Genomic DNA, 55,912 nt, shown 5'->3' with positions numbered 1-55,912 from the left:
TCGGCGTCAGTTGGCGAAAGCCGCTCCTAGCCTGCGTCGAGCGGGGTGGCATTTTCACCCTCTGCTGCGGTCGGCGCCTACTGGTAGAGGACATTGCGGCTGACGACGGCCACATGGTGACCGCCGCGTGCATGGAGGTTCCATGAGCAACATCCTCACCAGCGTCCGTCAGGCCCTTATTCAGCGTGTCCAGCAGATCACCGTCGCCAACGGGTGTTTGACCAATCTCGGCCAGGAGGTCCGCACCGGCTGGCTCAACGAGGTGCTGACCGAGAAAGGCCTGCCTCAGCAGTTCGTTTTGCTCCAGAAGGCGCCCAACAGGCCGCCGGAGAAGAAGGTAGCCGCGCTGAGAATGCATGTCGGCTATTTCCTGATCGGCCTGGTCCGGATCGATGTTGAGCTGTACCAGCAGGCACTCGAGGAGATGGAACTGGATATCAGCCAGGCATTCGTCACCGAAGAGGGTGTCTTCCCGCGCTGGCTTCCGAAAGGAGCTACTGGAATCACCGTCGGCTCCTCGGACCCGTTCCCGCCTGGCAACGGCCAGCCGTATGCCGGCGTTATCGTTCCCATCCACATCACCACCATCGTCCAGGAGAAGATCCGCCGATGAGCGAAGAGAAAACCGTGCAGCAGGTTGAGGTCGAACTTACCGGCGAGCACACCCACAACGGCGCGGACTATCCCGTCGGCGCCAAGATCAAGGTGACCCAGCGCCAGAAGGCCTTCCTCGAGTCGGTCAAGAAGGTCAAGGTCGCTACCCCCCTCGCGAAGGAGGCCTAAGCGATGGCAATTCAGAAAGAGACGGTCGTCATCGGTGGCCACCTGAAAGCGCGCCTCGCCGGTTCCGGCGTACCCTTCCAGAAGGTTGGCCTGGTCTCGACCATTCAGCACACCACCGAGACCAACAGCCTTACCCTGGCCGATACCACCACTCCGCAGGGTGGCGAGTACGACAGCCTGGATCGCGTCACCAGCGTTTCGCTCGCCATCAACTTCCGAGAGATCTTCAGCTGGGTGCTGGCTGCCTTGGTCTGGGGCAGCGTCTCCAACGTCGCGGCCACCACCGTGACCGGCGAGCAGCACGTCGCCGAGGTGGATGGCACCATCGCGCTGGAAAAGATGCCCCTGAGCATCGCCAGCGTCAGCAACGAGGCGGGCACCACGGACTACGATGAGTTCGACGACTGGGTGATGACTGGCTCGGGGATCGAAGTTGTCTCCGGTGGCGCCCTGGAAACCGCGATCAAGGCTGCCGCCCCGGGCACTCCCTTCAAGGTGAGCGTGGACTACAGCTCGGCTGCGGTTGACGTGATCGAGGCGCTGACCAACAGCGGCCAGGTGTTCGAGTTCCTCTTCGAGGGCGAGAACGCCGCCGGCACTCAGAAGCGTGTCGAGGCCCGCTTCTTCCAGTGCCGTCTGAACCTTGCGACCCAGATGGACTGGATTAACACCGAGGACTTCGGCGGCTTCCAGGCCACTGCCAAGGTGCTGCGCGACCCCACGAAGGTTGGCGGCGGTACTTCGAAATATTTCCGCATCAAGAAGGAACTGGCTGCGGCGTGACGCTGAGTTTCAAACTCGGTACATTCCCTCTCATCGTCTATTCGATGGGAGGGAACCCCATGCGCCATTTCGCTGCAGTTGCAGCCATCTGCCTGATTTCCAGCGCCGCCCATGCGGCCGCGGTCTTCAAGTGCGTCGACGAGAAGGGAAAGGTCACCTTCACCGCCAACGCCAACTGCCCGACCGGAAATGACCTCACTGACGTGGTGTCGGCGCACAACGCCGCGCCCTCTGGTAGTGGCCCGGCAGCGGTGATGGCGAAGCCGGAGCGTCATCGCCCGCGCTACCACAGCAGCGGCTCTTCGGCTCCGCAGTCTCAGGGGTACACCGTCGTCGGCGGATCTGCCGATAACGCCCCCTGCACCACCGGACTGTCCGATCGCGACCTGCGTACCGCCATGGTGCGGAAGGAAGTGGTTCCGGGCATGAGCCGTGACCAGATTGAACAGATGTACGGGAAACCGAACCGCGACGGCTCAGCCCGTGGTGCCGGCACAACCAGCTACTGGAACGACAAGTACGTGGACGTCACCAGCGTCAGTTACGACTCCGGCGGCTGCGTCCGGACCAGCCATCAGTCAGGCCACAAGAACTGACTGACCAATTTTTCAGAAACCCGCTTCGGCGGGTTTTTCTTTTTCTGGAGTAGCGAAATGACCGATGCCTCCGGCTGCCGGATGGTGCCCCTTGGTTCGCTGAGCGTCACCGTGCGCGAGATGACCGTGGCCCAGGTGCGCCAACTGATGGACACGATCACTGCCGATGAAGTGGGTGACAACCTGCTTGGCGGGGTGCTGCGACTTCACGACCTGTCCGCCATGAGCGACCTGACGACGAAGCAGATCGACGAGCTTCGTCCCTCGCAGTTGGAAGAAGTGGCGCAGGCCTGCCGCGAGGTAAACCGCCATTTTTTCGAGATGCTGGAGCGACTGGTGAAAGCCCTGGCCAAGCCCTAGCGCGCCTGGATGAAGTCATCGCTCTGCTGGTGCGCGTAGGCCACCAGAACGTCCTTTCCTATCCCTGGAGTCTGTTCCTCCGGGCCGTCAAGGTGTGACCCATGACCGAAGTAGAGCTGCGGCTGACGGCGGATGATGCCGAGGCGCGCCGGGCCGTCTCCGGCTTTCGCGCTGAATACCAGAAGCTGGTCAAGGACATCGAGCGACCTCTCCGCCAGGTCAACGCGTTTCGTGATCTTGAAAGCCAGCTGGACAGCGGGTCACGCCGAATCCAGCAGGCGCGCGATCGAGTGCGTGAGCTGGGCAACGAGCTCGCTAGGACGGAGTCGCCGACCAAGAGCCTACAGGCTAGCTACAAGGGGGCCGTCGCCGACCTGCAGCGCCTGGAGCGTGTCGAGGCGCAGCACATCGTGCGGCTATCGGCCATGCGCGCCGAGTTGCAGGCCGCCGGCGTCGACACCAAGAACCTGGCTGCGGAGCAGGAGCGCCTGCGCAGTGAGCTCGGCCAACGGGTCAATGCTGGACGTGCGGATGCCGGCCTTGCTGCGGCGAGCGGTACCCTCGGCATTGACCGATACCGGGCTCTGCAGGCGCAACTGCGCGCGCTGCCTGCCGACTACGAGCGCCTCAGTCGAGCAGGTTTTAAGTCAGCCGCCGAGCAGTCCGCTGCTCAGTTGCAGCTCCAGCGCCGGCTTGAGGAAACCCGCAGGGAGATTCAGGAACTCACCGTGGCCAGCCAGGGTGGCGGCCGCATTCAGGCCCTGATCGGCGGGGCTGCTGGGCTGGGCCTGGGTCTGGGCGTGACCGAGGCAGTGGGCGCCTATATCCGCGCCGCCGACCAGGCCAAGAACCTGCAGTCCCGTCTGAAGCTGGCGACTGAAAGCCAGGAAGACTTCAACACAGCGCAGCGCGAACTGGGAAGGCTGGCCGATGAGAACCAGGCGCCGCTCGCCAGCCTGTATTCCCTGTACACCCGTCTTGCGCCAAGCCTGACCGAGCTGAAGCGCAGCCAGTCGGACCTGCTGGACGTCATCGAAGCGGTTTCGGCCTCAACGCGCATCAGTGGTGCAAGCGCAGAAGAAGCGGATGCTTCCATTGTCCAGTTTGCCCAGGCGCTGGGCGCCGGCGCGCTGCGTGGGGACGAGTTCAACTCGGTAGCCGAGCAGACGCCGCGCCTCATGCGCGCTCTGGCCGACGGCCTGGGTGTCGCCCGAGGTGCATTGAAGCAGATGGCCAACGACGGCCAACTGACGGCCACCGTCGTGATCAATGCGCTGCTCAAGCAATTGCCGCAGCTGCGCGCAGAGGCCGCAGCTCTGGAGAAGACCACCGGCGGTCAGTTCCAGGTACTGGCGAACGAGGCAAGCCAAGCAGTGGCGGCGGTGGATGACCTGACCGGGCACACCAAGGGGCTGACAACCGGTCTCGGATTCGTCAGCAAGGCCGTGAAGCAGATTGGCGACGCCTTCAAGGCGCTGAACAAAGGAGGACTTGCGGGGCTTTTTGAGTTTGACCGCCAGGCCACCCAGGACAACGCCGTCGCAGACGCGGAGAAAGCCGTCGCGCGGATCATCGCGGCGAAGAAGGAACTGCAGGATAACGGTCGTTTCAGCATCGTGACGTTCCTGCGCTTCGGCACTGCCGACATGGCCGAGCTGGACCGGCAACAAGCCAAATATCAGGAGTATCTCGACGGTCTGAAGAAAGCGCGCGAGAAGGCCGAGGCCGAGGCCAAGACGAAACGGATCGCCAAGGTGGAGATGGATGAGGCCAAGGATCGTCAGCGCATCTATCAGGAGCAACTGCGGGCGCTGGATGGCTTCGCCGGTAGCGAGCGGGCTCTACAGGCCGCTCGCGAGGCTGGCGAGCGAGGCTTTCAGGATCGACAGGACCGCGCCAGGCAGGGTGGCCTGACGAAGCTGAAAGGCTACCTGAACCAGCAGTACCAGGAGCTGAAGAAAGCGCAGGCCAACTATGAGCAGGTGGTCGGGGAAACCGAGACCATCCTGAAGCCATTCAAGGATCTCACTCAGTCGTTCAAGGATGGAACGGCTGGGCCTGCTGCTGACCCCAGTTACAACCTGGTGCAGGATCTCAAGCTCAAGGCCAGGACGCAGATCGACGACAACCCTCAGAAAGCGATCGAGTACGCCAACAAGGCGCGCGAGGCGCTGGAACAACTGCTCTCAGCTGGAACAAACACCTACGGATTGCGCGGCGTCGCGCAGGAACTGGAGGATATCGCCACCGCGGCACAGGAAGTGCGGAAGGTTCGAGCGGCTGACATTCAGAACAGCGTACAGGACAGCATCACCAGCTTGGTGCGCCAGGCTGACGCGCTGAAGAACTTGAACGTCGTTGTGTCCTGGGATCAGGCCAACGAAGAGCAGATCAAGGCGAGGATGCTGGCGCTCTCCAAGGAGATCGCCGAGCAGCTGAAGTTCAAGGTTCAGGTGACTGCGCCAGATGTTGATTCCAACGTGGCCCGCGTCACGGCTGACACTCCAGCGGCACCCGATGGATTTGCAGAAGGTGGCTGGACTGGGCCGGGCTCTCGTCTGCAGCCCGCCGGCGTGGTGCACGCCGACGAGCACGTACAGCCGAAGCGGGTGGTCAACGAGCCCGGGGCGCTGACGTTCCTGGAGCGAGTCCGTCGTAACGGCTTCACGCGCACCATGGCTGACCTTCGTGCGCGCTTCGCTGGCGGCTTACCTGGCTATGCCGATGGTGGGCTGGTCGCTTCCATGGCAGTGCCGAGTATTCCGGCGCCCTCGGCCGACGTCCTCGGTGCGCTGCCTGGTAGTTCGAGCGCGCTGACCCCGGTGAATCTGTTCATCGACGGACAGCGGTACTCGATGCTTGCTGGCCAGGACACTACGAAGCAGATTCATCGATCAGCACTGAAGAAGGGCCACCGCCGAGGTGGCGTTACCTGAGCCCCGCCATGCGGGGCTTTGCTTTTTGGAGCCCGGGATGTCTCTACCCAAACTGATGATTGGCGGCGTCGAGGTACTGGCGCTCTTCGCCGGCGCGCCCCAGCAGACGCTCAGCCCGCTGGGCGGCCCCTCGATTGTTCGCCTGAGCCAGGGCCGGGGCGTCCCGATGACGCATTGGAACAAGGTCGCCATCAGCATCTCCGCTTCCGGCTGGATGCCACCTGGTCTTGCTGGAGTCGACTACAGCCAGCCGCTGGAGGTCAGGCTGACCAAGGTCGAAAGCATTGTGGGGACGCATCTCGATTACCAGCTGACCAGCGCGCCGCGTCCGGATTTCGAGCCGTACGCCGAGGCGCTAATTGGCAAGGACTGGGAGCGGACAGGTATCACGCGCGCAGGCCTGGCCGTGACCGTCACGCCAATGGCCGGGGCCACTCATTACCGCGTGTGCTGGATGCCGGTCTTCATGGTCTCCGGCCGGCGGCCGCAGGAAGACAGCGACGACTCCGCGAATACGCACCGCTGGAGCTTTGACTGCGAGGAACTCTGATGCTGATCAACGGCAGCCCGCTGGGCATGGCGCCGCTCGCCCAGTTGGACGCGGACGGCGGAGATACTCCGATTCCGGTTGATCCGCTCGCCTCGATCATCTGGTCGATCCGCGTAGTGCTCGGCGGCGTGGATGTCACCGAGCAGCTCACCGGCCAGATCCGCATTGAGCGGGAAGAGGGCGCTGCCGCCATCGCCGAGTTCGCGGTCTGGCTGGCGCCCGCTCCTGTGGACGTGATCGCCTGGACCGGCCGCACGGTCGCCATTTACTACCGCGAGTTGCGCGAAGGCACCTGGATCGAGGAGTTGCGCTTTTCAGGATGGTTGGAGCAGCCGAGCTTCGACCCGAAAAGCCGAATCGTCAGCTGTGAGGCAACCGACCGTCTGCAGGACTTGATCGAGGCCATGTCCATCGAGGCGATCGACGCCTTGGTTGGAGGCCTCTGGTCCGCTGACGTGTTCGACGCGGTCGAAGGGCGCAGCCACTGGGACTATGCGCAGGAGCGCATGGCCAGCCAAGCGGCGAGCCTCGATCGTGCGGTGGACGGAACGCTTCGCGTAACGCCGTGGGCTTCCAGCGAGCCCGTTCGCACCTTCGGCGCTGGCACCACCGTGGACGACTCGCTCTCGCTGGACCCGGCGAAGCTGAAGGATCGGATCAATACGATCAAACTCAGTATCGACTATCGCTACACCCGATTGCGGGAGCGCCACCAGGCCTGGAGCTGGGAGCATCCGGACATTGACGGCGAAAGCATCGACCTGGGCTTCTGCATCTGGCGCCGGAACTCCACCGAACTCCCCGACGTGGCGATGGTTACCGACGCGACCAGCTCGGCCGGTTACAACGTGCTGGCCGGCGCGGGCTTTCTCCGCGTGCCGGAGACGGGCGTCTATTGCGATCCCCAGGTCGGTTGGCGAAATGACTTCCCCGATCTGCTGCTCTCCGCTGGCTGGGTCGGCGGCATGCGCTGGACCCAGGCAGTAACGGAGACCTACGCGCTCAACGTCATAGCCCAGACGAGCGTTGCTCAGGCCGGCGAGGTGCTTCGTCGGGACGGAACGGCGTTCGAAAGCGAGACCGACCGCTCCAAGGACTGGGAGAGCGCCGCTTTCACAGCGCCGGTAGGGGACGCCACGCAGGACGCGCTGAATGATTGGGTGGTGGATGTTCGCGACGACGTGCGGCTGTCTGCTTCCGTGATCTGCCAGGCCGCGGGTGCGCGAGTGGCGATTCTCTCCGCTCACCGCGGCAACCGCCTGGCCTGGCAGGTGCCGACCTCGCGCGCGCTGGCCCTAGACCTGGTGCATACGCTGCGCCTCGAGGATAAGGGGCTCGCGCAGGGCAAGCTCTTCAGCATCATCGACGAGTGGGATTTCGAAGCGCAGACCGCGCTGACGACGTTGACACTTGCGCTCAGCAGGGGCGGCGGTGGGACCGACGATCCGTTGGTCCTGCCTCCGGCACCCAACACCCAGCCTACTGGCACACCTACTGGCGCCATCACCCTGCCGACCCAACTGCGTGGGCGCGGCCTGATGGAGTACGACGACGCGCTCGACGGTTTCTCTGGTAACTACGACGAGCTCGACATCGGCTCGCCACCGGATGCTTTTCCCCGGCGCCTGCAGGTCACGGCGCCGGAGGTTCCGGCAGAGCATCGCGACGAAATCACGGGCACCACCGAAGCCACTTTCCGCGTGCGGATTCCTGACGACCTCCTGGAGATGTGATGAGCCTTGCAGATGAACGGCGAGCGATCGCCGAAGGGATAGCGGCTGCGCGCAAGCCGGAGCAACTGCTGGGCGACCTGCAGTCGTTGGAGTCGCGCAGGCGGAGCGGCGGCAAGTTGCTCGAGCTGGAGCGGCGTGGATCGAAGCCAGCTCAGGTGGGGCGGGGAACCTATCAGGCGAAGGCGCCGCTCAGTGGCGGAACCGGCGGAATTGCTAGCCCGCTCACCGAGCCGGATGCCGCTGCCCGCGAGTATTTCGACCAGGTGCTGATGCCGACTACGGACGGTCTGGTCTGGGCGCGCTGGAAGAGCGTGAAAAAGCTGGTCATGACAGACGCCAACGGCGCTGAAGTGGTCTTCGAATTCAAGAACGGGGTGCAGCAATGAGGTTCCTCAACAACTGGTCCACCGTCCTCACTGGAGCTCTGGCCGCCGGCGGCAATACGCTGCCGATTGCGCCGGCCGCCGCCTCCCTCCTCGTGGAGGATGAGGACTACCTGGTGACGCTCACCAACGAAGCCCGCACCGCCTGGGAGATCGTGAAGGCCTCCCGCACCGGCGGCACGGTGGCGATCGAGCGCGCTCAGGAGTGCACCACCGCCAGCACCTGGGCGGTGGGTGATCAGGCATTCATCTCGGTAACCGCCGGCACGCTGCAGCAACTGGTGGACGCCGCGCCGGCGCCAGTGGTGATCGGCGACGATGTGCCGACCGCTGCGCCGCCCGCCGCCGGCGCGTTGTTCTTGATTGGTGGCAGTACCGGCAATTCCCCGATCTGGATCGGCGTCGATTCGCAGCACCTGGAGGACTGGGTGCGAATCGCGGGCCCGGCGCGGAACACCGTATGGTCCATTGGTGATGTGCTCGCGCCGCTCGCTATTGATCGCATGGACCGTGAGGTGACGCTCGTCGTCAGCCCTGACGCAGTTGGTCCACTGATTCAGGCCGAGGTCCAACTGCCGGACTGGCCGGTGATCCGCGAAGATCTGGTGATCGACATCACTCTACTCACCGGGACCAGTCGTAGCGTGCAACTGGATATCCAGTTCCCGCACGACGTCGATGGTTTCTCCATCGATTCCGGCGCGGTCGGCGCGACGGCTGCATATGGTCAGGACTTCCTGCGAATCACCGCCACCGAGTCCGTTCGCATCACTCTCCAGGATCTGGAGTATTTCGCCGAGAACGAGAGCGATCCCAAGCTGGTCTACGCCAACATCGTCGTCAGCAAGCCGCCGGTGGAAGAGTTCGTGCCGGTCGATCCGATCTCTGGAGGCTGATCATGGCGTTTCCCAATACCCCGCTGGACCCGGTGCCAGCGGTATGGGGCTGGCCGTGGCACGGGCCGTTGTCCTGGAACGGCACTGCCGGATGGGTCAGTGTGCCAAGCGGAAGAACGGTCCCGGTCACCAGCGTGACGCATTGGACCTACCTGTGGGATATCGGGATGCCGGTGGCCACGGTCGAAAGCGACGATCCGGACGAGCAGTGGTGGAACGTGGCCGTTCTTCGCGCGCCGCGTGGCGGTGGGGTGCTGTATGCCTACGGTGGCCAGACGATCAGCGCCGGCGCGATCCTGCTGAATGGCCTGGTCGGGCAGCTCGGCTTGGTCGTGACCTCCGACAGCGACAATCACCTGATCAGGATCACCCCCGGCGTCGGGGTGATGGACGAGCAGAATCACTGGGTGGGCAGCGAGCGCACCATCACCATCCCCTGGGCTGACCTCGGAATCACGATTCCCGGCCCGCAGGTGACGAACGTCGAAGCCCAGGTGCTGGACCGCAAGCCCGATGGGAGCGGCATGATCTTGCGCCTGATGCGCTCCTATCCGCAGCTGATCTCGGCGGAGGAAACGGTGGCGCTGCTGGAGCTGAAGCTGTCGGGCACCTTCGCGGACCTAGTGGCCACTCACGAAGTGCTGGCCAGCGGCGAGGGCTGCCGCGGCAGGCTGACGGTCGCCGCAGATCCTGGCGAGAACCCTGGGACTATCGTTACGGGCGGCATCAGCCGCGCGCGTGTGGGCGAGTTCATCTGCGACTACTCGATCGATAGTGACCACTGGGCCTGGTACGGCGAGGACGGCGCACCGCAGATCGTTCACTTCACCGCGCGCGCAGTCGGTACCGTCACCCGGACTGCTTCTGTCAGCGGGGCGGGCGCAGACATGCTGTTCAGCTCCTCCAAGCAGGAGGGGTTCGAGTACACCTATACCATTGCCGCCGGCGGGCTGGCGGTTACCGTTCCCGTACATACGTTGGTGACCAGCTCGGCCACCGCTTACGGAGCGAGCGGCGAGCACACGGAAGCCAGCGGAACAATGGTTGTCGACTTCGGTGCGACCTCGGTACTGAATGACTCTGCCAGCTCCGACACCCCCGGCGGGATCGATGAGATCAGCTACTTCCGCCCGCCAGAAGCCGGGTCGATACCAGCCCTGATTCCCGCCATGTACGCCCGCCAAACCGGAGGCTTCCAGGGCGTCCAACCGCTGCTCGCCTTCGCGGGTGTATCGAATCTGGCGGTGGAGATCCTGTTGCGATATCCGGACAACGTCCCGACGGTGTTCGTGCCGGAGCAGCGCTACTACACGCCCGCGCTTACGCCTACCGGCACCGTCGGCGAACCGTTCACCTACAAAACGTCCCAGGGCCAGAACGGCGGCCTTGACCTCGCGAGCTACAACCCCGTGACGCAGCAGTGCCTGCGCCATCTTGACCTCCCGGCCTTCGGCTGGGTGTAACCCCTCATCGACAGGAGTGAAGCCAGCATGCAGCCGGCCTGCCTTCCCTTGCCCATGCGCTTGATCCGCGGGACAACCTACCGTGACACCCGGCGACTGATGCAGCCACCCAAGGTCTACCGGCCAATCTCCGCGATCGCCGCAACAGCGCCGGCGCGGCTGACCGTCGATGATCACGGACTCACCGGCGACTGGCTCGCCTGGGTGGCCGGCACCACCGGGGTCGAAGGCTTGAATCGAGAGCCGCCGCGACAGCTGCCGCACCGCGTCGAGGTGATTGACGCCGACACGCTGGAGATCAACGGGCTGAACGCCGCGGGCTTCAAGCCTGCCGCCGGCTCCGGCCAGTTGGTCTATCAGCCGCCAGTCGACCTCACCGGGGCCACCGCCGCCCTGACGATCCGCGAGCGCGAGGATGGCGGCGCCGTGCTGCTGGTGCTGAGCACCGGCGCCGGCATCACCAACACCGCCCCGGGCACGCTGGTGGTCGAGATCGCTCCCGAGTCCACCGATGACATCACCTGGACAAGCGCCTGGTATCACCTGGAGATCACCTTCGCCGACGGCACGGTGAGCCGGTTCTTCCGGGGGCCGGTCACCGTCGAGCAGTGAGGCGAGCATGAGCGACAACGAGCAGATCGAGCCCTGGGCGGTGGCCATCGAAAGCGACGGCGCGCCGATCCTGCTCGAGCAGATCAACGAATACGCCGTCACCGTCGAGGCGCCGGCCGAGCTGGCGATCGTCACCCTCGGCGAGCAGGGGCCGCCCGGCGCGCCAGGCTCTGGCCTGAGCGAGTGGCAATCCAACGAATGGTAAGGAGCGGCCCATGGCCAATGTTCAGTTCTTCAAAGTCACCTCGCTGCCGGGCACCCTGCAGCCGAACGCCTTCTACTACGTGGAGAACGGCGCCTACGCCGAGAGCTATGTGACCAACCAGGCGGGCGTCGCGAAGGCCCTCGGCAACTCGGCGATGATCAATGCGCTGATCACCGCGGCCCTGGAAAGTCTGCCCAGCAGCGGGGCGCCCGTCTTGTTCGTGGCCGACATCGCCGCGCGTGACGCGCTGGTGCCTGGTCTGGAGCAGGCGGTATTCGTGCTGGTGCAGGACGCCACCGGCGACCCGACGGTATCGGTCGGCGCCGCGCTGTATGCCTGGAACCCGGCGACCACGTCCTGGCTGAAGGTGGCCGAGTACGAGTCGATGGACGTCCAGCTGACCTGGGCGGCCATCCAGGGCAAGCCCTCCAGCTCGCCGGCGCAGATCGACACAGCGGTGAGCCAGTCCCACACCCACAGCAACAAGGCGACGCTAGACCTGCTCGGCGCCGGCGCAGACGGGCTGACCTACAACGGCCAGCCGGTAAGCAGCAGCTGGGCAACGAATAACTGGTGACCTCATGGCGAAGGTACTGCAGCACAAGGTGGTTTCCGCGCTGCCCTCGCCACTGGAGGCGAACAGCATCTACTTCGTCCGCGTGGGGACTGGCTTCGACATCTACGTCACGAACAGCAGCGGGACGATCGTCGCCTATCCCATCAATCGGGAGCCACTGATTGAGGCTGGCACTTCCGCGCAGTTCTGGCGCGGCGACAAGGCGTGGACCGACTTCGCCTCCACGGTTCGCTCGTCCACGCTCGCCGGACTGAGCTCGGTAACCACAACGGCTATCCTGGCAACCGACACTGTCTTGCAGGGAATGGGCAAGGCTCAGGGACAGATCAACACGATCAATACCGCCCTGAGCGGGAAGGCCAGCGCCGGGGTCAACACTGACATCTCCTCGCTGAACGGCATCACCGGGGCCATCACCATGGCGGCCGGTGCCCGCATCCTGGGCGACTACTCGAATTCGACCATTGCCAACCGCGTGGCCTTCCAGAACAGCATTGCCAACAACCCGACATCGCTGAGCATCACCCCAAACGGAACGAGCAACGGCGCGAACATCAACGCCTTCTTCTCGTCGGATATGAACAACAGCTACTACTGCGGGTACGGAGTCGACGGCATAGCGTCGAACACTGTTGGCACCGGCGCGCAGCGGATGTTCACGTTCGTCTTCAATGGCGTCGAGCGAGGGCGGGTCGACACCTCCGGCAACTGGCTTTTCTCTGGGACCAACATCGACCCGGTCGGCGCCGGCGTACCTGGGTGCAAGATCGCGGGCCAGGGCCAGCTCAATGTGTTCACCGCTTCGGGGACCGTCGCGAACGTCGGGACCAAGGTGACGTCCGGCGCGCTGCTGGCGTTCTACTACAACCCCGCCGGGACGCTTTCGGGCGTAGGCAGCATCACCACCAACGGTACCCAGACCGCTTACAACGTCAGCTCCGATGGCCGCCTGAAGGACAAGGTGGTGGACGCCGATGCCGGCGCTGCCTGGGATCGCCTGGACGGCTACCGAATCCGTAGCTTCGTATTCAAGGCGGCGCCGGACAAGGTGGTGCCGTTCGGCGGCATCGCTGGCGAGCTGCAGGAGAACAACCCGGATATGGTCACGGGGGAGGTGGGCGGCGTCGAAGAGCTGGGCACGCTCTATGAGCGCCGCCCAGTCGGCAGCCTGTACGACGAGGACCACGACCTGGTCGCCGCCGGCATCGAGGAGCCCGACGAATACGCCGGCGACTGGATCTTCACCGGCACCGCCGAGTTCGTTGTGGCTGTGGATATCCCGACTCCCACCGATGAGCTGCCCGGCGCGCGCTGGGAGAAGACCAGCGAGCGGATGATCATCCAGGGCGTCGACTGGTCGAAGGCCGTCCCCGAACTGATCCTCAACCAGCAGACCGCTAAGGCGAAGATCATCGCCTTGGAAGTGCGTGCTGCCGAGCAGGATGCGCGAATCGCGGACCTGGAGACGCGGCTTCAGCAGTTGCTCAACCGCCTATCGGCCTGACCATCTCCGCCATCACCACGCCCGCATCAGCGGGTTTTTTCGTCTCTGGAGCCTCTATGAATCTGCGAGATATCCGCCGCTCGGCGATCGAGCCGGCGTTGTTGCTGCTGCCCGCGAAAATGGAAAGCCCGCAGGCGATTGTCATGCTGCTGGCGATCACACGCCAGGAAGACCCGGAGCAACGCCGCCGGCAGTGGCCGACTGGTCCGGCGCGCTCGCTCTGGCAGGCAGAGCAGGGCGGCGGGATGATCACCGGCCTGCTGACCTACCGCATCCAGAGTGTGCGAGACCTGGCCGCCGGCCTGTGCGTAGGGCGTGGCGTGCCGCCGGCCGCTCCAGATGTGTGGGAGGCCATCGAGCACGATGACATCCTCGCGGCCGGTCTGGCGCGCCTGCTGCTGTATACCGATCCATTCCGTCTGCCGGAACTGGGTAAGGAATCGGCGGCCTGGGATCTCTACCTCCGGACTTGGCGCCCCGGTGCCTACGACAAGGGGACCCCTGCCAAGCGTGCAGAGCTGCGGAAGAAGTGGGCGGTGAACTACGCCGCGGCGCTGGAGGCAGTCCAGTGACTGGTGGGTGGAAGGCTGCAGCGCTGGCGCTCGCCGCTGCCCTGATGATCGGCCTGGGCGCAGCCGGCGGGGCATGGCTCAGTTCTGAGCGATACGCCCCACAGCTCAAGGACCAGGGCGACAAGCTGACGTCCTGTGCCATAGCACGGGACAACATGCTGGCGCTGGTGCAGGAGCAGGGCGTCAAGCTCGGCGAGTTGGCCAACCAGGCAGAGCAGCGGCAGGCGAAGGCGGCCCAGGCTGTGGCCGATGCCCAGCACCAGGCCGGCCAGCACTACGCCGCCGCCCAGCGGCTGCAGCAGGAGCGCAACGAGGGTGATCAGTGCGCCGTGACTGAGGCGGTCATCGACAAGGAGTTGGGGATATGAAGTGGCTTCTGGTGTTGGTGGTTGCGCTGGCGGGATGCGCCGGTCAGGTCGAGCCTGAGCCGCGCACGGTGCGCGTGGAGGTGCCGGTAGCTGTGCCGTGCCGGACACCGACGGTTGAGGTGGCAACCTGGGCGACGGCTTCACTGCAGAAGGGCGACAGCCTGCAGACCAAGGTGCGAGCCTTGCTGGCCGAGTTAGAGCAGCGGAAGGGCTATGAGGTGCAACTGGTCGCGGCAGCTCAGGCCTGTCAGTAGGGTATGATCCCGGCCTCGATCAACTGGAGGTCGGTATGCTTAGAATCCGTAGAGACGGCTCTACCCGGTTACACCTGGAACGCCTTGTGACCAAGCAAGGGCAGTACGGGATATGGGACTTCCACGTCGCAGCGAATTCGGAGATGTTCGCCGGCTTTCAGGCTGGTCGGCATGCTGCGATTGTTCCGGCTGAGCCGAAGGAAGGGCAGGAGGTGGAAGCCTTCGCGCTGCTGAGCCCCAGCTCCCCACAGGAAGAGTGGAAGCCGATCGGGAAGGGCGTAGCCCACTATCTGCCAGGCTAGACCGGCTCGATCAGTCGCGCGCCTTGGTTACGGGTATTCCCGACATCCGTCGAAATGCGGTAGGCCTCGAAATCGTGCCGCGCCAAGGCGATGGTGTCGTAGGCCAGTTCAAGCGAGGTTTCCGGCGACAACCAGGTCTTCCACTGCTCGGGAGCCAGGATCACCGGCATCCGGTGGTGGATGGCTGATACCAGGCCCTCGGCCTCTTTGGTCAGCAGTGCGCATGAGGTGATTGGCTCACCCTCCGGCGGTGACCAGGTCGACCAGATCCCGGCGATCGCCAGCACGTCGCCGTCGATAGCGTGGTGGTAGTAGGGCTGGTGCGTGTCTTTGCCGGCCTTATTTTTCGCCGGCTCCTTCTCGTTCCACTCATACCAGCCCGCCGCCGGCATCAGACACCGCTTGTGCCGGATCGCATCCCGCCACATCGGCTTCGTCGCTGCTTCCTCGCTCCGCGCGTTGAAAGTCAGCGCCGGCAGCTTGTCCTTCTTCCACCAGAACGGGATCAGCCCCCAGCGGGCCGCAACCACTTCCTGTTCTCCCGCCTCGCTCAGGAGCACCATGGGCACCTGGCTGGTCGGCGCGACGTTGTACGCGCGATCAATCCAGCGCCCAGAGTTCCCCCGGCCAATATGCCAGTACCGCTCCATGGCGGCCTCCTCTGGCGTCACGTATCTCCCGCACATTCCCAGACCCTCAAGCCGCAACCCGAATGAAGCGTAGCCCGACGCGCTGGGTACATTCGTCCAAATTGACAGTGTGTCCTGAAGCTAGAGCTGGAGTCGAAATGCTACGAGTGAGGTTGATCGTTGCGCTGGCGGGGAGCCAGTAGGCTATAGCTTTTTGGGCTTTTGCCTGCGAGCTTTAGGTGCTGCAGGTGCTGCAGGTGCTGCAGGTGCTGCAGGTGCTGCCACTGTCGCTGCGGCCGCGGCAGGCTTCGGCGCCCTCTTGGGTGTTCTGGCCTTCAGTTTGGCTGCCTCGACCTTCAGGACATGGGGGTGAAGCAGGTTCTCCACAATGTCCATCACCAAGCTAAGGTCTTTCGCGCTTGGCGTGTGCCCGCGGTGAGCGGCAGCGTTTCCAGCATCTAGCGCAGCCTCCAAGGTGTCCTTGGTATTTTTCGCCAGGTAGCCATCCAACACCAGCCTATCTAAGCGTTGAGCAAATGTACCGTGGTCGCCAACTGTTTCGGCTAGATACAGGTCGATGAGAGTTCTAGCCCCCATCACTGCTAGCCGCCTACTATCAGATGCCAGTGCTCCATAGATTTCGTGGATCAGTGCGGCCCAGTCGTCAGGAAGCATCCGGTACCAATCAGGCTTTCGGCGTGAAACCCTTGGTGGGTAGTAGTCGAAGTCGGAATCATCCAGGGGAATGTCGGAGTGCCAGTATTCAACTCTCAGTTGGATGCTGGAGCACCCGCAGCATTCGAGCATGCGGTGGTTTTCGGTCCACTCCGAGTAATGCCCCCACTCATCAATGTGGTCATGGCACGTCATCGCCGCCTTCAGCTCCTTGTGCTTGGTCACGCCCTGGCACTTGTTGCATCGAGAGAAGATCGGTGGCTTTGGCATAGCGCTCACTCCGTTGACGCTGTCATTAAGCTGGCATTACCCAGCCAAAACAGCCCATTCAGGCACAAAAAAGGCACTTAGCGTTAAGCATAAGTGCCTGATTTGTATAGCTTGTTTGGTGGAGCCGGGGGGATTTGAACCCCCGTCCGCCAGTTCTCCGCTGTCGGTTCTACATGCTTAGCCATCTCTATTAGGTTAACTCCTCGCGGCCCGAGTGGCAGGGCGCTTGGAGCGAGCTGTATGAGTTTTAGCCGTTACGTCTACAGCGAACTTGGCGGCGATCCTGTTCTATATGACAGACCTAATCTTCGGGTTTACAGGCATCCCCTAGGGTCTGCTAGCGGCACTTAGGCTGCTAGGGCGTAGTTGTCGTCGTTGGCAACTATAAAGTTGTGGCAGCTGATTTACGAGAACTGTCACCTACTCGGCATGCCCCTAGAGTTTTGTTACCGGCGTCGAATCCTAATCGGCCCCAAAACCTTTCAAGGTCGGGACTGATTCTACGGGAAAGCCGCCCCGATAGCCACCGGGGCGGTGTAAAGGCTTGTCAGGCCAGGAATTTCAGCACGGCTTCGGCCACGGCCTCGGACGATGCCGGGTTCTGCCCGGTGATCAGGCCGCGGTCGACTTCGACGTGGCTCTGCCAGTCCGGGCCTTTGCTGTAGCGGGCGCCGTTGGCCTTGAGCATGTCCTGGACGAGGAAGGGCACCACGTCGGTGAGGCCGACGGCTTCCTCTTCGCTGTTGGAGAAGCCCGTGACGTGCCGGCCCTGCACCAGCGGTTTGCCGTCCAGTCCGTGCGGATGACGAAACACGGCCGGCGCGTGGCAGACGGCGGAGACGGGCTTGCCGCTGGAATGGAAGGACTCGATCAGCGCGACGGAGGTGCGGTCTTCGGCCAGGTCCCAGAGCGGGCCATGGCCGCCAGGGTAGAAGACGGCGTCGAAATCCTCGGCCTTCACCTCGCTGAGCTTCACGGTATTGGCCAATGCGGCCTGGGCCTCGCTGTCCTGGCGGAAGCGATGGGTGGCGGGCGTCTGCGCATCGTCCTCGTCGCTCTTGGGATCGAGCGGCGGCTGGCCACCCTTGGGTGAGGCCAGGGTCAGGGTGGCGCCGGCATCCTTGAACACGTAGTAGGGCGCGGCGAACTCCTCGAGCCAGAATCCGGTTTTTTTTGCCGGTGCTACCGAGCTGGTCGTGGGAGGTCAGGACTACCAGGATTTTCATGCTCACTCCTTCGGCGTATCGCTAGTCGTGCGGCTACCGCCGAAACGGCAGCCCGAACTGGTCAGTGTAGGCAATACGGCGCCAGCGTCAGCGTGACAGGGTGATACCCAGATAGGCGGCGTACAGCGCGCCGTTGAGCAGCAGCACCCAGATGGGCAGGCCGCCGCCCCGTTGGGCGTTGATCCGCAGCCAGAGCGCCGCGCCGAGGGTGATCAGCACGCCGGTGAGCACTTCTATACGCGGCTGCCAGGGCGTGAGCAGGATGCCGATGGCGGGCAGCAGCGTGCCCTGGAACACCATGGCGCCGCTGATGTTGCCGAAGGCCAGGGTGTCCTTGCCGCGGCGCACCCAGAGGATGCTGTTGATCTTTTCCGGCAGCTCCGTGGCGATGGGGATGATCAGCAGCGACAGCAGCAGTGCGGAGATGCCCAGCAGGTTCGAGAGGCCTTCCACGCCGTGGATGAAGCCCTTGGCGCCCAGCACCAGCAGGCCCAGGCCCAGCAGCAACTGCAGTAGGATGGTGGCGAGGTTGGTCGGCAGGCCGATGCGCGAGAGGTACATGTGGTGGTCGGCCTCGGTGCCGTGGCCATCGTCCACCAGGCTCCGGGAGGCGCGCAGGGTCAGGGTGATGTAGGCGATGTAGGTCAGCACCAGCAGCACGCTGAGGACGATGCGAACAGAGCGCAATTCAGCGGGCACGAACATCGCGAGGGTGGCGAAGCTGAAGGCGATCAGGAAGAAGTTCAGGTCGCGCTTCAGTCCCGTGCGCTCGGGGCGGACTCGTCCGAACAGGCCGCGGGCGCGCCAGGCAAAGCAGGCCATCAGGCAGGTGGACAGGGTGGAGAGCATCAACGGCGCGCCGAGGATGGCGCCGACGCCGACTTCCTCGTTGAGGCTGATGTTGCTGGTGCCGGCGAACAGGGCCAGCAGCGGGATCAGGGTCTCCGGCAGCGCGGTGCCGACGGCGGCGAACAGCGAGCCGGTGACGCCTTCGGAAATCCCCAAGCGTTCGCCGAAGTGTTCCAGCGCATTGGTGAAGAGTTCGGCGGCGATCAGGATCACCAACAGCATGCCGAGCAGTTCGAGGATGAAGGTCAGCATGCGCGCGGCTCCAGACAGGTGGAGCGAAGAATGGGGTGGTGCATCACGGTGAAGCTCCCGGCCGGTGTAGTACCCATGACCACGCATCTCCCCGGCCGTTGCGGAGATCACGTGGTCAAAGGTCTTGCCAGGCTAGTCTGCTGACGACGCCATGGCCTGCGGGCCAAGTGTGTTGACGTCGTCCCCGCTCGTCCGAGCGGTCGGCTACTCCCCAATGACGCCGCGCATTCTAGCGGATCGGCGACGTAGCTCAACCCATGCCTTACCAGGTATCGATCAGCGGACGTTTTTTCCCTTGGCGCGGAGCCGGTCGCGGAGTCGACGCCAGGCCGCGCAGCAGCCAGCGCCGGGTATCGGCCGGGTCGATGACGTCGTCGATTTCCAGGTAGCTCGCCATGTTCAGACCCTTGCCATTGCGGTAGGCGGCGGCGACCAGTTTGTCGAACAGCGCCTGGCGCTCCTGCGCATCCTCCACGGCGGCCAGTTCCTTCGCGTAGCCGAGGCGGATTGCGCCTTCCAGGCCCATGGCGCCGAATTCGCCGCTGGGCCAGGCGACGGTGAACAGCGCCGCGTGGAAGCTGCCCGCTGCCATCGCTTGCGCGCCCAGGCCGTAACCCTTGCGCAGCACGACGGTGAAGAACGGGACGGTGAGGCTGGCGGCGGTGACGAACATGCGCGAGACATGGCGCACGGTGCCGGTCTTTTCCGCTTCCGGGCCGACCATGAAGCCAGGGGTGTCGCACAGCGAGATGATCGGCAGGTCGAAGGCGTCGCACAGCTGCATGAAGCGCGCGGCCTTGTCGCCGGCCTCGGCATCGATGGCGCCGCCCAGGTGCATGGGGTTGTTGGCGATCAGGCCGAAGGGTTTGCCTTCGATACGCACCAGCGCGGTGACCATGCCGGCGGCGAAGCCGCGGCGCAGTTCCAGTACCGAGTCGCTGTCCGCCAGTTGCTCGATGACCTGGCGGATGTCGTACACGCGCAGGCGATTCTCCGGCACCGCGTGGCGCAGCAGGCGCTGGTCGGCGCATTGCCAGTCGGCGGTGTCGCCCTGGAAGTAGGCGAGGTACTGGCGGGCGATGCGGGTGGCTTCGGCTTCGTCTTGCACCAGCACGTCGATCACGCCGTTGGCGCTCTGTACGTCGCTGGGGCCGACCTCCTCGGGGGCGAACTTGCCCAGGCCGCCGCCTTCGATCATCGCCGGGCCGGCCATGCCCAGGCTGGTATCGCGGGTGGCGATGATCACGTCGCAGCAGCCGAGCAGCGCGGCGTTGCCGGCGAAGCAGCGGCCGGAGACCACTCCCACCAGCGGCACCAGGCCGGAGAGCCGCGCCAGGCCGACGAAGCTCATGTTGTCCAGGCCGGCCACGCCGACGAAATCGGTATCGCCCGGCCGTCCGCCGCCACCTTCGGCGTAGAGCACCAGCGGGATTCGCCATTGCTCGGCGAGGTGCAGCATGCGGTCGGTTTTCTTGTGGTTCATCACGCCCTGGGTGCCGGCGAACACCGTGTAGTCGTAGGCCAGGACCAGGCAGCGTGCTTTCTCGTCGCCGAACTGCGCGGCGTTGATACTGCCCAGGCCGCTGACCAGGCCGTCGGCCGGGCTGCTGGCGATCAGTTCCTCGACGCTGCGACGACGACGCTGCGCCGCGATGGCCAGCGCGCCGTATTCGATGAAGCTACCGTCATCCAGCAGGTCGGCGAGGTTCTCACGGGTGGTGCGCTTGCCGATCTTGTGGCGCTTGGCGACGGCGCCCGGACGGCGCTCGTCGAGGCCAATGGCGTGGCGTTCGAGGACTTCGGCGAGGTCGGCGCGGATGGCGTCCAGGTCGATGGCGGCCTCGCTCTGGCTGTCCTGCGCCTGGATGTCCGCCGGTTCGACGAACAGCAGCGCGTCGCCTTCGCCGAGGCTGTCGCCGGGGGTAGCGGCCAGGCTGTGGACGATGCCGCTGGCGCTGGCTTTCACCTCGAATTCCATCTTCATGGCCTCAACCACCGCGATGGTCTGGCCCTGGGCGACGGCATTTCCCGTCGCGACATTCAAGCTGACCAGTACGCCCGCGCTGGGCGTTGCCAGCGGGACGCAGCCGGCGGGCGCTTCGCTGATGCGCTGGGCTTGTGGCCCGGCGCCGGCATGGCTGAAGAAACGGTGCGGGTGCGCGTGGTCCTGAGCGCCCAACAGCGCCGGCAGGTGCTCTTCGATGTAGCGCGTGGTGACCTGGTTGTCCGCCACCGCCGGCTGGCGCAGCAGGTTGAGCAACAGCGGGATATTGCTTGCAACGCCTTCCAGACGGAACTCGCAGAGGGCGCGGTAGGCGCGCTGTACCAGCTGTGGATAACCGCCCGTGCCGTGGACGATCAGCTTCGCCAGCAGCGAGTCGTAGCCGGCGCTGTTGCGGTAGCCGGCGTAGCCGTAGCCGTCCACGCGCAGGCCGGGGCCGCTGGGTGGTTCGTAGGCGCTGAGGGTGCCGCAGGCCAGGTGCGGCGTGCCGTCGCTGGCGAGGCTTTCCAGGTTGATCCGCAGTTGCAGGGCGTTGCCGCGCGGGGCGGGAATTTCGGCCTGGGTGAGGTTCAGGTCGGCCAGAGTGGCGCCAGCGGCGATGCGCAGTTGTGCCTGGACCAGATCAATGCCGGTCACCGCTTCGGTGACGGTGTGCTCCACCTGCAGGCGTGGGTTGGCCTCCATGAACACGAAGTCGCCACTGTCCTCGTCCAGCAGGAACTCGAAGGTGCCCAGGCCACGATAATTCACCGCTTCGGCCAGGCGCACGGCGGCGGCAAGGATGGCGCCGCGCAGACGCGGATGCAGGTTGGGGCTGGGGGCGATTTCCAGCAGCTTCTGGTTGCGCCGCTGCAGGGTGCAGTCGCGCTCCCAGAGATGGCTGACGACGCGGCCGTCGCCGATCACCTGCACTTCGATATGCCGGGCGCGCTGGATCAGGCGCTCGACGTAGAGGCGATCATCACCAAAAGCCGCGCGGGCTTCAGCCTGGCAGCGGGCGTAGGCGTCGGGGATTTCCTCGACGCTGCGCACCGCGCGCATGCCACGTCCGCCGCCACCGGCCAGAGCCTTGATCATCATGCCGGCGCCGACGGGCAGCTCGCGGAAGAAGCGCTCGGCATCCTCCTGCGAGGTGGCGCGGTTGCTGCCTGCGGCGAGCGCGACACCGTGCTCGCGGGCCAGGTCGCGGGCGCGGGCCTTGTCGCCGAACACATCGAGAATCTCGGCGGATGGGCCGACGAAGGTCAGCCCGGCGGCTTCGCAGCGGCGGGCGTATTCGGCGTTTTCGGAGAGGAAGCCATAGCCCGGATGCACCGCATCGCAGCCGTGGGCCAGGGCGATGTCGATGATCTGCTGCTGGTCGAGGTAGGCGCTGGCGCCACGTCCTTTCAGAGCCGCAGCCTGGTCGGCCTGGCGCGTATGCAGCGAGGCGGCATCGTCCTCGGCGAAGATCGCCAGGCTGTGGATGCCCAGCTCGGAGGCGGCGCGGGCGATGCGGATGGCGATCTCGCCACGGTTGGCGATGAGCAGGCGGGACACGGGCATGGCGATTCCGGTTGTGATTCTTGTGGTCGGCAATCGCTACATCTTAGGCGCGTGGAATGGCAGGGGAATCAAGTGGGCTGCGGCGAATGCCACAGGCTTCGCAAGCCTTATCGGGGCGGGTGTGTTGCGGCGACCGGCCAGGTGGCCGGCCACCGCGACGGGCATCAGCCGTTGGCTCCACCGTCGCCGCTGTTCTGCTTGAGCAGTTTCAGCGCCTTTTCGGTGTGGGCGATGCACTCCTTGGTGTTGCCGGCGGCTTGGGCCTTGGCGGCCTGTTCCTGCAGGCGCATGGCCTGTTCCTGGGCCTGGGTGTTGTTGGTGGTGGTTTTCACCGCGTCATCGAGCTTCTGGATGTTGTCGCTGCACAGATCGGCGGCAAAGGCCGGCGATGCCAGCAGAGCGGCGGTGATGAGTAGGGCGGCGCGTTTCATGGCAGTACTCCTGTCAAAAATGACCGGTTGTAGCGGACCGTACGAGCGGGCCGTACAGGGTGGACTGCCGTTTTTTTCGTTGCGTTCAGGTTTATTGGGCGACGTTGGTCGGGAGTTCGACGCAGACGCCCAGGCCTGCGCCATCCAGCCCTTCGTGCAGGCTGATGCGGCCTCGGTGGATTTCCACGATGCGTTTGACGATGGGCAGGCCCAGCCCGCTGCCGTTGCTGCTGGCGACGCTGGGGCTGCGATAGAAGCGGGTGAAGATCGCCGCGTGCTCGGCGGGTGCCACGCCGGGGCCGTTGTCGCGGACCCAGAGCAGAAGCTTTTCGGCGCTGCTTTCCAGACTCACGGCCACCCGCCCGCCCTCGGGGGTATAGCGCAGGGCGTTGCCGACCAGGTTGGTGAGCAACAGCCCCAGCCATGCCTCGACGCCGTGCAGGCTGGCGCCTTGGCTGTCGAGGGTCAATTCGATGTGCTTGTCGATGGCTTGCGGAGCCAGGTCGGCGATCGTGTCTTCGGCGAGCAATCCCAGGTCGACCGGCCGGAAGATCTCGTGCAGCTCTTCGGCGTCCAGGCGGGCCAGCAGGAGGATCTGCTCCATCAGTGCGCTGATGCGCTCGACACTGCGGCTGACCTGCGCCAGGCCATGGGCGTGGGCCGCCGGATCGGAGGAGCGCAACGCCACCTGGGCATGGGTGCGCAGGCTGGCCAGCGGTGTGCGGATTTCATGGGCGGCGTCGCTGGTCAGCCGGCGTTCTGCCTCCATCGCGGAATTCAGGCGTTCGAGCAGCAGATTCAATTCGCTGACCAGGCTGTGTACTTCCACCGGGGCGCGATTCAGCGCCAGCGGATGGAGGCTGTGGGCGGTACGCTGATGAACCTGGACGATCAGGCTGCGTAACGGCGCGAGGCCCTGGCGGACGCCGAACCACACCAGCACGGCGAAGAGTGGCAACGCCAGCAGCAGGGGAAACAACGCACTGAACAGCAACAGGCGCAGTGTCTTGGAACGGTAGTGGAGGTCTTCGTAGACCCAGATGCGAACCTGATCGGGGCCGGTGGAAGCGATCTGCAGCACGCGGTAACTGTGGTCATCCTGCTGCAGGTCGGAGAAACCCAGTGGTTGCTGGTCGAGCCCGGCGGGCGAGCTGGGGGTGGTCAGCAGGGGCTTGCCCATGTACCAGATGGAGTAGCCCAGCGTGGCCTCGCGGTGGATCAGCGGCAGTCCTTCGATAGCCTTGCGGCTGCGGGAGAGGATGTCGTCCGGTGCGGTGGGTTCGGGGTCGATGGAGTCAGCGATGTCGACCAGGCTCAGCGCGGCCTGGCCGAAGTCGATCATGTCCTGGTCATAGAGGTGGTTCACCTGCTGCCGGGTGAGGTGGTAGGTGAACAGCCCGGCCACCAGCCAGAGCAGTGACACGCCGCCGATCAGCGTCAGCAGCAGGCGACGGCTGATGGAGCCGGCGCGGCGGGGGGCTCCGTTCAAGACGAGCTGGCGCCTTCGAGGCGGTCGATGCCGTAGCCGATGCCGCGCACGGTGCGAATCAGGCTGTTGCCCAGCTTGCGCCGCAGGTGATGGATGTGGACTTCGATGGCATTGCTTTCCAGGTCGCCATCCCAGCCGTAGAGCGCTTCTACCAGGCGGGCGCGGGAAAGTACCTTGCCGCGCTGTTCCAGCAGCAATCTCAGCAGGGCGTATTCGCGTGGGGCCAGTTCCACTGGCGCGCCGGAGAGGCTGACCTGGTGGGTGGCCGGGTCCAGCACCAGTTCGCCGTGCTGCAACAGCGGCGCGGCGCGTCCGGTGTGCCGGCGCGTAAGGGCGCGTACGCGGGCGAGCAGTTCGTCGAGGTCGAAGGGTTTGGTCAGGTAGTCGTCGGCGCCGGCATCGAGGCCGGCCACGCGGTCGGCTACCTTGTCGCGGGCGGTGAGGATCAGCACCGGCGTCAGGTCGCCGCGCCGGCGCAGGCTGCGCAGCACTTCCAGGCCATCCTTGCGCGGCAGGCCGAGGTCGAGCACCAGCAGGTCGAACTCGTCGGTCTCCAGCGCCTGCTCGGCGGCCACGCCGTCATTCACCCAGTCCACGGTATCGCCTTCCAGGCCCAGGCCGGCGCGGATGCCATCGCCCAGTAGCTGGTCGTCTTCTGCCAACAGGATTCTCATCAGTGTCCCCCTCAGCCGGCTCTGTGCAGCAGGATAGCCGGCGTCACTCGTTTCGGGCAGAGGGTGGCGGCAGCGGATTAAGGTGCAGTTAACGAGTGAGATGCGTTGTAGGGCGAATAACCTGGAACAGGTTATCCGCCGTCGGAGATGGCGGCGGATAACGCTGGGAGCGTTATGCGCCCTACGGTTGGGTATCCGTTGGGCGAGCTCGGGTCACGCGGTCGACCAGATAGACCACGCCGCGATAGTCGATGCCGCCATGGGCGGACAGGCCTATCTCGCAGGTACGGCTGGTGGAGACGCCTTCCTCGCAGTATTGCACCGCATCCTTGAGCGTACGCAGTGAGTGGGCGTTGAGTTCCGGCGTGGTGAAGCCCTTGTCGCCGGCGAAGCCGCAGCAGTGGATGCCTTCGGGGATCACTACTTCGCGGGTGCAGCGCTTGACCAGATCGATCAGCGCCTGGCTTTCGCCCAGGTGCTGGGTGCTACAGGTGACGTGGATGGCCACCGACTTGTCCTGCGGCTGGAAGTCCAGGCGGTCGACCAGATGAGTGCGGATGAACTTCACCGGGTCGTAGATCTTCAACCGGTCGTCCGCCAGGTCCTGTACCAGGCGCAGGGTGCAGGGGCTGGTGTCGCAGTAGATTGGATCGAGCCCGCCACTACTGGCGCGCAGCAGTTCGGCGAGCAGTTCGTCGCGCTTGGCGTCGGCCTGGCTCTTGTAGCCCTTGGAGGCGAACGGCTGGCCGCAGCAGAGGTTGTCGGCGTTGTCCGGGAAAATCACTTGGTAGCCGGCTTTCTCCAGCAGTTGCCGGGTCTTGTCGATCAGCGGCACCTGCTCTTCGTCCGCCGCTGCCGGGCCCATGGCGCGGGACACACAGGCGGTCAGGTAGACCACGCGCGGGCGGCTGTCATCGAGTGTGCGCGGCGGTGCTGCGAGGTGCACCGGTTGCGGCATGGACGGCGTCCACTGCGGCACACGACCCTTGCTGGCTTGGCTGATGGAGGCGCTGAGTCTGGCGAGGCGAGGCGCACCGAGCAGCATGCGCGCACCGTTGGCCGCATGCAGCATGAACTTCGCGCCCTTCATGGCGGTTGAGAAGTGGCGTGCCAGCCAGGTGGCGGTGCCGGCGTGGTGGGCTTCTTCGCCGCGCAGCTTTTTGATCAGCTCGCCGGTGTTGATGTTCACCGGGCAGCGCTGGGCGCACAGGCCGGTGGCGGCGCAGGTGTCGATGCCCTGGTATTGGTAGTCGCGTTCCAGCTCGGTGGTGTCGATGCCGGCGCGGCGCTTGGCCTGGATGTCGCGCCACATGACGATGCGCTGGCGCGGGCTCAGGGTCAGCCCCTTGGACGGGCACACTGGCTCGCAGAAGCCGCATTCGATGCACTTGTCGACGATCTCGTCGGCGGCCGGCAGCGGCTTGAGGTTCTTCAGGTGCAGTTGCGGGTCGTCGGTCAGCACCACGCCGGGATTGAGAATGCCGGTGGGATCGAGCAGGCGCTTCAGCTGCCACATCAGCTGGTAGGCGTCCTGACCCCACTCCAGCTCGACGAAGGGCGCCATGTTGCGCCCGGTGCCGTGCTCGGCCTTGAGCGAGCCGCCGTACTCCACGGCGACCAGGTGCGCGACGTCGTCCATGAAGGCCGAGTAGCGGGCGATCTGCGCAGGCGTCTCAAAGCCCTGGGTGAAGACGAAGTGCAGGTTCCCTTCCAGCGCATGGCCGAACAGGATGGCTTCGTCATAGCCGTGCTTGTCGAACAGCGCGATCAGGCGGTTCACGCCCTCGGCCAGTTGTTCGACGGGGAAGGTGACGTCCTCGATGATCACCGTGGTGCCGGTCTCGCGCACCGCGCCGACGGCCGGGAAGGTGTCCTTGCGAATGCGCCAGAGCTGGTTGTAGACCACCGGGTCTTCGCTGAAGTCGACCTGCTTCTCCACCGGGTAATCGGCGATGGACGCGCTGATCTGGGCGAGCTGTTCGTGCAGCAGCGATTGGGTCGCCGCGCGGGATTCAATGAGCAGCGCGCAGGCGCCTTCGGAGAGACTCTTCACCCATACCGGCATGCCCTGCATGTTCTCCACCGAGCGCAGGCTGCGGCGGTCCAGCAGTTCCACGGCGGAGACCGGCTGCTGCTTGAGCACGGTCACGGCCTTGCAGCAGGTTTCCACGTCGGGGAAGACGATCAGCGCGCTGGCCTTGTGCGGATGGTCCGGCACGGTGTCGTAGGTCACCGCGCTGATAAAGCCCAGGGTGCCCTCGGAACCGACCATCAGGTGGGTGAGGATATCCAGCGGCTCGTCGTAATCAACGAGCGCATTCAATGACAGCCCGGTGGTGTTCTTCAGCCGATACTTGTGGCGGATTTTTGCGGCCAACTCGGTGTTGGCGCGGGTCTGCCGGCCGAGCTCGGCAAGCTGGTCGAGCAAGGCGCCGTGGCTTTCGCGGAAGGCGGCGATGCTCTCGGGCAACTCGCTGTCCAGCAAGGTGCCATCGGCCAGCAGCAGGCGCAGGCCGGCCAGGGTGTGATAGCTGTTCTGCGCGGTGCCGCAGCACATGCCGCTGGCATTGTTGGCGACGATGCCGCCGATCTTGCAGGCGTTGATCGAGGCTGGGTCCGGGCCGATCTTGCGGCCGAAGGGGGCGAGCCAGGCGTTGGCCTGGGCGCCGATGACGCCGGGCTGCAGACGGATCTGCGTACCGCCTTCGCGAATGTCGCGGCCGTTCCAGTTGTCGCCCAGCACCAGCAGTACCGAGTCGCTCACGGCCTGGCCGGAGAGGCTGGTGCCGGCCGCGCGGAAGGTCACCGCAACCTGGTGGGCGTGGGCGGACTTGAGCAGCGTGGCGACTTCGTCTTCGCTCTCGACGCGGATCACCAGTTTGGGGATCAGCCGGTAGAAGCTGGCGTCGGTGCCGAAGGCCAGGGTCGAGAGCGGGTCGTCGAAGCGGCGCTCGCGCGGAATCAGGTGTTCTACCGTGTCGAGGAAGGCGGCGGGGAGGCTCATGGCGGCTCCATTCATCATCGGTGAGCGTGGACCGCTGGACGGTCCATCTATGTTCTTCTGGTTCGAACGCGCCGAGGCACGTTCTTACTTTGTGGGAGCGAGCATGCTCGCTCCCACAGTAGGCTCAGGCGCCCAGTTCGCGTACCAGGGAATCCTTGGTGATCTCGCTGATGGACTTGGCGCCGGTGAGCACCATGGCCACGCGCATTTCCTTCTCGAACAGGTCCAGCAGGTTCTTCACGCCGGCTTCGCCGTGGGTGGCCAGGGCGTAGAGGAAGGCGCGGCCGATGAGCACCGTGTCGGCGCCCAGGGCGATCATCCGCACCACGTCCAGGCCATTGCGAATGCCGGAATCGGCAAGGATCTTCAGGTCGCCCTTCACCGCGTCGGCGATTGCCGGCAGCGCACGGGCGCTGGATAGCACGCCGTCGAGCTGGCGGCCACCGTGGTTGGAGACGACGATGCCGTCGGCGCCGAACTTCACCGCGTCCTTGGCATCTTCCGGGTCGAGGATGCCCTTGATGATCATCGGGCCGTCCCAGAACTCGCGGATCCACTCCAGGTCCTTCCAGGAGATGGACGGGTCGAAGTTGGCGCCCAGCCAGCCGATGTAGTCGGCCAGGCCGGTAGGGTTGCCGCGGTACTTGGAGATGTTGCCCAGGTCGTGGGGCTTGCCCAGCAGGCCGACGTCCAGCGCCCAGGCCGGATGGGTCATGGCCTGCCAGACGCGACGCAGCGGCGCGTTCGGGCCGCTCATGCCGGCGTGGGCGTCACGGTAGCGGGCGCCGGGCACCGGCATGTCCACGGTGAACACCAGGGTCTTCACGCCAGCGGCCTTGGCGCGCTCCAACGCGTTGCGCATGAAGCCGCGGTCCTTGAGCACATAGAGCTGGAACCACATGGGCCGGTCGATAGCCGGGGCGACTTCCTCTATGGGGCAGACCGACACCGTGGACATCGTGAAGGGAATGCCCTTCGCGGCGGCCGCGCGGGCTGCCTGTACTTCTCCACGCCGGGCGTACATGCCGGTCAGGCCGACCGGCGCCAGGGCGATGGGCATGCTCAGCGTCTCGTCGAACAGCTTCGTTTCCAGGCTCAGCTCGGACATGTTCTTCAACACCCGCTGGCGCAGGGCGATGTTGGCCAGGTCGTCGACGTTGTTGCGCAGCGTGCGTTCGGCGTAGGCGCCGCCGTCGGCGTAGTGGAAGAGGAACGGCGGCAGCTTGCGTTGGGCGGCGGCGCGGTAGTCGGTAGAGGCAGAGATGATCATGGGGCTCTTCCGTTTTGAGGAAAATATTTTGGATCGAGCGAGCTAGAGCGAGACAAGGCGGAAATGGCCGAGGGAGCGGAGCCTACAACTGTAGGTGAGCATGACTCGCTCCACTCGCCCCTTCGGGGCCGCACTGAAGTGCGTTAGCCGCAAGCGGCTTTCCGAGGCCATTTCCAACGCAGTATCGCCGACGCGCAGCCGATCAGAGCTCGGTCAGTGCACGAGCATGCCGGTGAAGATATAGGCCTGCGCGAGGGTGATCAGACCCACCATGGCGGCGAACATCAGGCTGTGCTTGAGGGTGAAGCGGAACAGGTCGGATTCCTTGCCGACCATGCCGGTGGCGGCGCACGCCACGGCGATGGACTGCGGCGAGATCATCTTGCCGGTCACGCCACCGCTGGTGTTGGCCGCTACAAGCAGAGTGTCGTTGACGCCGATCTGGTGCGCGGTAGTGGCCTGCAGCGAGCTGAACAGCGCGTTGGAGGACGTGTCCGAACCGGTCAGGAATACGCCCAGCCAGCCGAGGAATGGCGAGAAGAACGGGAACGCCGCGCCGGTGCCGGCCAGGACCAACGCCAGGGTGGTGGACATGCCCGAGTAGTTGGTGACGAAGGCGAAGGCCAGCACCATGCCGATCGAAAGAATCGGCCACTTCAGCTCAAGCAGGGTTTCCTTGAAGGTGGTCAGACCAGTTTTCGCGGTGATCCGCAGAACCAGCATCGAGATCACGGCGGAGAGGAAGATCGCGGTGCCGGTGGCGGAGATCGGGTCCAGCTTGAACACGGCGGCAATCGGCGTCGGGTTGGCGACGATGGGGGCGACCTTCACCACCAACTGGTCCAGATGCGGGATGGAGAAGTTGAACACCAGGCTATACAGCGCACCGCCCGGCGCGAACAGCGCTTTGAACGGCTTCAGGGTCCAGATGGTGACCAGCACGGTCAGCACCAGGAAGGGCGACCAGGCCTTGAGGATTTCACCGAAGCTGTAGGGAGTCGGCTCGGCGCCACGCGGACCGTTGCCGCCCAGGACGGCCGCGCCGCCAGCGTTGGCGACCACTTCACGCTCGCTGGCCGGCTGCCAGACCTTCAGGAACAGCGTCAGGGAAATCAGGCTGACCAGGGCGGAGGTGATGTCCGGCAGTTCCGGGCCAATGAAGTTGGAGGTGAAGTACTGGGTGATGGCGAAGCTGCCGCCGGCAACCAGTGCGGCCGGCCAGGTTTCCTTCACGCCCTTGAATCCGTCCATCATGAACACCAGCCAGAACGGCACGAGGATCGACAGGAAGGGCAACTGGCGGCCGGTCATGGCGCCGATCTTGAAGGCGTCGATGCCAGTGACCTGGCCGGCCACGATGATCGGGATGCCCAGGGCGCCGAAGGCTACCGGCGCGGTGTTGGCGATCAGGCACAAGCCGGCTGCGTACAGCGGGTTGAAGCCCAGGCCGACCAGCAGGGCAGCAGTAATGGCCACCGGCGCGCCGAATCCTGCAGCACCTTCGAGGAAGGCGCCGAACGAGAAGCCGATCAGCAGCACCTGCAGGCGCTGGTCGCCGGTGATCGACAGCACCGAGCTGCGGATCACTTCGAACTGGCCGCTCTTGACCGTGAGTTTGTAGAGGAACACCGCCGCGACGATGATCCAGGCGATCGGCCACAGGCCGTAGGCGAAGCCATAGCCGGCGGCGGCAATGGCCATGTCGGCGGGCATGCCGAAGGCGACGATGGCGATGATGACGGAGAGGGCGAGGGTGATGCTGCCGGCGACGTGACCCTTGAGGCGGAACACGGCGAGGGCGAGGAAGAAGAATACGATCGGGATGACGGCGACCAGCGCGGACAGGCCGAGGCTGCCGAGCGGGGTATAGATCTGCTGCCAGGTTTGCATCTGAATTGGCTCCCTAATTGTTTTTGGGTGGAGGGCCTTGTTGCCGGTCGGGCGAATCCGGGGCGCTTGTGGCGCTGGCAGTGGTCGACTGATCGCGGCTTTATGTTGTCGTGCAATCCAGCTTTCGGTAAATTGGTATGACCAATTTACAAAGCCGAGCGCTCAGGGTAAAAGCCCTGCTGGCGGCATGTCAATTTGCTGCCTTGCGACTTTTGTCGAGAGCGCTTCGAAAGGCGCAGTGGTCTTGTTGCGGAAGCCCGCGCTGGGTAGGCTGCCGCGCGCCGCGCAGATCGCGGCCTTGCGCGCGGCTCAGAATGAGAGAGCGAGGGAGTTCACGAAGATGAGTTTTGGTCAGGTCAAGCAACGCCGTTTGTCGGACGACATCGTCGAGCGGCTGGAGGCGATGATCCTCGAGGGCACTCTCAAGGCCGGCGAGCGTTTGCCCGCCGAGCGTGTGCTGGCCGAACAGTTCGGCGTGTCGCGGCCGTCACTGCGCGAGGCGATCCAGAAGCTCGGTGCCAAGGGGCTGCTGGTCAGCCGCCAGGGCGGTGGCAATTACGTCAGCGAGGGGCTGGGCTCGATGTTCAGCGATCCGCTGCTGCAATTGCTGGAAAGCAACCCCGAGGCGCAGCGCGACCTGCTGGAGTTCCGCCATACCCTGGAAGGTTCCTGCGCCTACTACGCGGCGCTGCGGGCGACCGAGGTGGATCACCAGCGTCTGAAGCAGGCGTTCGATGCCTTGCAGGACTGCTACCAGCGCCATGGCAAGGTCAGTCGGGCGGAGGAGGGTGCGGCGGATGCGGCCTTCCACCTGGCAATTGCCGAGGCCAGTCATAACGCCGTGCTGCTGCACACCATCCGCGGCCTGTTCGACCTGCTCAAGCGCAACGTGGTAACCAACATCGGCGGGATGTACGCGCAGCGTGACGAAACCCGCGAGCAACTGATGCGTCAGCACCGCGAGTTGTACGAGGCGATCGTTGGCGGGCATGCGGAAGCGGCGCGGGAGATTTCCCAGCGGCACATCGACTACGTGCAGGAAGTGCTGGCCGAGGTGCAGGCGAAAGAGTTGCGCCTGCAGCGCTCGCAGCGACGCCAGGGCGCCGTGGACGCCTGACCAGCAGCGCGCCCTCGGTGGAGGAGGGCGCGAGGGACGTCAGTCGTCCTTGCCGTGGCGAATGGCGCGCTGGATCTCCCGGTCGGAGTCGCGCTCCTTCTCGGTGCCGCGCTTGTCGTACTCTTTCTTGCCCTTGGCCAGTGCGATCTCGCACTTGATCAGGTGCTTTTTCCAGTACATCGACAGTGCGACACAGGCATAGCCTTTCTGCTGCACGGCACCGAACAGCTTGCCCAGCTCGCGCTTGTGCAGCAGCAGCTTGCGCGTGCGCACCGGATCGGCGATGACGTGGGTGCTGGCAGTGGTCAGCGGCGTGATGTGGCTGCCCAGCAGCCAGGCTTCGCCGTCCTTGAGCAGCACGTAGCTGTCCACCAACTGCGCCTTGCCGGCGCGCAGGCTTTTCACTTCCCAGCCGGCAAGTGCGACACCTGCCTCGAAGCGCTGCTCGATGAAGTAGTCGTGCAGAGCTTTCTTGTTCTGCGCGATGGTCCCCGAAGGGTGCTTTTTCTGTTTGGCCATAGGTCGCGCATTATAGGGAGTCGCTCGCCGCGCCGCTATCGGGACAACGTGCGGTGGCATGCAAGCTTGAGGGTGCTTGGCTAATCTCGGAGAATGCGCGCTGTTTTTTTGATCGGCGGGCATCGATTTCGGTCAGATGCCCCACAACACAAAGCGAGACGTCTATGAGCACGCATATCCAGCGTTCGGCGCTGCTGCCCTATCCGGCGAGGGCGCTGTATGACCTGGTCAACGATGTGGCGCGCTATCCGGAATTCCTGCCCTGGTGTTCCGCCTCCACCGTGCTGGAGGAAAGCGAAACGGCCATGCGCGCCGAGCTCACCGTGGCAAAAGGCAGTATCACCCAGCGCTTCACCACGCGTAATGCACTGATACCCGGTCAGAGCATCGAGATGAATCTCGAAGAGGGACCGTTCTCCCAGTTGCATGGCGTGTGGACGTTCAAGGCACTGGGCGACAAGGCCTGCAAGATCTCCCTCGATCTCACCTTCGACTACGCGGGCGCCCTGGTGAAAGCCACCCTCGGCCCACTGTTCACCCAGGCGGCGAACACCATGGTCGATGCCTTCTGCCAGCGCGCCAAGCAACTGCATGGCTGACTCCTCCAGCATTACCATCGAAGTGGTCTACGCGTTGCCGGAGAGACAGGCGCTGCTGCGATTGAGCGTGCCGCGCGGTACGCGGATGCGCGAGGCGGTGTTGCTGTCCGGCATCGCCGGGCAATTTCCCGGACTGGACGTGCAGAACTGTCCGCTGGGTATCTTCGGCAAGGCGGTGATTGCGCCTGAGGAGCGCGTGCTGGAAGACGGCGAACGGGTGGAAATCTACCGCCCGCTGATTGCTGACCCCAAGGAAGTGCGCAAGCAGCGTGCGGCGAGGGCCAAGGCGGCGCGGGGCTGATCTTCGAAGGCTGAGAAATCACAGGCAATAAAAAGCCCGGCATTGGCCGGGCTTTTTCGTTGGCACGAATCCCTTACTGCGGATTCTTGTCCAGCGGTTCCGGAGTCGGGATCGGTACGGTTTCCACCTGGTCGACTTCCTTCTGGATCTGCTCTTCCACGGAGCCGGGCTTGGCCGGTTGCTCCTTGGGCTGCTCGGGCTGCTGCTGAGGCGCTTCCGGGGCCAGCGGCGGGGGTACGCCGTCCTTGCCGAGGATCGACTCGTCACGGCTCACGCCGGGCATGAAGTCGCCATTGAGGCCGACCAACTGGTCGTTTGCGCCGAAGAACAGACTCATCCGCTCCTGCTGGCGCTGACCGCCGCCGGGCTGGATGCTGTACAGGTAGTCCCAGCGATTGGGATGGAAGGTGTCGACGATCAGCGGGTTGCCCATGATAAACCGCACTTGGCGTCGGGTCATTCCGGGCTTCAACTGGTCTATCATATCCTGCGTTACAACGTTGCCCTGCTGGATATCGATCTTGTAGACCCCCGGGAACGAGCAACCGGCGAGTGCGGCGAGTCCCAGCCCGAAAGCGAGACTGGTCAGCATGAGCTTGGCGTTTTGCATCAAGGGGTGACTTCCACTATCTTGGCTGAGCGACGAAATCCCGATCATACCTGTATTGAGGGATGCTGCGAAGCATTCCGCGGCGAGAAAGCACACATGGTTGAAAATAGCGAACTGCGCAAAGCCGGACTCAAGGTCACGCTGCCGCGCGTCAAGATCCTCCAGATGCTCGACTCCGCCGAGCAGCGCCACATGAGCGCAGAGGATGTGTACAAGGCGCTGATGGAGGCGGGCGAGGATGTCGGTCTGGCTACCGTCTACCGGGTTCTGACCCAGTTCGAAGCCGCCGGCCTGGTCGTGCGCCACAACTTCGACGGCGGCCATGCCGTCTTCGAGCTGGCGGACAGCGGCCACCATGACCACATGGTCTGCGTCGATACCGGCGAAGTCATCGAGTTCATGGACTCGGAAATCGAGAAACGCCAGAAGGAGATCGTTCGCGAGCGCGGCTTCGAGCTCGTCGATCACAACCTGGTGCTCTACGTGCGCAAGAAGAAGTAAGCGTACGCGGATGCAAAAACGGCGACCCTCGGGTCGCCGTTTTCGTTTGCGCGGTTCTTTTGTAGGAGCAAGCTCGCTCCTACATAGAAGGAATCAGCCCTGGACGGCCGAATCCACCATCTTGCGCGCGTGGGCCAGGGATTCCTTGGTCAGGTCGACTCCGCCGAGCATGCGGGCGATTTCTTCGATGCGCTCGGCCTTCTTCAGGTTGGCGACGGCGGTGCGGGTCTCGCTGGTGTCGCGGTCCTTGTGCACGAACAGGTGCTGGTGACCCTGGGCGGCAACCTGCGGCAAGTGGGTGACTGTCAGTACCTGGCCGCGATCACCCAGGCGCCGCAGCAATTGGCCGACCACTTCCGCGGTGGGGCCGCCGATGCCGACGTCCACTTCGTCGAAGACCAGGGTGGGAGTGCGCGAAGTCTGCGCGGTGATCACCTGGATCGCCAGGCTGATCCGCGACAATTCGCCGCCCGAGGCGACCTTCGCCAGGCCTTTCAACGGCTGGCCCGGGTTGGCGCTGACGAGGAATTCCAGCTGTTCCAGGCCGTTTACCTGCGGCTCGTCCGAGGTGGCTTCGCGCAGTTCGATGGCGAACCGCCCGCCCGGCATGCCCAGGCGCTGCATCTCGACTTCGACTGCCTTGGCCAGCAGCGGCGCGGCGTCTTGGCGGATGCGGCTCAACTCTTCGGCTTTCTCCTGATAATGACGGGCGTAAGCGGCCAACTCGTCGCCCAGGCGCTCGACGGCTTCGTCGTCGGCGTTCAGGGCCTCGAGTTCATCCAGTAGGTTTTGTTGCAGGTTCTGCAGCTCATGGGGCTGCACGCGGTGCTTGCGCGCCAGGCTGTAGATCGCATCCATGCGCTCTTCCAGCTGTTGCAGACGCAACGGATCGGCATCGAAGTGATCGACGAAGCGGTTCAGCTCACCGATGGCTTCCTCGACCTGGATCTGTGCACTGGAGAGCAGGTTCACCGCTTCGCTCAGGGCGACTGGCTGGCTCTGGAACGCCGTCAGGCGATTGAGGCTGGAGGTCAGCGCGGAGAGGACGTTACCGGCATCGCTCTCGCTGCATAGCTCGACTACCTGGCGGCAGGCGGCTATCAGGCTACCGGCGTTGCTCTGGGTCTTGTGTTCGGCTTCCAGCGACTCCAGTTCGTTGTCACCCAGGCCGAGGTTTTCCAGCTCTTCCAGCTGGTAGCTGAGCAGTTGGTGGCGGGCTCGCTGTTCGTCGCCACTGCGCGACAGGCGATCCAGCTCCTGGCGGGTCTGCTTCCAGCGCTGCGCAGCGAGGTGTACCTGGCGCGCCAGGTCCTGGCTGCCGGCGAACTCATCCAGCAGGCGCCGGTGGGTGTCGGCCTTGAGCAACGACTGGTGCTCGTGCTGGCTGTGGATATCGATCAGCAACTCGCCCAGGTGCTTGAGGTCGCCCAGCGGGCACGGTGTGCCGTTGATGTAGGCGCGGGAGCGGCCTTCGGCGGTGATCACCCGGCGCAGGATGCACGGGCCGTCCTGCTCAAGGTCGCGCTCGGCGAGCCAGTCGCGGGCTTCGGCAATCGCGCTGACATCGAAGCTGGCGAGAATGTCTGCCTTGTCGGAGCCGGGGCGCACCACGCCGCTGTCAGCGCGGTCGCCCAGGGCGAGGCCGAGGGCGTCGAGCATGATCGACTTGCCGGCGCCGGTTTCGCCGGTGATCACGGTCATGCCGGCGGCGAGCTCGAGATCGAGATGCTCGACGATGGCGTAGTTGTGAACGGACAGGTGAACCAGCATGGGCGGCGGCTCCGAGGAAATGTCTGGTTATTTATACAGTATTTTTTGCCGGTGGCAATTCTCCCTGTCGACAGGGTGTCATGACCCTTGAACTCGAAAAATTGCGCCCCATATAGTCGGCAGAGCCGCGGACCATCGGGTTCGCTTTGTTTTCAAAGGCTTATTTTCTTTTTTAGGAGAGTGGCATGTCTGACGAACAACAGACTCAGGATTCCCAGTTCAACGAGCAGCCGGAAACCGGCGCCGCCGGAGACCTGAACGCCCGCGTGCTGGAACTGGAAGAACAGGTAGCCGCGGCGAAGGACCAGAGCCTGCGCGCCGTCGCCGAATTGCAGAACGTCCGCCGCCGCGCCGAGCAGGACGTGGAAAAAGCGCACAAGTTCGCCCTGGAGAAATTCGCCGGCGACCTGCTGCCGATCGTCGATACCCTCGAGCGCGCGCTGGAAATGTCGAACCCGGAAGACGAGGCGATCAAGCCGATGCGCGAAGGCATCGAGCTGACGCTGAAGATGTTCCACGACACGCTGGTGCGCTACAACCTCGAGCCGGTCGACCCGCACGGCGAGCCGTTCAACCCCGAACACCACCAGGCCATGGCCATGGAAGAGAGCATCCGCCTCGAGCCGGGCAGCGTGGTCAAGGTGTTCCAGAAGGGTTACCTGCTCAACGGTCGCCTGCTGCGTCCGGCCATGGTCGTGGTCAGCAAGGCACCCGAACAAACTCCGCCTTCGATCGACGAGAAGGCTTGAAATCCACCACCCGGTCCCCATCTGGGTAATCAACCGAGCCAAAGACCCGCAACAGGGTCAGCGCGGAATCTAATTTCTGGAGAGTGAAATATGGGCAAAATCATTGGTATCGACCTGGGGACCACCAACTCCTGTGTGTCCATCCTGGAGAACGGTAACGTCAAGGTCATCGAGAACGCCGAAGGCGCTCGTACCACCCCGTCGATCATCGGCTACGCCAACGACGGCGAAATCCTGGTAGGTCAGCCGGCCAAGCGCCAGGCGGTGACCAACCCGACCAACACACTGTACGCCGTCAAGCGCCTGATCGGCCGTCGTTTTGAAGAAGACGTCGTACAGAAAGACATCAAGATGGTCCCGTACAAGATCGTCAAGGCTGACAACGGCGACGCCTGGGTCGAGGCCAAGGGCCAGAAGATGGCTCCGCCGCAGGTCTCCGCCGAAGTCCTGAAGAAGATGAAGAAGACCGCCGAGGACTACCTGGGCGAGCCGGTCACCGAAGCGGTCATCACCGTTCCGGCCTACTTCAACGACAGCCAGCGTCAGGCCACCAAGGACGCCGGCCGTATCGCCGGTCTGGACGTCAAGCGCATCATCAACGAGCCGACCGCGGCTGCGCTGGCCTACGGCCTGGACAAGGCCAAGGGCGACCACACCATCATCGTCTATGACCTGGGCGGCGGTACCTTCGACGTCTCGGTGATCGAGATTGCGGAAGTCGACGGCGAGCACCAGTTCGAAGTACTGGCCACCAACGGCGACACCTTCCTGGGTGGTGAAGACTTCGACCTGCGCCTGATCGACTACCTCGTTGAGGAGTTCAAGAAAGAATCCGGCATGGACCTCAAGGGCGACCCGCTGGCCATGCAGCGCCTGAAGGAAGCTGCCGAGAAGGCCAAGATCGAGCTGTCCTCGACCCAGCAGACTGACGTCAACCTGCCGTACGTCACTGCTGATGCCTCCGGCCCGAAACACCTGAACGTCAAGGTTTCCCGCGCCAAGCTGGAATCCCTGGTGGAAGACCTGGTCACCCGCACCATCGAGCCGTGCCGCGTTGCGCTGAAAGATGCAGGCCTGGACGTGTCGAAGATCGACGAAGTGATCCTGGTTGGCGGCCAGACCCGCATGCCGCTGGTGCAGAAGACCGTTGCCGAGTTCTTCGGCAAGGAAGCGCGCAAGGACGTCAACCCGGACGAAGCCGTTGCCATGGGGGCTGCCATCCAGGGCGCCGTTCTGGCCGGCGACGTGAAGGACGTGCTGCTGCTCGACGTCACCCCGCTGACCCTGGGTATCGAAACCCTGGGTGGCGTGATGACCGCGCTGATCGACAAGAACACCACCATCCCGACCAAGAAGTCGCAGGTGTTCTCCACTGCCGATGACAACCAGGGCGCCGTGACCATCCACGTTCTGCAGGGCGAGCGCAAGCAAGCCGGCCAGAACAAGTCGCTGGGCAAGTTCGACCTGGCCGACATCCCGCCGGCTCCGCGCGGCGTGCCGCAGATCGAAGTGACCTTCGACATCGACGCCAACGGCATCCTGCACGTCGGCGCCAAGGACAAGGCCACCGGCAAGCAGCAGTCCATCGTGATCAAGGCGTCCTCTGGCCTGTCCGAGGACGAGATCCAGCAGATGGTCCGCGACGCCGAGGCGAATGCCGAGGAAGACCGCAAGTTCGAGGAGCTGGCCGCTGCCCGCAACCAGGGTGACGCGCTGGTCCATGCGACTCGCAAGATGGTCACCGAGGCTGGCGACAAAGCCACCGCCGAGGAGAAGGCTGCCATCGATAAAGCGCTGGGCGAGCTGGAAGTTGCCGTGAAGGGCGACGACAAGGCTGAGATCGAAGCGAAGATGAACGCGCTGTCCCAGGCGTCCACCCCGCTGGCGCAGAAGATGTATGCCGAACAGCCGCAGCCGGGTGCTGCCGCTCAGGGCGAGGCCGCTGACGACAAGGCTGGCGACGATGTCGTCGACGCCGAGTTCGAAGAGGTCAAGGAGAACAAGTAAGCCGCGTGCTTGCTTCCGCTCCGGCGCACCGACCAGCGTGTCGGTGCGCATGAAACGTCACGCGGGGGCTTGCTCCCGCGTTGGCGTGTCTGGGGGAACGGTTTTTAGAGTGCAGGAATGTTATGGCCAAACGTGATTTTTACGAGGTACTGGGTGTCGAGCGCGGCGCCAGCGAAGCGGACCTGAAGAAGGCCTATCGCCGGCTCGCCATGAAGTTCCACCCGGACCGCAATCCCGGCGACAAGGAGGCCGAGGACAAATTCAAGGAGGCCAACGAGGCGTACGAGGTCCTGTCCGACGCCAGCAAGCGCGCGGCCTACGATCAGTACGGCCATGCCGGTGTCGACCCGCAGATGGGTGGCGGCGGTGCCGGCTTCGGTGGTGCGAGCTTCTCGGACATCTTCGGTGATGTCTTCAGCGATTTCTTCGGCGGTGCTGGCGGTCGCGGTGGTTCCCGTGGCGGTCCGGCGCGTGGCGCGGACCTGCGCTACACCCTCGACCTGGACCTGGAAGACGCGGTTCGCGGCACCACCGTGACCATCCGCGTTCCCACCCTGGTCGGCTGCAAGACCTGCAGCGGCAGCGGTGCCAAGCCCGGCACCACGCCGGTCACCTGTACCACTTGCGGTGGTATCGGCCAGGTGCGCATGCAGCAGGGCTTCTTCTCGGTGCAGCAGACCTGCCCGCGCTGCCATGGCAGCGGCAAGATGATCACCGACCCCTGTGGCTCCTGCCACGGCCAGGGCCGTGTGGAAGAACACAAGACCCTGTCGGTGAAGGTGCCGGCCGGTGTCGATACCGGTGACCGCATCCGTCTGACCGGCGAAGGCGAAGCTGGTGCCCACGGTGGCCCGGCGGGCGACCTGTACGTGGTGGTGAACGTGCGCGAGCACGATATCTTCCAGCGCGACGGCAAGCATCTGTACTGCGAAGTGCCGATCAGCTTCGCCGACGCTGCCCTGGGTGGCGAGCTGGAAGTGCCGACCCTGGATGGTCGTGTGAAGCTGAAGATTCCCGACGGCACCCAGACCGGCAAATTGTTCCGCCTGCGCGGCAAGGGCGTAGCCCCGGTGCGCGGCGGCGGTGCGGGCGACCTGATGTGCCGCGTGGTCGTGGAGACGCCGGTCCAGCTGGACAAGCGTCAGCGTGAGCTGCTCGAGGAGTTCCGCGGTACCCTGCAGGGCAACTCATCCAACTCGCCCAAGGCCAGTGGCTGGTTCGAGGGGATGAAGCGCTTCTTCGACGATCTATGATGCAAGGCCCCGGCGGTGCGAATCGCCCGGGGCCTTTTTAGCTTGGAGCTGTTTTATATGCGACGTATAGCCGTAATGGGCGCCGCCGGGCGCATGGGCAAGACCCTGATCGAGGCCGTGCAGCAGACCGGCGGCAGCGCTGGCCTGACTGCCGCTGTGGATCGCCCGGACAGCACCCTGGTGGGTGCCGACGCTGGCGAGCTGGCAGGTCTGGGCCGCATCGGCGTGCCGCTGTCGGGTGACTTGGTCAGGGTGGCCGACGAATTCGACGTGCTGATCGATTTCACCCACCCGACGGTGACCCTGAAGAACCTCGAAGTCTGCCGCAAGGCCGGCAAGGCCATGGTTATCGGCACCACTGGCTTCTCCGCGGCGGAGAAGGAGCTGCTGAACGAGGCGGCGAAAGACATTCCGATCGTCTTCGCGGCCAACTACAGCGTCGGCGTGAACCTCTGCCTGAAGCTGCTCGACACCGCCGCCCGCGTGCTGGGCGACGATGTGGACATCGAGATCCTCGAGGCGCATCACCGCCACAAGGTCGACGCGCCGTCCGGTACTGCGCTGCGCATGGGCGAAGTCGTTGCCAATGCGCTGGGCCGTGATCTGGAGAAGGTGGCTGTCTACGGTCGCGAAGGCCAGACCGGCGCTCGTCCGCGCGAGACCATCGGTTTCGCCACCGTGCGTGCCGGTGACGTGGTGGGCGATCACACTGTGCTGTTCGCCGCCGACGGCGAGCGCGTGGAAATCACCCACAAGGCCTCGAGCCGCATGACCTTTGCCCGTGGCGCCGTGCGTGCCGCGCAATGGCTGGAAGGGCAGGCCAACGGCCTGTACGACATGCAGGATGTGCTCGGCCTTCGCTGAGCGCCAGCTTTCGATCTGCTACGCGTCGACCGGGCGGCGTTGGATAGGAATCTCGGGTGCTCATTTAGCACGCGTAAACTCCGCGCCCTCGATTCCTATCCGCCTTGCCCGACTTTAGCTCGCGAGATCGAAAGCCAGCGCTGAGTGGCATGGCCGTACGTCGTGCAAAAGGTGGACCATGATGTCGCATTTCTGTAAACTACAGCTTTAGTGTGTCCACTAAAAGTAGCGCAGCATGATCACATAAAAAGCGGGATGACTTCTTCTGATGTCATCCCGCTTTTTTACAATCTGCGCACGCCCAGCCAGGCTTGAACTACGGGAGGTCTTCTTGACTAAGCCAGCCATACTTGCACTTGCCGACGGCAGCGTTTTTCGCGGTGAAGCCATCGGCGCCGACGGTCAGACCGTCGGAGAGGTGGTGTTCAACACCGCCATGACCGGCTACCAGGAAATCCTTACCGATCCTTCCTACGCCCAACAGATCGTCACCCTGACCTACCCGCACATCGGCAACACCGGCACCACGCCGGAAGACGCCGAGTCGAACAAGGTCTGGGCCGCCGGCCTGATCATTCGCGACCTGCCGCTGCTCTCCAGCAGCTGGCGCGACAAGCAGTCCCTGCCGGATTACCTGAAAGAGAACGGCACCGTTGCCATCGCCGGCATCGACACTCGCCGCCTGACCCGCATCCTGCGCGAGAAGGGTTCGCAGAACGGCTGCATCCTGGTCGGCGATGACGCCACCGAGGAAAAAGCCCTCGAACTGGCACGCGGCTTCCCGGGCCTGAAGGGCATGGACCTGGCGAAAGTCGTGTCCTCCACCGAGAAGTACGAGTGGCGCTCCAGCGTCTGGAACCTGGAAACCGACAGCCACCCGGAAGTCGCCGCCGCCGACCTGCCGTACCACGTGGTCGCCTATGACTTCGGCGTGAAGCTGAACATCCTGCGCATGCTGGTCGCCCGTGGCTGCCGCCTGACCGTGGTGCCGGCGCAGACTCCGGCGAGCGAAGTGCTGGCCCTGAATCCGGACGGCATCTTCCTCTCCAACGGCCCCGGTGACCCCGCTCCCTGCGACTACGCCATCCAGGCCATCCGCGAGTTCCTCGACACCGAGACGCCGATCTTCGGCATCTGCCTGGGTCACCAGCTGCTGGCCCTGGCCTCCGGCGCCCAGACCGTGAAGATGGGCCATGGTCACCATGGCGCCAACCACCCGGTGCAGGACCTGGATTCGGGCGTGGTGATGATCACCAGCCAGAACCACGGTTTCGCCGTGGACGAGGCGAGCATGCCGGCTAACCTGCGCGCCACCCACAAGTCGCTGTTCGACGGCACCCTGCAAGGCGTCGAGCGCACCGACAAGGTGGCCTTCAGCTTCCAGGGTCACCCGGAAGCCAGCCCCGGTCCGCACGACGTGGCCCCGCTGTTCGATCGCTTCATCGCGGCGATGGCCGAGCGCCGCTGAGTCCGAGCTCGAAGAGGGAAAGAAGATGATGCCGACCCTGGGAATCACCGACCTCTGGACCTACGTCCTGGGTACGTTGTTCATCGTCCTGCTGCCGGGGCCAAACTCGCTGTTCGTCCTCGCCACTGCCGCCCAGCGCGGCGTGGCGTCGGGCTATCGGGCGGCGAGCGCGGTGTTCCTGGGCGATGCGATCCTGATGTTCCTGTCGGCGCTGGGTATCGCCTCGGTCCTCAAGGCCGAGCCAATGCTGTTCCTGGGCCTGAAATACGTCGGTGCCGCTTACCTGTTCTATCTAGGTATCGGCATGCTCCGCGGTGGCTGGCAGAAGCTGCGCCACCCGCTGGAGGCAGCCGCCGCACCGGCCAAGGAAGTGGACGTCAACCAGCCGTTCCGCAAGGCGCTGCTGCTGAGCCTGTCCAACCCCAAGGCGATCCTCTTCTTCATCTCCTTCTTCATCCAGTTCGTCGACCCGGGTTACGCCTACCCCGGCCTGTCGTTCCTGGTGCTGGGCACGATCCTCGAGATCATCAGCGCCCTGTACCTCAGCTTCCTGATTTTCTCCGGTGTGCGTCTGGCGGCCTGGTTCCGTCGGCGGCAACGGCTGGCTGCCGGCGCCTCGAGTGGCGTCGGCGCCCTGTTCGTCGGCTTTGGCGTGAAGCTGGCCAGCGCAACCCTTTCCTGAATATTGCAACGAGAGTCCCATGCCCAAGCGTACAGACATCAAGAGCATCCTGATCCTCGGCGCCGGCCCGATCGTCATCGGCCAGGCCTGTGAGTTCGACTACTCCGGCGCGCAGGCCTGCAAGGCCCTGAAGGAAGAAGGCTTCCGTGTCATCCTGGTGAACTCCAACCCGGCCACCATCATGACCGACCCGGCCATGGCCGACGCCACCTACATCGAGCCGATCAAGTGGCAGACCGTCGCCAAGATCATCGAGAAGGAGCGCCCTGACGCGCTGCTGCCGACCATGGGCGGCCAGACCGCCCTGAACTGCGCCCTGGACCTGGAGCGCCACGGCGTGCTCGAGCAGTTCGGCGTGGAAATGATCGGCGCCAATGCCGACACCATCGATAAGGCCGAAGACCGTTCGCGCTTCGACAAGGCCATGCGCGACATCGGCCTGGCCTGCCCGCGCTCGGGCATCGCCCACACCATGGAAGAAGCCTACGGCGTGCTGGAGAAGGTCAACTTCCCGTGCATCATCCGTCCGTCCTTCACCATGGGCGGCACCGGTGGCGGCATCGCCTACAACCGCGAAGAATTCGAGGAAATCTGCACCCGTGGTCTGGACCTGTCGCCGACCAACGAACTGCTGATCGACGAATCGCTGATCGGCTGGAAGGAATACGAGATGGAGGTTGTCCGCGACAAGAAGGACAACTGCATCATCGTCTGCGCCATCGAGAACTTCGACCCGATGGGCGTGCACACCGGTGACTCGATCACCGTGGCGCCGGCACAGACCCTGACCGACAAGGAATACCAGATCATGCGCAACGCCTCGCTGGCGGTGCTGCGTGAGATCGGCGTGGAAACCGGCGGTTCGAACGTGCAGTTCGGTATCTGCCCGAACACCGGCCGCATGGTCGTGATCGAGATGAACCCGCGCGTATCGCGTTCCTCGGCGCTGGCTTCCAAGGCCACCGGCTTCCCGATCGCCAAGATCGCCGCCAAGCTGGCTGTCGGCTACACCCTCGACGAACTGCAGAACGACATCACCGGCGGCCGCACCCCGGCGTCCTTCGAGCCGGCGATCGACTACGTCGTCACCAAGATCCCGCGTTTCGCCTTCGAGAAATTCCCGAAAGCCGACGCCCGCCTGACCACTCAGATGAAATCCGTGGGTGAAGTCATGGCCATCGGCCGTACCTTCCAGGAGTCCGTGCAGAAAGCCCTGCGCGGCCTGGAAGTCGGCGCCACCGGTTTCGATCCCAAGCTCGACCTGAGCAACCCGGAAGCCGAAAGCATCCTCAAGCGCGAGCTGACCGTGCCCAATGCCGACCGCATCTGGTACGTCGCCGACGCCTTCCGCGCCGGCAAGAGCATCGCCGAAGTCTTCGACCTGACCCGCATCGACGAGTGGTTCCTGGTGCAGATCGAAGACCTGGTCAAGGACGAGGAGCGCGTGAAGACCCTGGGTCTGTCGGCCATCGACCGCGACCTGATGCTCAAGCTCAAGCGCAAGGGCTTCTCCGATGCGCGCCTGGCGACCCTTCTGGGTGTGACCGAGAAGAACCTGCGCAACCATCGCCACAAGCTCAAGGTGCTGCCGGTGTACAAGCGCGTGGACACCTGCGCCGCCGAGTTCGCCACCGACACCGCCTACATGTACTCGACCTACGAGGAAGAGTGCGAAGCCAATCCGTCGACTCGCGACAAGATCATGATCCTGGGCGGCGGTCCGAACCGTATCGGCCAGGGCATCGAGTTCGACTACTGCTGCGTACACGCCGCGCTGGCCATGCGTGAAGACGGTTACGAGACCATCATGGTCAACTGCAACCCGGAAACCGTCTCCACCGACTACGACACGTCCGATCGCCTGTACTTCGAGCCGGTGACCCTGGAAGACGTGCTGGAAATCGTCCGCGTCGAGCAACCCAAGGGCGTCATCGTGCAGTACGGCGGCCAGACCCCGCTGAAACTCTGCCGCGCCCTGGAAGAAGCCGGCGTACCGATCATCGGCACCAGCCCTGACGCCATCGACCGAGCCGAAGATCGCGAGCGCTTCCAGCAGATGGTCCAGCGCCTGAACCTGCGCCAGCCGGCCAACGCCACCGCGCGTAGCGAAGACCAGGCCCTGGAACTGTCGAAGAACATCGGTTACCCGATGGTGGTGCGCCCGTCCTACGTGCTGGGCGGCCGCGCGATGGAAATCGTCTACCAGGAAGAAGAGCTCAAGCGCTACATGCGTGAGGCCGTGAAGGTCTCCAACGACAGCCCGGTGCTGCTGGACCGCTTCCTGAACTGCGCCATCGAAGTCGACATCGATGCGGTGTGCGACGGCGAGACCGTGGTGATCGGCGCGATCATGCAGCACATCGAACAGGCCGGCGTGCACTCCGGTGACTCCGCCTGCTCGCTGCCGCCGTACTCGCTGCCCGCCCACATCCAGGACGAGATCCGCGAGCAGGTCAAGAAGATGGCCCTTGAACTCGGCGTGGTCGGCCTGATGAACGTGCAGATGGCCGTGCAGGGCGAGGACATCTACGTGATCGAGGTGAACCCGCGCGCGTCCCGTACCGTGCCGTTCGTCTCCAAGTGCATCGGCGAGTCCCTGGCGAAAGTTGCGGCCCGCGTCATGGCCGGCAAGTCCCTGGCCGAAGTCGGCTTCACCCAGGAGGTGATCCCGCCGTACTATAGCGTCAAGGAAGCGGTGTTCCCGTTCGCCAAGTTCCCCGGCGTCGACCCGATCCTCGGCCCAGAGATGAAGTCCACTGGCGAGGTGATGGGTGTCGGCGACAGCTTCGGTGAGGCATTCGCCAAGGCCCAGCTGGGCGCCAGCGAAATCCTGCCGAACGCCGGTTGCGCCTTCATCAGCGTCCGCGAGGACGACAAGCCGCAAGCCGTTCAGGTCGCTCGCGATCTGGTCGCGCTGGGCTTCGAGGTAGTCGCTACTGCCGGTACCGCCAAGGTGATCGAGGCTGCCGGCCTGCCGGTGCGTCGCGTGAACAAGGTGACCGAGGGCCGTCCTCACGTGGTCGACATGATCAAGAATGACGAAGTCACCCTGATCATCAATACCACCGAAGGTCGTCAGTCCATCGCTGACTCGTACTCCATCCGTCGAAACGCCCTGCAGCACAAGATCTACTGCACCACCACCATCGCGGCGGGTCAGGCGATCTGTGAGGCGCTCAAGTTCGGTCCCGAGAAGACCGTTCGCCGTCTGCAGGATCTCCATGCAGGAATCAACGCATGAGCAAATTTCCAATGACCGTCCAGGGCGCTCGCGCCCTGGAAGAAGAACTGAAATACCTGAAGACCGTTCTGCGCCCGCAGATCACCCAGGCCATCGCCGAAGCTCGTGAGCTGGGTGACCTCAAGGAAAACGCCGAGTATCACGCGGCCCGCGAGCAGCAGGGTATGTCCGAAGCTCGCATCCGCGACATCGAGGCCAAGCTGTCCAACGCGCAGATCATCGACGTGACCACCATTCCGCACAGCGGCAAGGTGATCTTCGGTACTACCGTGGATATCGCCAACGTCGAGACCGACGAAACCGTGACCTACCAGATCGTCGGCGACGACGAGGCGGACATCAAGAACAGCAAGATCTCGGTCAACTCGCCGATCGCCCGTGCGCTGATCGGCAAGACCGAAGGCGATGCCGTTCTGGTGAAGACTCCGGGCGGCGACGTCGAGTACGAGATCGTTGAAGTCCGCCACGCCTGATCGGCAATCCCTGAACGCAGGCACCATCAGTTGGCTGCTGGCCCAGACATTCTGGGTCGGTGGCCTCTGGCTGCTGCAGTTCGTGGTATTGCCGGCGCTGGATAAGATCGGCCTGGCGCCGCTGCTGGTGGAGGCCGTCGCTGACGCGCTGAAGCCGCTGCTGCTGGGGTTTGCCGGATTCTGCGTGCTGCTCCAGGCCCTGGTGCTCTGGCAGGCGCGCGGGTTCGCTGCCTTTACCCGTGAAACGCGGGGGCAATTGCTGCTCACCGTGCAGGTGATGGCGGCGGCTTATTTTGTAGTGCGCCAGGTAGCGCCGGACGCTCAGCGCTGGCTGCTGTTCAACTACCTGGTGGTGGCGCTGTGCGGTCTGCTGCTGGTGCTGCAGCCGGCGCCTGGGCAGGACGAGCGGGCCTGACGCGGCGGAGCCTTGCCGGCTCCGCGTTGCCGGTCTTGACTGTCAGAGGCCGCTGAAGCGGCTGATGTTCGACAGGTTCTTGTTCGGCTTTGGATTGCGGCGATAGATCAGTGCCATCTTGCCGATGGTCTGAACCAGCTCGCAGCTGCCGTTCTGGCAAAGTTCGTCGATCAGCGCGCGACGGTCGTCGCGTTCGGTGACGCGGAACTGCACCTTGATCAGTTCATGATCGTTGAGCGCGCGCTCAAGCTCGGCCATCACACCTTCCGAAAGACCGTTTTCAGCAACGGTCAATACGGGTTTCAGGTGATGCCCGATAGATTTGAACTGCTTTTTCTGCTCCTGAGAGAGCGCCATAATCTGACCCCTGGTAAAAAAGGCGGATATTCTACCCGAGTTTCGGTACTACCGGGATGCCGCTCAGACGAGGTAATACGTGGCCCGTTCCAAGACTAGCCATCGCTGGCTGAAAGAACATTTCGACGATCCGTACGTGAAGATGGCACAGCGCGACGGTTATCGCTCGCGCGCCAGCTACAAGCTGCTGGAAATCCAGGAGAAGGATCGCATCCTGCGTCCCGGCATGACCGTGGTCGACCTCGGCGCCGCGCCGGGCGGCTGGTCGCAGGTCACCAGTCGGGTGATCGGTGACAAGGGCACGCTGATCGCCTCGGACATCCTGCCGATGGACAGCATCCCGGATGTCACCTTCATCCAGGGTGACTTCACCGAGGACGAAGTTTTCGCCCAGTTGCTCGAGGCCATCGGAGAAAATCCAGTAGACCTTGTGATTTCGGATATGGCCCCCAATATGAGTGGACTGCCCGCCGTGGACATGCCTCGTGCCATGTTCCTCTGCGAGCTGGCCCTGGACCTGTGCATTCGCGTGCTGCGTCCGGGCGGCGATTTCCTGATCAAGATTTTCCAGGGTGAGGGTTTCGACGCTTACCACAAGCAGGTTCGCGAGAACTTCGAGAAGGTGCAGATGCGCAAGCCGCTGTCTTCTCGTGACCGTTCTCGGGAGCAGTATCTGCTCGCACGGGGCTTTCGCGGTGCCTAGACTGGAATGATTGGGCCGGCTTTTGGTCTATGACTTGCAGGTTTTGCTTGTGCCGGTGAAAACCGGGGTTCATAAAGGGTTACAGACGGCGCCTGCCGTGTCGCAGGGGTTGTGTAGTAATTTTGGCCGGAAGGAGTCTGGCCGTCGTGAGAAGCGGTTTCCAGGGCGGAGCCGGCTTCAGAGGGTAGTCAATTGAACGACATGGCAAAGAACCTGATTCTGTGGCTGATCATCGCGGCGGTACTCGTCACCGTGATGAATAACTTCTCCAGCCCGAGCGAGCCGCAGACGCTCAACTATTCGGACTTCATCCAACAGGTGAAGGACGGCAAGGTCGAGCGCGTGACCGTCGACGGCTACGTCATCACCGGCAAGCGCCAGGATGGCGACACCTTCAAGACCATCCGCCCGGCGATCCAGGACAATGGCCTGATCGGTGACCTGGTCAACAACAACGTCGTTGTTGAAGGCAAGCAGCCCGAGCAGCAGAGCATCTGGACCCAGCTGCTGGTCGCGAGCTTCCCGATCCTGGTGATCATCGCGGTCTTCATGTTCTTCATGCGCCAGATGCAGGGCGGCGGTGGCGGTCGCGGCGGCCCGATGAGCTTCGGCAAGAGCAAGGCGCGCCTGTTGTCGGAAGACCAGGTCAAGACCACCTTCGCTGACGTCGCCGGTTGCGACGAGGCCAAGGAAGAAGTCAGTGAGCTCGTGGAGTTCCTCCGCGATCCGGGCAAGTTCCAGCGCCTGGGCGGCCGCATTCCGCGCGGCGTGCTGATGGTCGGCCCGCCCGGTACCGGTAAGACCCTGCTCGCCAAGGCCATCGCCGGCGAGGCAAAGGTGCCGTTCTTCACCATTTCCGGTTCGGACTTCGTGGAAATGTTCGTCGGCGTGGGCGCCTCCCGCGTTCGCGACATGTTCGACCAGGCCAAGAAGCATGCGCCCTGCATCATCTTCATCGACGAGATCGACGCTGTCGGCCGCCATCGTGGCGCCGGCCTGGGTGGCGGTCACGACGAACGCGAACAGACCCTCAACCAGTTGCTGGTTGAGATGGATGGCTTCGAGATGAATGACGGCATCATCGTCATCGCCGCGACCAACCGTCCGGACGTTCTCGACCCCGCGCTGCTGCGTCCGGGCCGCTTCGACCGTCAGGTGGTGGTCGGCCTGCCGGACATCCGTGGGCGTGAGCAGATCCTTAAAGTGCACATGCGCAAGGTGCCGCTGGGCGATAACGTCGACCCAGGCGTGATCGCGCGCGGTACTCCGGGCTTCTCCGGTGCCGACCTGGCCAACCTGGTCAACGAGGCTTCGCTGTTCGCCGCTCGTTCCAACAAGCGCATTGTGGACATGCGTGAGTTCGAACTGGCCAAGGACAAGATCATGATGGGCGCCGAGCGCAAGACCATGGTCATGTCCGAGAAGGAGAAGAAGAACACCGCGTTCCACGAAGCCGGCCACGCCATCGTCGGTCGCCTCGTGCCGGAACACGACCCGGTCTACAAGGTTTCCATCATTCCGCGCGGCCGCGCCCTGGGCGTGACCATGTTCCTGCCGGAAGAGGACCGCTACAGCCTGTCCAAGCGCGCCCTGGAAAGCCAGATCTGCTCGCTGTTCGGTGGCCGTATCGCCGAAGAGATGACCCTAGGCTTCGAGGGTGTGACCACTGGTGCCTCCAACGACATCATGCGTGCCACCCAGCTGGCGCGGAACATGGTGACCAAGTGGGGGCTGTCGGAGAAGCTCGGTCCGCTGATGTACGCGGAAGAAGAGGGCGAGGTCTTCCTCGGCCGTAGCGCTGGCGGCCAGCACTCCAACATCTCCGGCGAGACGGCGAAGCTGATCGACCAGGAAGTGCGTCGCATCATCGACGATTGCTACGGCACTGCGAAGCGTCTGCTGGAAGAGAATCGCGACAAGCTCGACATGATGGCCGACGCGCTGATGAAGTACGAAACCATCGATGCCGATCAGATCGACGACATCATGGCCGGCCGCGACCCGCGCGAGCCGCGCGACTGGCAGGGCGGCAATTCCGGCTCCTCCGGCTCGGCCACTGCGCCGCGTGACGAGGGCGGTCGCCAGGACAACCCGATTGGCGGTCCTGCCGGCGAACACTGAGAGCACTGAATGAGTTCGTTGTACCACCCGACCCGGTTGCCTTGCGGCAACCGGGTTCTTGATTTAACGCGCCCGCATGTCATGGGCATCCTCAATGTCACCCCTGACTCCTTCTCTGACGGCGGGCGCTTTGACCAGCTCGAAGCGGCGTTACGCCATGCTGCGGAGATGGTCGAGGCCGGCGCCACGCTGATCGATATTGGCGGCGAGTCGACCCGTCCCGGGGCGCGAGTGGTCTCGCCCACCGAAGAGCTGGAGCGTGTCGCGCCAGTCGTCGAGGCCATCGTCCGCGAGCTGGACGTGGTGATTTCCGTGGACACGTCCACGCCCGCCGTGATGCGCGAAACAGCGCGACTCGGCGCGGGGCTGATCAACGATGTGCGTTCCCTGCAACGCGACGGCGCCCTGGATGCGGCTGTCGACACCGGTCTGCCGGTCTGCCTGATGCACATGCGAGGCGAGCCGGGAAACATGCAGGACGATCCGCGTTACGCGGATATCCTCGAGGAAGTCCGCGGCTTCCTCGAGGAGCGCATCGCAGCCTGTGCAGCTGTTGGCATCGCTCGGGAAAGGATCGTCATCGATCCCGGCTTCGGTTTCGCCAAGACCCAGAGTCACAACCTGAACCTGTTCCGGCAGATGGACAGGTTGATGGAAATGGGGTGCCCGTTGTTGGTTGGCGTGTCGCGCAAAAGCATGATTGGCCGCGCACTGGGTCGCGAAGTGGGTGAACGCCTGTACGGCAGTCTCGCCCTTGCCGCGCTCGCGGTAAGCAAGGGCGCCAGTATCATCCGTGTCCATGACGTCGCCGAGACGGTGGATGTGGTTCGAATGATTCACGCAGTGGAAAGTGCAAAGGAAGAGGGGATGTCCGCATGAGCAGGAAGTATTTCGGTACCGATGGAATCCGCGGTCGCGTCGGCACGCCGCCGATCACGCCGGACTTTGTGCTCAAGCTGGGCTGGGCGGTGGGCATGGCCTTCCGTCAGCAGGGCAAGTGTCGTGTCCTGGTGGGCAAGGACACCCGGATTTCCGGGTACATGTTCGAGTCCGCACTGGAGGCCGGGCTGTCCGCTGCGGGTGCCGATGTCATGCTGCTGGGCCCGATGCCTACGCCCGGTATCGCCTACCTGACCCGCACTTTCCACGCCGAGGCCGGCATCGTCATCAGTGCGTCGCACAATCCGCATGATGACAACGGCATCAAGTTTTTCTCTGGTCAGGGCACCAAGCTGCCGGACGAGGTGGAGTTGGTCATCGAGGAGTTGCTCGATCAGCCAATGACCGTGGTTGAGTCCGCGCGCCTGGGCAAGGTCTCGCGGATCAACGACGCAGCAGGTCGCTATATCGAGTTCTGCAAGAGCAGCGTGCCGTCCAACACCGATTTCGCCGGGCTGCGCATTGCGCTGGACTGCGCCCACGGCGCGACCTACAAGATCGCACCGAATGTCTTCCGCGAACTCGGTGCCGAAGTGTCGGTTATCGGCGTGCAGCCCAACGGGCTGAATATCAATGAAAAATGCGGCTCCACGCACATCGAGGCGCTGCAGGAGGCTGTCCTGGCGGAGCATGCCGACATCGGCATTGCCTTCGATGGCGATGGCGATCGCGTCATGATGGTCGATCACACCGGCGTGGTGGTCGACGGCGATGAGATTCTGTTCCTCATTGCTCGCGATCTGCTGGATCGCGGAAAGCTTCATGGTGGTGTGGTCGGGACGCTGATGAGCAACCTGGGCCTGGAGCTTGCGCTGCAGGAGCTGCATATCCCGTTCGCACGGGCCAAGGTGGGCGACCGCTACGTCATGTCCGAGCTGCAATCGCGAAACTGGCAGTTGGGCGGGGAAAACTCCGGCCATGTGGTCTGCTGCCAGCACACCACCACCGGTGATGCGATTATCGCGGCGCTGCAGGTGCTGATGGCGCTCAAGGCGCGTGGCCAGACGCTCGCCGAGGCGCGTATGGGGATCCGTAAGTGTCCGCAGGTGCTGATCAACGTGCGCTTCGCGGGTGGTGGCGTCGATCCGTTGGAGCATCCTGCCGTCAAGGAAGCCTGCGCCAAGGTGACCGAGGAGATGGCTGGTCGCGGCCGCGTGCTCCTGCGCAAGTCCGGCACCGAACCACTGGTCCGGGTGATGGTCGAGGGTGATGAGGAATCTCGTGTGCGTGCTTATGCCGAGCAGCTGGCAAAAGTCGTTACCGAGGTATGTGCTTGATTTCTCTTGTCAGTTCCAAAAGCGTCGAGTAATATCTGCGCCCACTTTGCTCAGCGAGGTACAGCATGCGTCGACCCTTGGTGGCCGGTAATTGGAAAATGCACGGTACCCGCTCCAGCGTAACGGAGCTGATCAAAGGCCTGCGTCAACTGGCTCTTCCTACGGGTGTCGATGTGGCGGTGTTTCCGCCCTGTCTATACATCAATCAGGTCGTACAAGGTCTGGATGGAAAGGCGGTTGCCGTCGGTGCGCAGAATTGCGCGGTTGAGCCAATGCAGGGTGCCTTGACGGGCGAGATCGCAGCCAGCCAGTTGGTGGATGCGAGCTGCTCCCTGGTGCTGGTGGGTCACTCCGAGCGTCGCCTGATCCTGGGTGAAAACGACGGCGTAGTCAGTCGCAAGTTTGCTGCGGCGCAATCGTGTGGCCTGGTTCCAATCCTGTGCGTGGGTGAAACCCGCGAGCAGCGTGAGGCGGGCAAGACTTTAGAGGTTGTCGGGCGCCAGTTGGGCTCGGTGATCGAAGATCTGGGCGTCGGGGCTTTTACCCGCGCTGTTGTGGCTTACGAGCCGGTATGGGCGATCGGGACGGGGCTGACGGCCTCTCCAGAACAGGCTCAGGAAGTACATGCGGCGATTCGCGCGCAGATCTCGGCGGAGAACGCTGAGGTGGCAAGCGGCCTTCGCCTCCTGTATGGCGGCAGCGTCAAGGCGGCAAATGCCGTCGAGCTGTTCGGCATGCCGGATATCGATGGGGGGCTCATTGGTGGTGCCTCCCTCAATGCGGATGAGTTCGGTGCGATCTGTCGCGCCGCAGGAAACTGAAGATGCTGGAAACAGTTGTAATCGTGATTCACCTGCTGATGGCGCTGGGTCTGGTTGTACTGGTCCTGCTTCAGCAAGGCAAAGGGGCTGACGCGGGTGCGTCGTTCGGTTCGGGCGCTTCGGCCACCGTTTTCGGTAGCCAAGGTTCCGCTACCTTCCTGAGTCGTTTTACCGCTATACTCGCTGCGGTTTTTTTCATTACCAGCTTGGGTTTAGCGTATTTTGCTAAAGAAAAAGCTGATATGATTCGTCACGCTGGGCTTCCTGATCCGGCAGTGATGGAGCAGAAACAGGAACAGGCTCCGGCAGCGAATGATGTGCCGGGCGCGCAAGGGCAGCAGCAAGCTCCTGCGACCGGTAACAGCGATGTTCCGGTGGCTCCTGAGCAGAAGTAAGCAGGCAAGAGTTTTTGCCGAGGTGGTGGAATTGGTAGACACGCTACCTTGAGGTGGTAGTGGCCATAGGCTGTAGGGGTTCGAGTCCCCTCCTCGGTACCATATACGAAAGGCCCGCTGTGCGGGCCTTTTCGTTCCGGAGTTTCGGTTGACCTTCAAGTGGCTCAACCGTATAATTTCGCACCAGCTTTGACGCGGGATGGAGCAGTCTGGTAGCTCGTCGGGCTCATAACCCGAAGGTCGTTGGTTCAAATCCAGCTCCCGCAACCAGTTTGGCAGAGCCCCTTTTAAGGGGCTTTTTGCTAGCTGGACAGTCCGCGCCGCCAGGTCAAGGCGGTCCTTAAGGGATGGGCGTTTCGCCCATTTTTTGTTTCTACGGCATACGCGAGGCGATCAGGTGTCGAGCAAGCTAGAACAGTTGCAGGCCTTGTTGGCCCCTGTAGTAGAAGCGCTCGGCTATGAGTGCTGGGGCCTGGAGTTCATTTCCCAAGGTCGCCATTCCCTGTTGAGGGTATATATCGATCGTCCGGAAGGCATTCTGGTGGATGACTGCGAAATCGTCAGTCGTCAGATCAGCGGCATCCTGGACGTGGAAGACCCGATCAGTGGCGAATACACGCTTGAAGTGTCGTCGCCCGGCATGGATCGGCCGCTCTTCACGCTTGAGCAGTTCGCCCTTTACGTCGGCGAGCAAGTGAAGATCAAGCTGCGCACGCCTTTCGAACGGCGACGCAATTTCCAGGGCATTCTCCGTGGTGTGGAGGAGCAGGATGTGGTGATCCTGGTGGATGACCATGAATACCTGCTGCCGGTCGACTCGATCGACAAGGCCAACATCATTCCCCGATTTGAGTGAGCCGCCAGAGCGCGGATTCCAATGGATTGAAAGGCGAGGCGTACGATGAGCAAAGAAGTACTGCTGGTTGTTGAGTCGGTATCCAACGAGAAGGGTGTTCCGCCAGGCGTGATTTTCGAAGCGCTGGAACTGGCCCTGGCGACCGCGACCAAAAAGCGTTTCGAGGACGAAGTTGACCTGCGCGTGGAAATCAATCGCGCCAACGGCAACTACGAAACCTTCCGTCGCTGGACCATCGTCGAGGACGAGGATTACTCCAATCCGGCATCGGAACTGACCGTCGAAGACGTGCAGGAAGATCACCCCGGCATGAAGGCCGGCGAGGTCATCGAAGAGAAGATCGAATCCATCGAGTTCGGCCGTATCGCCGCACAGACCGCCAAGCAGGTCATCGTACAGAAGGTGCGTGAAGCCGAGCGCGCCCAGGTGGTCGACGCCTACCGCGAGAAGGTCAACGAGATCATCTCCGGCACCGTGAAGAAGGTGACTCGCGACAACGTGATCGTCGACCTGGGTAACAACGCCGAAGCGTTATTGGCCCGCGACCAGATCATCCCGCGCGAAACCTTCCGTGTCGGCACCCGCCTGCGTGCGCTGCTCAAGGAAATTCGCAGCGAGAACCGCGGCCCGCAGCTGATCCTCTCGCGCACCGCGCCGGAAATGCTGATCGAGCTGTTCCGCATTGAAGTACCTGAAATCGCCGAGCAACTGATCGACGTGATGGCCGCCGCCCGTGACCCGGGTTCGCGCGCCAAGATCGCTGTTCGCTCCAAGGACAAGCGCATCGATCC

54 protein-coding genes, 2 tRNA genes, 1 other RNA gene, 1 pseudogene and 1 riboswitch (2 of these 59 only partly in view) are annotated in these 55,912 nt (G+C 63.9%); of the genes and pseudogenes, 42 read left to right on the top strand and 16 right to left on the bottom strand.

What is annotated here, in order from left to right; all coding sequences use genetic code 11:
* From JVX91_RS00570 to JVX91_RS00480, 19 genes are all read left to right on the top strand, one after another.
* On the top strand, nt 1–146 hold the final stretch of the coding sequence (locus JVX91_RS00570; RefSeq protein WP_205337534.1) for a hypothetical protein. Its footprint begins 160 nt before the window's first position; only the last 146 of its 306 coding nucleotides appear in the window; its start codon lies off the left edge, out of view; the stop codon is at nt 144–146.
* The gene (locus JVX91_RS00565; protein ID WP_205337533.1) at nt 143–613 is read left to right on the top strand and encodes a hypothetical protein; all 471 of its coding nucleotides are present in this window, start codon (nt 143–145) and stop codon (nt 611–613) included. The genes JVX91_RS00570 and JVX91_RS00565 overlap by 4 nt, the downstream gene beginning before the upstream one ends.
* Nucleotides 610–783: a hypothetical protein gene (locus tag JVX91_RS00560; RefSeq protein ID WP_177339315.1), complete on the top strand. Its 174-nt coding sequence runs from the start codon at nt 610–612 to the stop codon at nt 781–783. The genes JVX91_RS00565 and JVX91_RS00560 overlap by 4 nt, the downstream gene beginning before the upstream one ends.
* A 3-nt stretch (nt 784–786) precedes the next feature.
* Complete coding sequence (locus JVX91_RS00555) at nt 787–1,566, top strand: hypothetical protein (protein WP_205337532.1); 780 nt, start codon at nt 787–789, stop codon at nt 1,564–1,566.
* Nucleotides 1,563–2,162, top strand: coding sequence for a DUF4124 domain-containing protein (locus JVX91_RS00550; RefSeq protein ID WP_205337531.1), 600 nt, complete (start codon nt 1,563–1,565; stop codon nt 2,160–2,162). Before JVX91_RS00555 ends, JVX91_RS00550 begins: the two co-directional genes overlap by 4 nt.
* Nucleotides 2,163–2,219: 57 nt before the next feature.
* Nucleotides 2,220–2,522, top strand: a complete 303-nt coding sequence (locus tag JVX91_RS00545; protein WP_205337530.1) for a phage tail assembly protein — start codon at nt 2,220–2,222, stop codon at nt 2,520–2,522.
* A gap of 101 nt (nt 2,523–2,623) precedes the next feature.
* Nucleotides 2,624–5,458 carry a tape measure protein gene (locus JVX91_RS00540; protein WP_205337529.1) on the top strand — a complete coding sequence of 945 codons (2,835 nt, stop codon included), beginning with the start codon at nt 2,624–2,626 and terminating at the stop codon, nt 5,456–5,458.
* A gap of 37 nt (nt 5,459–5,495) precedes the next feature.
* Complete coding sequence (locus tag JVX91_RS00535) at nt 5,496–6,008, top strand: hypothetical protein (protein ID WP_205337528.1); 513 nt, start codon at nt 5,496–5,498, stop codon at nt 6,006–6,008.
* The gene (locus JVX91_RS00530) at nt 6,008–7,741 is read left to right on the top strand and encodes a hypothetical protein (protein ID WP_205337527.1); all 1,734 of its coding nucleotides are present in this window, start codon (nt 6,008–6,010) and stop codon (nt 7,739–7,741) included. The genes JVX91_RS00535 and JVX91_RS00530 overlap by 1 nt, the downstream gene beginning before the upstream one ends.
* The gene (locus JVX91_RS00525) at nt 7,741–8,127 is read left to right on the top strand and encodes a hypothetical protein (RefSeq protein WP_205337526.1); all 387 of its coding nucleotides are present in this window, start codon (nt 7,741–7,743) and stop codon (nt 8,125–8,127) included. Before JVX91_RS00530 ends, JVX91_RS00525 begins: the two co-directional genes overlap by 1 nt.
* On the top strand, nt 8,124–9,020 hold the full coding sequence (locus JVX91_RS00520; RefSeq protein WP_205337525.1) for a hypothetical protein: 897 nt from the start codon (nt 8,124–8,126) through the stop codon (nt 9,018–9,020). The genes JVX91_RS00525 and JVX91_RS00520 overlap by 4 nt, the downstream gene beginning before the upstream one ends.
* Before the next feature lie 2 nt (nt 9,021–9,022).
* Nucleotides 9,023–10,483 (top strand): hypothetical protein, encoded by a 1,461-nt coding sequence (locus JVX91_RS00515; RefSeq protein WP_205337524.1) that lies wholly within the window; start codon nt 9,023–9,025, stop codon nt 10,481–10,483.
* A gap of 27 nt (nt 10,484–10,510) precedes the next feature.
* Nucleotides 10,511–11,095, top strand: coding sequence for a hypothetical protein (locus tag JVX91_RS00510; RefSeq protein ID WP_205337523.1), 585 nt, complete (start codon nt 10,511–10,513; stop codon nt 11,093–11,095).
* 7 nt (nt 11,096–11,102) lie between these two features.
* Nucleotides 11,103–11,300 (top strand): hypothetical protein, encoded by a 198-nt coding sequence (locus tag JVX91_RS00505; protein WP_205337522.1) that lies wholly within the window; start codon nt 11,103–11,105, stop codon nt 11,298–11,300.
* A gap of 10 nt (nt 11,301–11,310) precedes the next feature.
* Nucleotides 11,311–11,877 (top strand): hypothetical protein, encoded by a 567-nt coding sequence (locus tag JVX91_RS00500; protein ID WP_205337521.1) that lies wholly within the window; start codon nt 11,311–11,313, stop codon nt 11,875–11,877.
* Between the two features lie 4 nt (nt 11,878–11,881).
* On the top strand, nt 11,882–13,381 hold the full coding sequence (locus tag JVX91_RS00495) for a hypothetical protein (protein ID WP_205337520.1): 1,500 nt from the start codon (nt 11,882–11,884) through the stop codon (nt 13,379–13,381).
* Nucleotides 13,382–13,437: 56 nt separating this feature from the next.
* Entirely contained in the window at nt 13,438–13,953 is a 516-nt protein-coding gene (locus JVX91_RS00490) for a hypothetical protein (protein WP_205337519.1), read from the top strand.
* Nucleotides 13,950–14,321 carry a hypothetical protein gene (locus JVX91_RS00485; RefSeq protein WP_240201683.1) on the top strand — a complete coding sequence of 124 codons (372 nt, stop codon included), beginning with the start codon at nt 13,950–13,952 and terminating at the stop codon, nt 14,319–14,321. Before JVX91_RS00490 ends, JVX91_RS00485 begins: the two co-directional genes overlap by 4 nt.
* Complete coding sequence (locus JVX91_RS00480; RefSeq protein WP_205337518.1) at nt 14,318–14,575, top strand: hypothetical protein; 258 nt, start codon at nt 14,318–14,320, stop codon at nt 14,573–14,575. The genes JVX91_RS00485 and JVX91_RS00480 overlap by 4 nt, the downstream gene beginning before the upstream one ends.
* Before the next feature lie 298 nt (nt 14,576–14,873).
* On the opposite strand, the gene JVX91_RS00475 is transcribed toward JVX91_RS00480, so the two are convergent.
* The 12 genes and pseudogenes from JVX91_RS00475 to JVX91_RS00420 form a co-directional block, all read right to left on the bottom strand.
* Complete coding sequence (locus JVX91_RS00475) at nt 14,874–15,563, bottom strand: SOS response-associated peptidase (RefSeq protein ID WP_205337517.1); 690 nt, start codon at nt 15,561–15,563, stop codon at nt 14,874–14,876.
* 147 nt (nt 15,564–15,710) lie between these two features.
* Nucleotides 15,711–16,406, bottom strand: a complete 696-nt coding sequence (locus tag JVX91_RS00470) for a DUF4145 domain-containing protein (RefSeq protein WP_240201681.1) — start codon at nt 16,404–16,406, stop codon at nt 15,711–15,713.
* A 161-nt stretch (nt 16,407–16,567) separates the two neighbouring features.
* Nucleotides 16,568–16,925: a transfer-messenger RNA gene (gene ssrA, locus JVX91_RS00465) on the bottom strand.
* A 73-nt stretch (nt 16,926–16,998) separates the two neighbouring features.
* Nucleotides 16,999–17,677, bottom strand: a pseudogene (locus tag JVX91_RS00460) (type 1 glutamine amidotransferase domain-containing protein).
* Nucleotides 17,678–17,764: 87 nt separating this feature from the next.
* Nucleotides 17,765–18,778, bottom strand: coding sequence for a sodium:calcium antiporter (locus JVX91_RS00455; protein WP_205337516.1), 1,014 nt, complete (start codon nt 18,776–18,778; stop codon nt 17,765–17,767).
* A 57-nt stretch (nt 18,779–18,835) separates the two neighbouring features.
* A riboswitch (yybP-ykoY riboswitch) is annotated at nt 18,836–19,003 on the bottom strand.
* A gap of 37 nt (nt 19,004–19,040) precedes the next feature.
* On the bottom strand, nt 19,041–22,325 hold the full coding sequence (locus JVX91_RS00450; RefSeq protein ID WP_205337515.1) for a carboxyl transferase domain-containing protein: 3,285 nt from the start codon (nt 22,323–22,325) through the stop codon (nt 19,041–19,043).
* Between the two features lie 164 nt (nt 22,326–22,489).
* On the bottom strand, nt 22,490–22,756 hold the full coding sequence (locus JVX91_RS00445; protein ID WP_205337514.1) for a hypothetical protein: 267 nt from the start codon (nt 22,754–22,756) through the stop codon (nt 22,490–22,492).
* A gap of 91 nt (nt 22,757–22,847) precedes the next feature.
* Nucleotides 22,848–24,245, bottom strand: coding sequence for an ATP-binding protein (locus tag JVX91_RS00440; RefSeq protein WP_205337513.1), 1,398 nt, complete (start codon nt 24,243–24,245; stop codon nt 22,848–22,850).
* The gene (locus tag JVX91_RS00435; protein WP_205337512.1) at nt 24,242–24,919 is read right to left on the bottom strand and encodes a response regulator; all 678 of its coding nucleotides are present in this window, start codon (nt 24,917–24,919) and stop codon (nt 24,242–24,244) included. Before JVX91_RS00435 ends, JVX91_RS00440 begins: the two co-directional genes overlap by 4 nt.
* 181 nt (nt 24,920–25,100) lie before the next feature.
* Entirely contained in the window at nt 25,101–27,923 is a 2,823-nt protein-coding gene (locus tag JVX91_RS00430) for an FAD-binding and (Fe-S)-binding domain-containing protein (protein ID WP_205337511.1), read from the bottom strand.
* A gap of 124 nt (nt 27,924–28,047) precedes the next feature.
* On the bottom strand, nt 28,048–29,193 hold the full coding sequence (gene lldD / locus JVX91_RS00425; RefSeq protein ID WP_205337510.1) for an FMN-dependent L-lactate dehydrogenase LldD: 1,146 nt from the start codon (nt 29,191–29,193) through the stop codon (nt 28,048–28,050).
* Nucleotides 29,194–29,406: 213 nt separating this feature from the next.
* Nucleotides 29,407–31,083 (bottom strand): lactate permease LctP family transporter, encoded by a 1,677-nt coding sequence (locus JVX91_RS00420; protein WP_205337509.1) that lies wholly within the window; start codon nt 31,081–31,083, stop codon nt 29,407–29,409.
* Between the two features lie 340 nt (nt 31,084–31,423).
* On the opposite strand from JVX91_RS00420, the gene JVX91_RS00415 reads away from it, so the two are divergent.
* Nucleotides 31,424–32,200 (top strand): FCD domain-containing protein, encoded by a 777-nt coding sequence (locus JVX91_RS00415; protein ID WP_205337508.1) that lies wholly within the window; start codon nt 31,424–31,426, stop codon nt 32,198–32,200.
* Nucleotides 32,201–32,239: 39 nt separating this feature from the next.
* On the opposite strand, the gene smpB is transcribed toward JVX91_RS00415, so the two are convergent.
* Nucleotides 32,240–32,719 (bottom strand): SsrA-binding protein SmpB, encoded by a 480-nt coding sequence (gene smpB / locus JVX91_RS00410; protein WP_017518965.1) that lies wholly within the window; start codon nt 32,717–32,719, stop codon nt 32,240–32,242.
* Nucleotides 32,720–32,883: 164 nt separating this feature from the next.
* On the opposite strand from smpB, the gene JVX91_RS00405 reads away from it, so the two are divergent.
* Together JVX91_RS00405 and JVX91_RS00400 are read left to right on the top strand one after the other, a co-directional pair.
* Complete coding sequence (locus JVX91_RS00405; protein ID WP_205337507.1) at nt 32,884–33,318, top strand: type II toxin-antitoxin system RatA family toxin; 435 nt, start codon at nt 32,884–32,886, stop codon at nt 33,316–33,318.
* Complete coding sequence (locus tag JVX91_RS00400) at nt 33,311–33,619, top strand: RnfH family protein (RefSeq protein ID WP_205337506.1); 309 nt, start codon at nt 33,311–33,313, stop codon at nt 33,617–33,619. Before JVX91_RS00405 ends, JVX91_RS00400 begins: the two co-directional genes overlap by 8 nt.
* Nucleotides 33,620–33,692: 73 nt before the next feature.
* Here the strand turns inward: JVX91_RS00400 and JVX91_RS00395 are convergent, their stop codons facing one another.
* Nucleotides 33,693–34,229, bottom strand: coding sequence for an outer membrane protein assembly factor BamE (locus JVX91_RS00395; protein WP_205337505.1), 537 nt, complete (start codon nt 34,227–34,229; stop codon nt 33,693–33,695).
* 96 nt (nt 34,230–34,325) lie between these two features.
* Here JVX91_RS00395 and fur point away from each other — a divergent pair, with 96 nt between their 5' ends.
* Nucleotides 34,326–34,730, top strand: coding sequence for a ferric iron uptake transcriptional regulator (gene fur, locus JVX91_RS00390; protein WP_015478949.1), 405 nt, complete (start codon nt 34,326–34,328; stop codon nt 34,728–34,730).
* Nucleotides 34,731–34,823: 93 nt separating this feature from the next.
* On the opposite strand, the gene recN is transcribed toward fur, so the two are convergent.
* The gene (gene recN / locus JVX91_RS00385; RefSeq protein WP_205337504.1) at nt 34,824–36,500 is read right to left on the bottom strand and encodes a DNA repair protein RecN; all 1,677 of its coding nucleotides are present in this window, start codon (nt 36,498–36,500) and stop codon (nt 34,824–34,826) included.
* Between the two features lie 185 nt (nt 36,501–36,685).
* On the opposite strand from recN, the gene grpE reads away from it, so the two are divergent.
* The 9 genes from grpE (at nt 36,686) to JVX91_RS00340 (ending at nt 47,652) form a co-directional block, all read left to right on the top strand.
* Nucleotides 36,686–37,249, top strand: a complete 564-nt coding sequence (grpE, locus tag JVX91_RS00380) for a nucleotide exchange factor GrpE (protein WP_205337503.1) — start codon at nt 36,686–36,688, stop codon at nt 37,247–37,249.
* Nucleotides 37,250–37,339: 90 nt separating this feature from the next.
* Entirely contained in the window at nt 37,340–39,256 is a 1,917-nt protein-coding gene (dnaK, locus tag JVX91_RS00375) for a molecular chaperone DnaK (RefSeq protein ID WP_184592263.1), read from the top strand.
* Between the two features lie 122 nt (nt 39,257–39,378).
* On the top strand, nt 39,379–40,509 hold the full coding sequence (gene dnaJ / locus JVX91_RS00370) for a molecular chaperone DnaJ (protein ID WP_205337502.1): 1,131 nt from the start codon (nt 39,379–39,381) through the stop codon (nt 40,507–40,509).
* 57 nt (nt 40,510–40,566) lie between these two features.
* Nucleotides 40,567–41,373, top strand: a complete 807-nt coding sequence (dapB, locus tag JVX91_RS00365) for a 4-hydroxy-tetrahydrodipicolinate reductase (protein WP_205337501.1) — start codon at nt 40,567–40,569, stop codon at nt 41,371–41,373.
* Between the two features lie 331 nt (nt 41,374–41,704).
* Nucleotides 41,705–42,841, top strand: a complete 1,137-nt coding sequence (gene carA / locus JVX91_RS00360) for a glutamine-hydrolyzing carbamoyl-phosphate synthase small subunit (protein ID WP_205337500.1) — start codon at nt 41,705–41,707, stop codon at nt 42,839–42,841.
* Nucleotides 42,842–42,869: 28 nt separating this feature from the next.
* The gene (gene leuE, locus JVX91_RS00355) at nt 42,870–43,523 is read left to right on the top strand and encodes a leucine efflux protein LeuE (RefSeq protein ID WP_026079047.1); all 654 of its coding nucleotides are present in this window, start codon (nt 42,870–42,872) and stop codon (nt 43,521–43,523) included.
* 19 nt (nt 43,524–43,542) lie between these two features.
* Nucleotides 43,543–46,764, top strand: coding sequence for a carbamoyl-phosphate synthase large subunit (carB, locus tag JVX91_RS00350; protein ID WP_205337499.1), 3,222 nt, complete (start codon nt 43,543–43,545; stop codon nt 46,762–46,764).
* The gene (greA, locus tag JVX91_RS00345; RefSeq protein WP_017518953.1) at nt 46,761–47,237 is read left to right on the top strand and encodes a transcription elongation factor GreA; all 477 of its coding nucleotides are present in this window, start codon (nt 46,761–46,763) and stop codon (nt 47,235–47,237) included. Before carB ends, greA begins: the two co-directional genes overlap by 4 nt.
* A 10-nt stretch (nt 47,238–47,247) precedes the next feature.
* Nucleotides 47,248–47,652, top strand: a complete 405-nt coding sequence (locus tag JVX91_RS00340) for a DUF4149 domain-containing protein (RefSeq protein WP_205339899.1) — start codon at nt 47,248–47,250, stop codon at nt 47,650–47,652.
* A 42-nt stretch (nt 47,653–47,694) separates the two neighbouring features.
* On the opposite strand, the gene JVX91_RS00335 is transcribed toward JVX91_RS00340, so the two are convergent.
* Nucleotides 47,695–48,009: a YhbY family RNA-binding protein gene (locus tag JVX91_RS00335; protein WP_205337498.1), complete on the bottom strand. Its 315-nt coding sequence runs from the start codon at nt 48,007–48,009 to the stop codon at nt 47,695–47,697.
* A 79-nt stretch (nt 48,010–48,088) separates the two neighbouring features.
* Here JVX91_RS00335 and rlmE point away from each other — a divergent pair, with 79 nt between their 5' ends.
* The 10 genes from rlmE to nusA all read left to right on the top strand — a co-directional run.
* Nucleotides 48,089–48,712 (top strand): 23S rRNA (uridine(2552)-2'-O)-methyltransferase RlmE, encoded by a 624-nt coding sequence (gene rlmE, locus JVX91_RS00330; protein ID WP_205337497.1) that lies wholly within the window; start codon nt 48,089–48,091, stop codon nt 48,710–48,712.
* Nucleotides 48,713–48,913: 201 nt separating this feature from the next.
* Nucleotides 48,914–50,833, top strand: a complete 1,920-nt coding sequence (gene ftsH, locus JVX91_RS00325) for an ATP-dependent zinc metalloprotease FtsH (protein ID WP_205337496.1) — start codon at nt 48,914–48,916, stop codon at nt 50,831–50,833.
* 9 nt (nt 50,834–50,842) lie between these two features.
* Complete coding sequence (gene folP / locus JVX91_RS00320) at nt 50,843–51,712, top strand: dihydropteroate synthase (RefSeq protein WP_205337495.1); 870 nt, start codon at nt 50,843–50,845, stop codon at nt 51,710–51,712.
* Nucleotides 51,709–53,049: a phosphoglucosamine mutase gene (glmM, locus tag JVX91_RS00315; RefSeq protein WP_205337494.1), complete on the top strand. Its 1,341-nt coding sequence runs from the start codon at nt 51,709–51,711 to the stop codon at nt 53,047–53,049. The genes folP and glmM overlap by 4 nt, the downstream gene beginning before the upstream one ends.
* A 65-nt stretch (nt 53,050–53,114) precedes the next feature.
* Complete coding sequence (tpiA, locus tag JVX91_RS00310) at nt 53,115–53,870, top strand: triose-phosphate isomerase (RefSeq protein ID WP_205337493.1); 756 nt, start codon at nt 53,115–53,117, stop codon at nt 53,868–53,870.
* Nucleotides 53,871–53,872: 2 nt separating this feature from the next.
* The gene (gene secG / locus JVX91_RS00305; protein ID WP_205337492.1) at nt 53,873–54,265 is read left to right on the top strand and encodes a preprotein translocase subunit SecG; all 393 of its coding nucleotides are present in this window, start codon (nt 53,873–53,875) and stop codon (nt 54,263–54,265) included.
* 16 nt (nt 54,266–54,281) lie between these two features.
* Nucleotides 54,282–54,367: transfer RNA gene (locus tag JVX91_RS00300), tRNA-Leu, on the top strand.
* 91 nt (nt 54,368–54,458) lie between these two features.
* Nucleotides 54,459–54,535 (top strand) — tRNA-Met (locus JVX91_RS00295).
* A 127-nt stretch (nt 54,536–54,662) separates the two neighbouring features.
* Nucleotides 54,663–55,121, top strand: coding sequence for a ribosome maturation factor RimP (rimP, locus tag JVX91_RS00290; protein ID WP_205337491.1), 459 nt, complete (start codon nt 54,663–54,665; stop codon nt 55,119–55,121).
* A gap of 45 nt (nt 55,122–55,166) precedes the next feature.
* Nucleotides 55,167–55,912, top strand: the 5' portion of a protein-coding gene (nusA, locus tag JVX91_RS00285; RefSeq protein ID WP_205337490.1) for a transcription termination factor NusA. Its footprint extends 736 nt past the window's final position; 746 of the gene's 1,482 nt are visible here — the first part of the coding sequence; it begins with the start codon at nt 55,167–55,169; its stop codon lies off the right edge, out of view.

It is taken from the genome of Pseudomonas sp. PDNC002 (genome assembly GCF_016919445.1).
In the GTDB taxonomy this organism is placed as follows: Bacteria; Pseudomonadota; Gammaproteobacteria; order Pseudomonadales; family Pseudomonadaceae; genus Pseudomonas.
The sequence above is the reverse complement of the archived record's forward strand: the minus strand, read 5'-3'. Positions and strand labels throughout refer to the sequence as shown.

What these genes read in the sequence shown, in the direction of transcription:
- JVX91_RS00565 (WP_205337533.1), top strand. Translation starts at nt 143, where the DNA reads ATGAGCAACATCCTCACCAGCGTCCGTCAGGCCCTTATTCAGCGTGTC.
- JVX91_RS00560 (WP_177339315.1), top strand. Translation starts at nt 610, where the DNA reads ATGAGCGAAGAGAAAACCGTGCAGCAGGTTGAGGTCGAACTTACCGGC.
- JVX91_RS00555 (WP_205337532.1), top strand. Translation starts at nt 787, where the DNA reads ATGGCAATTCAGAAAGAGACGGTCGTCATCGGTGGCCACCTGAAAGCG.
- JVX91_RS00545 (WP_205337530.1), top strand. Translation starts at nt 2,220, where the DNA reads ATGACCGATGCCTCCGGCTGCCGGATGGTGCCCCTTGGTTCGCTGAGC.
- JVX91_RS00540 (WP_205337529.1), top strand. Translation starts at nt 2,624, where the DNA reads ATGACCGAAGTAGAGCTGCGGCTGACGGCGGATGATGCCGAGGCGCGC.
- JVX91_RS00535 (WP_205337528.1), top strand. Translation starts at nt 5,496, where the DNA reads ATGTCTCTACCCAAACTGATGATTGGCGGCGTCGAGGTACTGGCGCTC.
- JVX91_RS00530 (WP_205337527.1), top strand. Translation starts at nt 6,008, where the DNA reads ATGCTGATCAACGGCAGCCCGCTGGGCATGGCGCCGCTCGCCCAGTTG.
- JVX91_RS00525 (WP_205337526.1), top strand. Translation starts at nt 7,741, where the DNA reads ATGAGCCTTGCAGATGAACGGCGAGCGATCGCCGAAGGGATAGCGGCT.
- JVX91_RS00520 (WP_205337525.1), top strand. Translation starts at nt 8,124, where the DNA reads ATGAGGTTCCTCAACAACTGGTCCACCGTCCTCACTGGAGCTCTGGCC.
- JVX91_RS00515 (WP_205337524.1), top strand. Translation starts at nt 9,023, where the DNA reads ATGGCGTTTCCCAATACCCCGCTGGACCCGGTGCCAGCGGTATGGGGC.
- JVX91_RS00510 (WP_205337523.1), top strand. Translation starts at nt 10,511, where the DNA reads ATGCAGCCGGCCTGCCTTCCCTTGCCCATGCGCTTGATCCGCGGGACA.
- JVX91_RS00505 (WP_205337522.1), top strand. Translation starts at nt 11,103, where the DNA reads ATGAGCGACAACGAGCAGATCGAGCCCTGGGCGGTGGCCATCGAAAGC.
- JVX91_RS00500 (WP_205337521.1), top strand. Translation starts at nt 11,311, where the DNA reads ATGGCCAATGTTCAGTTCTTCAAAGTCACCTCGCTGCCGGGCACCCTG.
- JVX91_RS00495 (WP_205337520.1), top strand. Translation starts at nt 11,882, where the DNA reads ATGGCGAAGGTACTGCAGCACAAGGTGGTTTCCGCGCTGCCCTCGCCA.
- JVX91_RS00490 (WP_205337519.1), top strand. Translation starts at nt 13,438, where the DNA reads ATGAATCTGCGAGATATCCGCCGCTCGGCGATCGAGCCGGCGTTGTTG.
- JVX91_RS00480 (WP_205337518.1), top strand. Translation starts at nt 14,318, where the DNA reads ATGAAGTGGCTTCTGGTGTTGGTGGTTGCGCTGGCGGGATGCGCCGGT.
- JVX91_RS00475 (WP_205337517.1), bottom strand. Translation starts at nt 15,563, where the DNA reads ATGTGCGGGAGATACGTGACGCCAGAGGAGGCCGCCATGGAGCGGTAC.
- JVX91_RS00455 (WP_205337516.1), bottom strand. Translation starts at nt 18,778, where the DNA reads ATGCTGACCTTCATCCTCGAACTGCTCGGCATGCTGTTGGTGATCCTG.
- JVX91_RS00450 (WP_205337515.1), bottom strand. Translation starts at nt 22,325, where the DNA reads ATGCCCGTGTCCCGCCTGCTCATCGCCAACCGTGGCGAGATCGCCATC.
- JVX91_RS00445 (WP_205337514.1), bottom strand. Translation starts at nt 22,756, where the DNA reads ATGAAACGCGCCGCCCTACTCATCACCGCCGCTCTGCTGGCATCGCCG.
- JVX91_RS00435 (WP_205337512.1), bottom strand. Translation starts at nt 24,919, where the DNA reads ATGAGAATCCTGTTGGCAGAAGACGACCAGCTACTGGGCGATGGCATC.
- JVX91_RS00430 (WP_205337511.1), bottom strand. Translation starts at nt 27,923, where the DNA reads ATGAGCCTCCCCGCCGCCTTCCTCGACACGGTAGAACACCTGATTCCG.
- lldD (WP_205337510.1), bottom strand. Translation starts at nt 29,193, where the DNA reads ATGATCATCTCTGCCTCTACCGACTACCGCGCCGCCGCCCAACGCAAG.
- JVX91_RS00420 (WP_205337509.1), bottom strand. Translation starts at nt 31,083, where the DNA reads ATGCAAACCTGGCAGCAGATCTATACCCCGCTCGGCAGCCTCGGCCTG.
- JVX91_RS00415 (WP_205337508.1), top strand. Translation starts at nt 31,424, where the DNA reads ATGAGTTTTGGTCAGGTCAAGCAACGCCGTTTGTCGGACGACATCGTC.
- smpB (WP_017518965.1), bottom strand. Translation starts at nt 32,719, where the DNA reads ATGGCCAAACAGAAAAAGCACCCTTCGGGGACCATCGCGCAGAACAAG.
- JVX91_RS00405 (WP_205337507.1), top strand. Translation starts at nt 32,884, where the DNA reads ATGAGCACGCATATCCAGCGTTCGGCGCTGCTGCCCTATCCGGCGAGG.
- JVX91_RS00400 (WP_205337506.1), top strand. Translation starts at nt 33,311, where the DNA reads ATGGCTGACTCCTCCAGCATTACCATCGAAGTGGTCTACGCGTTGCCG.
- JVX91_RS00395 (WP_205337505.1), bottom strand. Translation starts at nt 34,229, where the DNA reads ATGCAAAACGCCAAGCTCATGCTGACCAGTCTCGCTTTCGGGCTGGGA.
- fur (WP_015478949.1), top strand. Translation starts at nt 34,326, where the DNA reads ATGGTTGAAAATAGCGAACTGCGCAAAGCCGGACTCAAGGTCACGCTG.
- recN (WP_205337504.1), bottom strand. Translation starts at nt 36,500, where the DNA reads ATGCTGGTTCACCTGTCCGTTCACAACTACGCCATCGTCGAGCATCTC.
- grpE (WP_205337503.1), top strand. Translation starts at nt 36,686, where the DNA reads ATGTCTGACGAACAACAGACTCAGGATTCCCAGTTCAACGAGCAGCCG.
- dnaK (WP_184592263.1), top strand. Translation starts at nt 37,340, where the DNA reads ATGGGCAAAATCATTGGTATCGACCTGGGGACCACCAACTCCTGTGTG.
- dnaJ (WP_205337502.1), top strand. Translation starts at nt 39,379, where the DNA reads ATGGCCAAACGTGATTTTTACGAGGTACTGGGTGTCGAGCGCGGCGCC.
- dapB (WP_205337501.1), top strand. Translation starts at nt 40,567, where the DNA reads ATGCGACGTATAGCCGTAATGGGCGCCGCCGGGCGCATGGGCAAGACC.
- leuE (WP_026079047.1), top strand. Translation starts at nt 42,870, where the DNA reads ATGCCGACCCTGGGAATCACCGACCTCTGGACCTACGTCCTGGGTACG.
- carB (WP_205337499.1), top strand. Translation starts at nt 43,543, where the DNA reads ATGCCCAAGCGTACAGACATCAAGAGCATCCTGATCCTCGGCGCCGGC.
- greA (WP_017518953.1), top strand. Translation starts at nt 46,761, where the DNA reads ATGAGCAAATTTCCAATGACCGTCCAGGGCGCTCGCGCCCTGGAAGAA.
- JVX91_RS00335 (WP_205337498.1), bottom strand. Translation starts at nt 48,009, where the DNA reads ATGGCGCTCTCTCAGGAGCAGAAAAAGCAGTTCAAATCTATCGGGCAT.
- ftsH (WP_205337496.1), top strand. Translation starts at nt 48,914, where the DNA reads ATGGCAAAGAACCTGATTCTGTGGCTGATCATCGCGGCGGTACTCGTC.
- folP (WP_205337495.1), top strand. Translation starts at nt 50,843, where the DNA reads ATGAGTTCGTTGTACCACCCGACCCGGTTGCCTTGCGGCAACCGGGTT.
- glmM (WP_205337494.1), top strand. Translation starts at nt 51,709, where the DNA reads ATGAGCAGGAAGTATTTCGGTACCGATGGAATCCGCGGTCGCGTCGGC.
- tpiA (WP_205337493.1), top strand. Translation starts at nt 53,115, where the DNA reads ATGCGTCGACCCTTGGTGGCCGGTAATTGGAAAATGCACGGTACCCGC.
- secG (WP_205337492.1), top strand. Translation starts at nt 53,873, where the DNA reads ATGCTGGAAACAGTTGTAATCGTGATTCACCTGCTGATGGCGCTGGGT.